The organism is Virgibacillus sp. Bac330 (assembly GCF_003667845.1).
Taxonomy (GTDB): Bacteria; Bacillota; Bacilli; order Bacillales; family Amphibacillaceae; genus Virgibacillus; species Virgibacillus chiguensis.
In genome coordinates this window covers 3,287,269-3,344,939 of sequence record NZ_CP033048.1, presented here as the reverse complement: position 1 = coordinate 3,344,939, position 57,671 = coordinate 3,287,269, and the positions used below count along the sequence as shown (strand labels likewise).

Below are 57,671 nucleotides of genomic sequence, written 5' to 3'. Positions count from 1 at the left end.
TTTCCGATGAAGCGCCTGGAATGCCATTTTATTTACCTAAGGGGCAAATCATTCGCAATGAATTAGAAAATTTCTCTCGAGAGGTGCAGTCACAAGCGAATTATGATGAGGTACGGACACCATTAATGATGAACCAGCGTTTGTGGGAACAGTCTGGGCACTGGGATCATTATCATGAAAATATGTATTTTACGGAAGTGGATAAGACGAAGTTTGCGATGAAGCCAATGAATTGTCCTGGCCATATGTTACTGTACAAGAATAATCTATATTCCTATCGAGACTTACCAATACGGATTTCCGAATTTGGTCAAGTACATCGTCATGAATACAGTGGAGCTTTAAATGGGATGCTTCGGGTTCGTACTTTCTGTCAAGATGATGCGCATATTTTTGTTAGAAAAGACCAAATAGAAGCGGAAATTGCGCAAGTGTTTCAGTTGATTGATCAGGTTTATCAAACATTTGGTTTCACATATGATGTCGAGCTTTCTACCCGTCCAGAAAAGTCAATGGGGGAGGATCATCTATGGCAGTCCTCTGAACAAGCATTGCAAAATGTATTACAAGAATTAGAGGCTCCTTATCAGTTAAATGAAGGAGATGGCGCATTTTACGGACCTAAAATTGATTTTCATATTAAAGATGCACTTGGTCGCAGTCACCAATGTGCGACAATCCAACTCGATTTTCAAATGCCAGAGAACTTTGATCTATCCTATATTGATGCACATAATGAAAAAGTACGTCCTGTCGTGATTCATCGTGCTATTTATGGTTCCCTCGATCGCTTTTTTGGCATTTTAGTGGAACATTTCGCGGGAGCGTTTCCAGTCTGGTTAGCGCCAGTTCAAGTGCAAATTATTCCTGTTTCCAAAGTGCATGAAGCCTATTGCAAGTCCGTAGCCTTCAAATTGAAGCAACAGGGTATTAGAGTAGAGATAGATAATCGGGATGAAAAGTTAGGATATAAAATAAGAGAAGCGCAAATGCAAAAGGTGCCATATACGCTTGTGTTAGGCGATGATGAAGTAGAAAAAGGAAGTGTAAACGTTCGAAAGTATGGCAGTAAAGCTTCCGAAAGTGAACCGTTAGATAGCTTTTTAGCTCGGGTCAAACAACAGGTAGAGAAGAGATCGTTATAATGAAGTATACTGCTGAAAGGCTACGCTGTTTGCACTATAGGAAAGATAAAAGTTTAAAGGTTTATAGTATAAGAAAGCAGAAAGCATAAAATTTGATGCTATGACGTAACCAAACAACCGAATGGGCCGCGCCCGGCTCCAGTGCCCAGCAACTAGGCGACGTCACTCCATTGCCCTAAGCTAAGTCATCATCGGTTCGTTCTAAATAGGAAGGCCGACTAAAGACGGGCTTGCCGGAGGGCGCTGGCATACTCCTGTTGCAGGAGCATGATTCCTAAAACTTTCCTTGATTCGCTCCACTCGCTACGTTGCTAACCGGGCGCCCCGAGCCTTTGTTCTTTTTGAATCCATGATTCCGCATGTTCCCAGCATACGTTGGCCTAGAGTGCAAAAAAGAAAAACGAGCAACGGTCTATAAGTAGAATAAACCGTAACTGTAACCGAAAAAATCACAAAACAAACGAGCAGTTTTTACAAAGAACTGCTCGTTTGTTAATAATTTTGCCATGCTTTTTCATATTTTTCGATGAGGGTAGGTCGGATTAATGTATTAACGTCTAACGAAATGTTATTTCCTTTTTCATCAACGATCTGTGCATCAATATCCTTCCCAAATGTAGTTAAACCAGCGAGAACATCAGGAGTTAGAAAATTCGTATCAACAGGAATTTCTACTTCATCAATTGTGAATTTTTCTCTTTTTGCTAGGACAAACCCCCAATCACCGAAGCTAGGAACGTCGACATGGAGATTGTCTGTGTATAGATCAGCTGCTTGGATCGTTTTGTCAATCGACCAATACACTTCCGTTGCAAAGGTTGGGCTAGTAGCTTGCACCATGATTGCTCCACCTGGCCGTAAATGATTGCGAAGCAGCTGATAAAATTCAAGGGTGTACAATTTATTGAGCGATTCATTGTTTGGATCAGGCATATCGACAAGAATGACATCGTACAAATCCTTATGCTCTTGCAAGTATTTAAAAGCATCAGCGTTAACGGTTTGCACACGATCGTCGGCAAACGCGTTATCGTTCAGTTCGGTTATTTCATGGTTCTCTTTGCCAAGCTTTGTTACACTCGGATCGAGGTCGACAAGTGTCATCGATTTGACAGCGTCGTATTTTTGAATCTCGCGTAAAGCAAGTCCATCTCCTCCGCCTAAAACGAGGACATTGTCATTCGATGAAGCTGTTGCCATCGTTGGATGCACAAGTACTTCATGGTAACGATATTCGTCTTCTGAGCTGAATTGCAATTGTCCATCAAGAAATAATCGTAAATCTCCTTGTTCTTTCGTTAAAATAACTTGCTGGTAGCTACTTTGCTCGTTATATATAATAGGATCATTGTATAGCTTTTGTTCAAATAAGAAAGCTGTTTTTTCGCCAAATAATACGCCCATAACTAAAACGAGGAAAATGCATATTCCCGCAATAAAATGACGCTTAAATGTTTTTATTTCTGCTTTAAAATAGACTAAAATCCATAAAGCAACGATGACATTAATGAGCGCTACAATAAAGGCTGTTTTCACAAGTCCAAATTGCGGTCTAAATAAGTAGACAAACAATAAGCCTCCGATTAAACCACCAGCATAGTCAGAGAAAAGGACACGTGCCGTACTCTTTTGTAGTGTAACGCCAATGTCGTTTGCTTTGCGAATTAAAATAGGAAGTTCGACTCCCGTTAATGCACCAACGACTAATGTTATAAAGTAGAGAAAGAAAGCGTCCATTCCTGAGCTTAAGAATGCAGTAACGCCAAATAAGATAAAAGTGGAGAACCCACCGATAATGCCAATGGTATATTCAATCCATACAAACGAGAGGACTAAGTTTTTGGTGACACGTTCACTAAGGGAGGCACCAATACCCATTCCAGTTAAGAACAAGGAAATGGTTAGCGTATATTGTTTTACGCCATCACCTAAAAGATAGGAACCTGCCGCCCCGAATAAAACTTCAAAAATAATGCCGCATATGGATACGATACCAGATGCCCAATAGATTGCTTTGCTTTGTTTTATGCTTAACTGATTCACGGTAAGTCTCCTCATAATAACAACTTTTTACTCATATCAAATGAAATCGTCTTTTCTTAGTTTAAAAGAAAAGGCAATCGACTACAAGAAGTCGATTGCAATGAAAAAACGCAACTTGATATTAAAAAATCAATAGCAAGTCAGCCTTCTATAAAGCGTGCTACATATCTTATGTAATCGATGCGCCAATTACAAATCCAAGACCGATGGAAACAGACATGCTAATAATTCCTACCGCAATATTTCCCTTTTGTAGCTGTTCTTCCACAGAGAATGTACGTGTAAATAATTGAAATAATAAGTACGCAATCATTTGTAGAACGATCCCAACGCCGCCCCAAATCAATGTTTCAACAACATCGGCGCTGTTATAAATGGAGAATGCTAGCACAATACAAATCCCGACAATCTTACCACCGATGGATAATGCAACGGCATGATTTCCTTTTAGAACCTCATCCCAGTCTTTATATTTTTGTGTAAGTAATTCAAAAATAACTAAGCCAACAAGAACAATGGCAATGGAAACGAAAAAGTATATTAACGTAGATACAAATGGCTCCATGATGTTCATCCTTTCTTTACTTATACTCTCCTGAGAGTATAAAGTTTTATAGTTTTATAAGAAAACGTGTTTCTTTCTAGGCTTTATTCTAATGGTAGTAAAGTGGAAAGTAATAGAGCGTTAAAATGAATAGTGTTTAACACATGAGTGGCTTTAAAAAGCCGTCATCGTACTTTCATTGTACTATAGGAAAGTTTAAGGGTTATAATATAAGAAAAACGATGTCATTCGCCATAAGACTTGGCGACAAGCCAAGTTTTTTAATGTGCGGTAGGCTAGATGCTGTCATATAGCGCATTGTTTATTTACCAGCACCTGGACCTCCGCCGCGAACAGATGAAGAGCGGATGGATTTAGAATCACTTGATTTCTTGTAGGAGCCGCCAGAGGAATGGTAGCCTCCATAACAGTCTCCAGAATTTTTACATTTGCTTTGGCGTTTCTTTCCCCAATCATCAACGTCCAAAACTTCATCCAATAACCAAAGGGCAAATAGTCCATGAAAAAAGCTTGGGTTGTAATTATCCCGCACAAATTGCTGTTCTGCAATTTCAACAGTAGAATTATCTGGGTCTTCTTCGTCTTCTGTGACGATGACAAACAAGTTATCGTATATAAGTGCTTGTTTATTATCGCTTCTTTCACTTAGCTTTTCAGGTTCTTCATGCTCCCGTAGTTCGTCAACGACATCATCAATGTCTTTGTTTTCAGCTATGTATATTTCCGAAATGTCAGAGGAGTCCTCCTGGCTTGCTATGACATCTTGAAAGGTATAATTTTCATCAATAAATGCTGCAATATCATGTTCAAATAACGTTCCCTCGGAAGTACTAGCTTGGCTGCCACATGCAGCTAAGAAGAGCAGTAAAGATAGCAAGATAAAGAAAAGTGATCGTTTCATATTCTCACCTTCTTCTTTTGAGAATCTAAGTAAGGAAAGGCGCTCAAAAAGCACTGTCTCTGAGCGCCTACCTTATCTTATTCGTTCCTGTTATATAGAATGTGTGTGAATGTAAATAACATCTATTTTTCCATCAATTATTCTTTGTTAAGCTTTTTCTTAAGGGCAGCTAGTTCATCATCAACGTCGCTTTTCTCTAACTCTTCAAACTCGTCGTCAAGACTACGACTGGAGCTTTGCATATCTTCGCTTGTTTCTGCTTCCGCTTCGAATTTTAGAACTTTCTCTTCCATACGCTCAAAGCCTTGTTTGGATTCGTCACTACCAATACCTGATAACGTACGATTCATTTTTGTTCTTGTTTTTGCCGATTCAGCACGAGCTTTCAAGGAATCTTTTTTCAATTTCATTTCTTGATATTCAGCTTTCATTTCATCTAGCTTCTGGCGTAATGTAGTAGAATCTTGTTTCGCACGTTCGTATGATTCTTTTAAGGAATCAGCTGTTTGTTGATGCAGTTTTTTATCTTCTAGCGCGCGTTTAGCAAGGTCGTCATTTCCTGCTTCAACAGCTTTCATCGCTTGGTCTTCACGTTTTTCTACCATTTTCTTGGCATCTTCATATTTTCGCTGCATCATTTTTTCATTCGCAATTTGTTTCGCAACGGCTGATTCAGCCTCGCGAATGTCTTCTTCCATATCGCGCATAAATTGATCTAGCATCTTAACAGGATCTTCGGCTTTATCCAAAGCTGCATTCAATTCAGATTCTACAACAGTTTTCATACGTTTAAAAAATTTAAACATACTTCATTCCTCCATTTATTTAATAATATTTTTTAACTACTAGCAATAATTTTTAACTCATACTCTTCAATTTCATACCCAATGCTCGCCTCAATTTCATTGCCCCATTTTTCTAAAGAAAGTGACTTTTCGTCGGAGTCATCATAGAAATCGTAATATTCACAAGTTAATCCAGTTAAGTTCTCACTACGACCAGTTCCTACTACGCGAGCTTTTCCTGATTCATCCAAGTAAAACGTAGTCCCTTCGTAGGATATTTCTTTAGGGATTGGTTCTTGAACGGGGAGTTTAATTTTTTCGTATATACCAAGATTCAATTCGTCATCCATTTCTACACTTAACCACAATGTTTTATCCGTACCTTGTAATTGATAGGCATACCACTTGAAACCATGGTCGTCGTAGCTGATTTTTCCTACAACTGTATAGTCTTCCAGATCAAATGTAACAATATCATTTATTTGCAAATTAAACATTGTTCTTTGCTCAACAGGTTTATCTGTTTCTTTTTTATTGCCGAATAAACGCCCAAATATACTCATGTGCTCACCTCAACTTTTCTTAGCGTATCTTCATTATACTAGTACGAATAAAAAATGTATAAGTTTCACGTTTAAAAAAATTTATTTTTTTAAATTAAAAACAGCACCGATAAGTATATGGGAACAAAGTGTAGTTGCTGTCTGTTGAATTCTATTAGGAATATAGTAAAGTTATAATAAAATAAACCTATAGTAAAGAGGTATATGGTCTAGGATGAGTGCCAATAAATTAATATGAAAGTTTAAAAAATAATGAAGGAAAAACATCATATCGGAGGTGACTGCAGTTGAAACCCAAACAACGCCTTATTCAAAAGCCAGACTTACCAGAAGAACTATTAATAAAGAGGTTGAACGAACTTACTGACAATAGCTTTATTGAAATGGCTAAATATGATCATACTTCTAGCTCATTTACTGCATCACATGTGGGATTTGAGGATGTATTTTTTACAAATGTAAACATGCCTCAATCGAAATTCCCTTTTTCATCTTGGACGAATGTGCTTTTTGATACATGTGATTTGTCGCAAATAGATTTTCAAGGGGCTCGTTTTCGTCGTGTTGAATTTCGCAATTGCAAATTAGCTGGTGTGAATTTTAGTCAAACAGATATGCAAGATGTACGATTTATAGCATGTGAAGCACCTTATACGTTGTTTGAAAATGCTATTTTACGTGATGGTGAACTAGTAGACTGCCTTTTAAAAGGCAGTCAGTTTATCGATACGAAACTTGACTATATACAGTTAGACAATGTCGTGTTGGATGATGTGTCTTTTAATTTTACTTCTTTAAAAGGAGTGGATCTTAGTAAATGCTCTTATACAAATATTCATCTATCGGAAAAGGAATTACGTGGTGCAATTATATCTCCAGAGCAAGCGATCTCTTTCATTCAATTATTTGGCGTGTCTGTTAAGCAAAAATAAGGTGGAGAAAGTGGAGGATCGTATGTTACCTGTTTTTGGACAATTCGTGGATGGAGAAACGCGATGTGTGCATTATCATTCAAACAAAGATATTATTGCGATTAAATTTAAGTGCTGTCAAAAATATTATTCTTGCTATAAATGCCATCTAGAAGCGGAAAACCATGAAATAAAAGTATGGCCCAAACATCAATTTGATCAGAAAGCTATCTTATGTGGCGTTTGCAAAACAGAATTTACTATAGAGCAATATTTGCAGATGAAACAATGCAAAAACTGTGGCTCGCTATTTAATGAAGGTTGCAGCTTACATCACCATTTATATTTTGCTTAGAAAATCTTTCTACGATGCGATTTTGGTGTAATACTTCGGGAGTAATGGTTCAACTATTTGTTTTAAACCACTATGTTTAAAAAGCACTTGTAGGCGGATTGATAAAAGACTTGGCAAAGCCAAGCCTTTCTTACGTGTAATGCTTTTGATTGGTGTAAACGAATAAGAAGTAAAGACATTTGAAAGGTTGCAAGCCTTGTGAAAGAGTAACCTGCTACATATCAAAATTGCCCTTTGTACCAACTGAAATACCCTAATTTTATTGAAATAGCTACAATAATGATGAGTAGCATAATCATACTACTTAAAAATAGCCAATCGATAAAAGTAACGCGGAACTGGCGGTAAAAAATACGCGCCTTTTCTCCGCTGAATCCCTTTGATTCCATTGCAACAGCGGTTCGTTCTGCTTTACGAATGGCTCCGGCAAGTAATGGTATTGCATACCGTTTGTATTGCTGTATGGACTCCTTTATCCCCGATGCTCGACGGACACCTCTTACTTGATGAGCTGCGCGTATTTGCTGCAACTCTTCACGCATTAAAGGAAGGAATCGGTATCCTGCTAGTATGCCGTAAGCAAGTTTAGGTGGTAATTTACATTGTTGCATTAAGCTAAGAATAAAATGGACCATATTTGTAGTGAAAATGAACATAAATGATAAGGCGGCAAATGTTAGCATACGTAAAGTTAAAGATAAGGCGACGGTGACATTTTCTTTTGGCAATTCCCAAAAGAGAAACTGTGTCGTCACCTCAGGGTTCGTTGGCTCATCTGCAAAGGCGATCGATGTCCAAAGCATCCCAATGGATAAAAGGCAAATGATAAGATAATAACCGATATATAGCTTCCAATTCACTTTTCCAAACAAAAAGGTGAACAGAATAACTACGATACCATAAATAAGTGGCGTGAATGGATCAAATACAAAGGTTAAAAGACAAACAGCGATTACCACGGCAATTGCTTTTATACTAGGGTTTAAATTATTTAGTAATGCAGACATGAGAACCCTCCATATGCCGTTTTAATTTGATTCGTGTAGGGTAATCTAAATTCCATTTACTTAAGTGTGGCCGCTCCCACAGTTGCGTAGGCGTTTCATCTGCTACGATTTCCCCGTTTTTTAATACGACAACCCGATTGGCATATTTGTCGACAAGGTCCATATCATGCGTAACCATGATAATGGTCGTCCCATTTTTATAGCGGGCTGCTAATAAATGCATCAGTTCACGTGTAGATGCAGCATCTTGTCCAAATGTTGGCTCATCTAAAAATAAAATGTTTTGCTCATCTATGATCATGGTAGCAACACTTAGACGACGTTTTTGGCCTTGGCTTAGTGTATAGGGATGTCTATTTTCCATCCCTTGTAGCTGACAACTTGCTAATGTTTGATGCACTTTTTCTTGAACTGTTGCTTCAGGATATGCTCTTAAACGTAACGTATATGCAATTTCATCAAAAACACGGTCAGTGATAAATTGGTGTTCGGGATTTTGAAATACGTAGCCAATTTGTTGCCGTAATTCTTTTTGCTTCCATTGATCAATGGAGCGATTGTTTACATATATATTTCCTGCTGAAGGGAACTCTATCCCTGCTAACAAACGAGTGAGTGATGTTTTCCCGCTTCCATTTGCCCCTGTAACCGCAATAAAGGATGGGCCTGCCCAAGAGAAAGTAATGTCACGTAGAATTTTTTGTTTCTTTTTCGAAAGCTTTACGTTGTGAACTTCTATGATAGGTTCCAATGCGCAGCTTTTTTTGGCAGTTGTTTCTAAAAACGTTTGATCCAAATAGGACATATGCGTTGTAAAATCTTCGTAAGTGAAAGGGATTTTTGAAAAAGCTGCTTGATTATTGTCACAAGCTTGTAACGCGAGTTCCGTAATAGACGGAAGTGCAATGCCTTCTAATTGAAAAAGGTCCGCATGTTTTGTAATCGCTTCTGTTAAAGAACCATCAAATACACCATGTCCTGCTTTGGATAAAATAAAGGCTCTCTCTATAAAAGAGATCCACCCGTCCAATTGATGTTCAATAACAATGAGCCCAATTTTTTTATCTTCCTGAATATGTTTCATCGTTTGAATGAATGCCTGTTTTGCTAGTGGATCTAAATTAGCAGTTGGCTCGTCTAAAATTACAAAGTCGGGTTCAAGTGCTAGGATGCATGCTAGCGCGAGCTTTTGCTTTTGTCCTCCAGATAGAGAATGAATGTTTGCTTCTTTATAAGCGGTTAAGCCTACCATCTGCAATACTTCGTCTATCTTTGTGGCAATTTTATCTCTCGGTGTGTCGATGTTCTCCAATCCAAAAGCGATCTCATCTTCTACCGTCAACATACAAAATTGACTTTCAGGATCTTGGAAGACGACACCGACATGTTTACTCATTTCTCCAGGTTTCGTATCTTGAATCGAAGTCCCAAAGATATGGATATCTCCTGCTATTTCCCCATCAAGTTCGCGAGGGTAAATCCCGTTTAAGCAACAAGTTAATGTGCTTTTTCCACTGCCACTTGGTCCGAGTAGAAGCATCGTTTCGCCAGAACGCAAATCAAAGGATAGCTTGTTGATAGTAGGGTGTTCATGCTCGTTAAACCAAAGTGTGAGTTCGCGCACTTGAATCATGATACAGACCTCGCTTTATCTATTTGCTTTCCAAGGGCAAAACTAGATAATACACCTGTCTTAGCTAGTGAGTCACTAATTGCTTTTCCAAGTACACCGGAAATAATTGCGCCACTGATCATTCTAACGATGAGCATGCTAATCACATAAGGTGTGCTTAAAGCAGCATATCCGCCACGAAAATAGCCCCAAACAAAACTAAAAATCGCTGCTCCAACTCCTGCAAGCATTAATACCCATAAGGAATAGCGTTTATATCTTGTCGCAGCAAAAGCAGTCTCTGCACCAAGCCCTTGGATCATTCCAGTAATAATAATGATTGGCCCCATCGCATTGCCTAAGAGCATTTCCACCGTAGCGGCAATTGTTTCGGATAGAAAAGCCGCTCCTGGTTTACGTAATATATAGGCCGCAATAATGGATACGATAAACCAAATTCCAAAAATAAAGTCATAACCAATGGGGCCCATAAATGATACAAGTAGCTTTCCTACTGGGAGGAAAGCTAAATAGACAATCCCAAATACGACCGATAAAACAGCCATAACAATAATTTCTTTTAAACGCCAGTTAGTCATCACTGTTCACATCCTTTTTAGAAGGACTGTTAGCTGATATTGTCGTCGTCATAACGGTGTGAGAAGATCCACTATGTTCCATGTTGACAAAGACTTGTTCCAAGCCATTAAATACATCCTTCCCATCCCCATCTAATCGTGTGGCGTAATGAATGGAGGATACGCGGATGTTTTGCTTTTTCATGGCTTCAATTTGGTCGTAAATGAGATTCATATAGTCGCCGCCACCTAATGGATAGAGAGAAAACTTTCCAGCTACCTCTTGTTTGATCTTCTTGCTCTCTGCCTCGTTTAATCGTCGGTCATCTTCAGCTAAAAATACATCCCCATCAGAATCTCCTGGACAACCGATAGAATAGGTACCACTAAATACGACATGGTAACCTGTTTGTGCGGCATGAAGAAATAAAGCTTTTGTGACATCAAATACATGGGTGATTTTTCCTCTCACACATGTACCGACGTCCGTTGTTTTCACCCAAACTTTAGATGTGTCTACTTCTTTTAATGCTGTTGTAATAACATCCACAAATTGATCTGTCATCGGATAAATGGCAAAATCACAGCCAGCTATTCTACTGTTGTGGCAAGTATGAAATGGATTATTCAATTTTCTTCCTCCTTCTATAAATCATAGTTTTATAATGTACCGCGATGAAATTGTGCTACAAGCGCAAAGGAACTCGTTTTGAACTTTTATAAACAAATTTTCACATAGAACAAAGGCTCGGTGTGCCCGGTTAGCAACGTAGCGAGTGGAACGAATCAACGAAAGTTTTAGGAATCATGCTCCTGCAACAGGAGTATGCCGTCGCCCTGCGGCAAGCCCGTCTTTCGTCGCCTTCCTAATTAGAACTATCGTAAGGCAATGGAGTGAAGTCGCCTAGTTGCTGGGCGCTTGCGCCGGACGTGGCTAAATAACTTAGTTAGTTTATCCACAGCTGCAAAATTTTATAATTTCCTAGACCACAAAAAAGACTGCATTCGTGAAGAAGGCAGTCTTTACCAAATAGACTATGTATGTTGTACTCTCTGGTTTTGACTGCACTTCCCCACGCTAGTATTATCCAGATCGGGTATTAAGGGTCAGAAATTATCCTCTCAGCCATCTAAAATAGCTCCCCTAGTGCAAATAGTTATGCGGTTTTATAGTTTGTTATAGTGAATTATAGTATAGAACGTCAACGTTCACAACCAATTTGTTTGAAGCTTATAAGTAACTTGCATAGTAAATACCATTACCTTATCGAAAATAGCAGTCTATCTGTTTTTGTTTAAATTTGGTTGCAAAAGGTGGTCCATTTCATACTAAATAGGTTATGGTGATGCGAAAAACCATGTTGATTGTGAAATTGCACAGCTGTTTTTGCTTTAGCTATGTTTCAAGTTGTTACATTTAGTTTAAAGACTGGTTTAATTCGAAATAATTATTTAATTAAGATAATATGTTGAATATACAGATTGGAGACCTAATTGAAGTAAGGAAAGGGGGAATTCGTGCATGTATGATTACATTATTATTGGTGGAGGTATTGTAGGTTTAGCAACGGCATGGCAGCTGAAAACAAAGCATCCGCATTCATCCATTGCCGTATTGGAGAAAGAAGCAGCCTGGGCAGCTCATCAAACAGGGAGGAACAGTGGGGTCATTCATAGTGGCATTTATTATAAACCTGGTAGCTTAAAGGCCCAATTAGCGGTGAAGGGTAGAAATTCTATGATTGCATTTTGTCAAAAATATGAGGTGAAACATGAAGTTTGTGGCAAAATCATTGTAGCTACAAGAAAGCGAGAATTACCGTTTATGGATCAACTGTATCACCGAGGTTGTAAAAATGGTTTACAAATAACAAAATTACAAAGAGAGGAAGTTATTGATCATGAGCCATATGTTCAAGCAGAAGGAGGCTTGTATATACCGACAACAGGTATTGTGGATTATCAACAGGTGGCTTATAAATTAGTAGAGTTACTCGCAAACCAAGGAGTTGATTTGTTTTTAAATACACAAGCGCATCAAATAAATGAGAAAGGATTTGAAGTAACGATAGATACGAATCATCAATCTTTGATCGCTAGAAAGGTTATCAATTGTGCGGGCTTGCATAGCGACCAATTGGTTAAACAGTCGGGTATTTTAACGGATGTAAAGATTATCCCTTTTCGTGGGGAGTATTTTACATTAAAAGCAACGAAACATTATGTAGTAAAAAATTTGGTCTATCCAGTACCAGACCCAAAGTATCCATTTTTAGGCGTACATTTGACGAGAGGAATTCATGGTGAAGTGCATGCAGGCCCTAATGCAGTATGGAGTCTTAAAAAAGAAGGATACAATAAGTGGGACATAGATAGGAAAGAAGTACTAGCTACGTTGTTATTTCCAGGATTTTGGCAATTAGCAAAGGCAAATATAAAGGTGGGCGCAATGGAAATGTCGCGTTCTTTGTATAAAGCATTATTTGTAAAAAGTTTGCAGCGTTTTATTCCAGAAATCCAAACAGAGATATGATAAAAGCTCCATCTGGTGTACGCGCACAAGCTATGCTTCGAGATGGAACACTCCTTGATGACTTTTTTATTATACCCGGAAAAAATGTGCTCCACGTTTGCAATGCACCTTCGCCCGCTGCAACAGCTTCGCTAGAGATTGGTAGGATGATAGCTGAACGGGCATCATTATCATAAGTTTTTTCACTAGGAAAGCTTCATTTTACAATTTTATTACAAGGGGGAATACGGGATCAAGTCCGAAGAGAGGGAGATACGAATGTGTAAAAATACAGAGGTAAAAGTTGTTATCATTGAAGATGATCCCATGGTGCAGGAAGTAAACAAAAAGATGGTAGAAAAAGTAAACGGTTTCATTGTTGTCGCTACTGCAAGAGATGGAAAAACAGGTGTCGAGCATTGTCAAATCTATCAGCCCAATCTCGTATTACTCGATATTTATATGCCTGAACAAGATGGAATTCAGACGATAAAGGCGCTTCGACATCACAATATAAATGTGGAAGTAATTGTCATCTCTGCTGCAGAAGATAGGGAAATGGTTCGCAATATGATGCAGCATGGGGCGTTTGATTATCTTATAAAGCCATTTAAGTATAGTCGTTTAGTAGAGGCATTAAACAAGTATCGAGATTATCATCTTCATTTCTATGGCAACGATAGCGTTGACCAAGAAATGATTGACATGTGGATCAATAAGCGGTCAGAAGCAAACTATAAAGCGAATGCGCTTCCAAAAGGATTGAATAAGCAAACATTACAGCAAATTACCAACTTATTAGAACGCAAAAATAGTTCTATTTCAGCTGATGAAGCAGCTTCCTGTATAGGAATTTCCCGAGTTACCGCAAGAAGGTATTTAGATTATTTAGAAAAAAGGGGTGCAGTTGAAATTGTCTTACAGTATGGAACTGTAGGCAGACCTGTAAATCGTTATCAGCTCATGCGTAAAGTGAATAAAAACAGCTCTTAATCCATTATATGTTTCCCCCTCTTCACTAAAGGGAGGATAAAAGTTTACAGGGTTACAGAATAAGAAAAACGATGCCATTCGCCATAAGACTTGGCAACAATCCAAGTTTTTCTCAAAGAATAAGAAAGCATAAAATTTGTTGCTTTTGTTGGATACCGATTTAGCAGAATAGCGACGCCCGGCTTCAGCACCCAGCAACTAGGCGACTTCACTCCATTGCCCTAAGCTAAGTCACCAGCGGTTCGTGCTAATTAGGAAGGCGACTAAAAACGGGCTGGCCGAGGGCGGCGGCATATCCCTGTTTTAGTGCCAGGCTTCTTAAAACTTTCGGATTCGCTCCACTAGCTACGTTGCTAACCGGGCGCCCCGAGCCTTTGTTCAGTGTAATTAGAAGTAAATATTTTGAACAAAATGACCAAAACGCACATTATGTTCAAAATATTTATATTTTTAATTGGAAACGTTATCATTTGAACCATAACAATGGAGGGGGAGAGGAGTTATGCAGAAATATATATTCCTTATTATGGTCGTTATAGGGCTGTTTTATTTAGCAGCTTGTAGTGGGGATGATAAAGCAAATAATTATTCAACGGCTAGCAATGGAGAGGCACAAGCAATTGTTTTTGGAACAGGTGGCACATCCGGAACCTATTATCCGATAGGAGGTGCTTTGAAGCCAGTTTTTGAAGAAAGTGAATTTGTAAATAATGTAACTGTTGAATCTACAGGTGCATCTGTTGCTAACGTTCAAAATATGCAGAATGGATTGAATCAAATGAGCATTATCATGAGCGATATTGGATTTGAAGCAATAGAGGGAACAGGTCAATTTGATGGAAACTCTATAGATGTCGAAGCGCTGGCGGGTATGTATCAAAATGTTGTCCAAATTGTTGCTACTGCTGATAGCGGGATTGAGAATGTGGAAGATTTGAAAGGGAAACGTGTTGGTGTTGGTAAAGTAGGATCTGGTGTGGAACAAAGCGCACAGAAGGTACTAGAAGTAATGGGGTTATCCTATGATAATCTTTCTAAAGTTACACATACAGGTTACGCTGATAGTGTACAGGAAATGAAAAATGGCAATCTAGATGCAGCGTTTTTTACTTCTGGTGTCCCGAATAGTAATATTACAGATCTAATGCAACAAAATGATGTGGTGTTTGTAGAAATAAAAGCAGATATAGCAAACACTTTAATGGAAAAGTATCCGTTTTACAAATCGTTTACGATCCCAGCAAATGATGAGACGATGTACAATCTGGAGGAGGAAGTAACAACGGTTGGTATTCAGAACTTAATTGCGGTATCCCCTGACTTAAATGAAGATATTGTATATGATTTAACAAAACGCTATTACGATTATTTAGGGAGTGAAGAGATCTCTATTAACGCTTTGAAATCTTTGGAGAGAGATCAAATAGCAACGGATTTAATCGTACCATTGCACCCCGGAGCGAAAAAGTTTTATCAAGAGCAGGGGTTGGTAGACTAATGTGAGGATACGTTATGTACGCCGTGTTTTGCTTGTTTTATGTTTCTTGATTGTCAGTTTTATTGGGATGCTCTTTTTTCCAACGAGAGCCATTGTTGTTTTACAAAATGACACTATTATTTATGCATTTCCTGAAAGTGAGGGTACGTTTGCGTTGGAATGGGTGCATTCTGTTGAAAAAGAAAAATGGATAGAAAAATTCGAAGTGAATGATCGTCAAATTTTTTTACAATCTACAAAGTTTAAAACGTTTGGAGCAGGGGTGCCTGCAACAACAGAACAAGTAATCAAACAGAAAAACGGCTGGTTAGTTGTAGATGTACATCGAGAAATTGGGAGTGAGCTAGTGGTTCGCGCTACAGAAATAAACCATTATAAGTTTATCTTTAAAGGGAAGTATTATCCAATGGCAGCTAGTGATGCTCCTTATGTTATTAAAACGGAACGTGTTCCTTTTTTTGCACTATAGGAAAGTATCTTTGGTGTTTATATTATAAGATAATGGACAGCGTTTTTCGCGATAGGAATTAACGACAAGCCAAGTTTTTCTAATATTTAGTATTCTGTTCCCAATAAAGAGTAGTGAGGTGAAATAATGAGCAGTGGAGATAAGTTACAGGATTACGAGAGAGAAAGTAATGTACGTACGCATTTGCCTAGAGGTGTTCGGATGCTATTTGTTGGAATAGCTGTAGCCTTAGGGCTTTTTCATCTTTACACATCCTATGGAGGTGCGCTTGTTGATATAAAACAACGTAGTATTCATCTATACACCCTAATGATGCTAGCATTTTTATTGTATCCTATAACAAAGAAGAAAAAACGCAACAAAATACCAATTTACGATTATATGTTAGCAGGTGCATCGCTCGTTTTAGGAATCTATATGTTAGTGTCAGCAACTAGAATTATTGAGTCAGGCGGGCAAATTAATCATATAGACGTGTATGTAGGAATGGTCGTTATTATTGTATTATTTGAAATAACGAGGAGAGTAACCGGATGGGGGCTAACATTATTAGCTTTCGGTTTTCTCGTTTATGGATTCTATGTCAAACTCTCTATCTACCCTCAATTGACGTGGGACATTATTATAAATGCTTCAAGTGGGATTATAGCTCATCTTGTTTACATTACTGAAGGAGTGTTAGGCACTGCGATAGGTGTATCCGCTAGCTATATTATATTATTTATTCTGTTTGGCGCCTTTTTAAGCAAATCAGGCATGGGGCAATTATTTAATGATATAGCCATGGCTGTAGCGGGTCATACCAAAGGTGGGCCAGCTAAAGTTGCTGTTTTAGCTAGTGGTTTTCTAGGCTCGATTAATGGATCAGCTATTGCAAATGTTGTAACAACAGGTGCCTTTACCATCCCACTGATGAAAAAAGTTGGCTATCATAAAAATTTTGCTGGAGCTGTAGAGTCTGCTTCTAGTGTAGGTGGACAAATTTTGCCGCCAATTATGGGGGCTGCAGCTTTTATTATGGCCGAAAAACTAGGAATTCCGTACACTACTGTCATTCTCGCGGGAATTATTCCAGCATTGCTATTTTATTTTGGGATTTTATTACAAGTTCATATTAGAGCATCAAAGCTTAAGCTAAAAGGGCTAGACAAAAATGAGTTACCCACTGTGAAGACAGTTTTAATGAAGCGCGGACATCTTTTAATTCCAATGATCATTCTTTTGTATTTATTATTTAGTGGGAAGACGCCTTTCTATGCAGCTTTTTGGTCAATTATAGCTACAGTTCTCATTACCGGGACTGGGAAAATGTTATTTATTAGCGGCGCTGTTTCACTTTTTCTCTTGTTTGAACCGCAAATTGGCGCAGTTTTGGCAGGTGCGAGTATACCAGAATTACGCGACAATTGGTTCGAGTTAGGAAGCATTATTACCATTCCATTGGTGATCAATTTCGTACGTAAGCAGGCACAAGTAAAAGCGGAAGAAATTCATGTGAAAGATTTTGTAGATGCATTAGAAAATGGTGTAAGAACAACGATTCCAGTAGCCGTAGCTTGTGGAGCTGTTGGTATAATTGTAGGTGTAAGCTCTTTAACAGGTGTGGCTTTGGAAATTGCAAGTTCTATTGTTAGCATTGGGGATTTGATCCAATACCCATTTTTTCAACTGCTTATTACATTATTTTTAACCATGATAGCTTCTATTATATTAGGAATGGGTCTTCCAAGTATACCAACGTATATTATTACGAGTACTATGGCCGCTCCTATTCTGTTACAATTACCATATTTCCGTGAATTGACTGGCGCAGGTGAATCAGCCGTTTTTGTTGCCCACATGTTTGTTTTTTATTTTGGAATATTTGCAAATATCACCCCTCCAGTGGCATTGGCTGCATTTGCAGGTGCAGGTATAAGTGGTGGAGAGCCGATGAGAACAGGATTTCAAGCAATGAAATTAGCTATAGCGGGTTTTATCGTACCGTTTATGTTTGTTTTTTCTAATCAAATGTTAATGATGGATGCAACTATTGGGAATATACTCGTTATAATGGCGACCTCATTAACGGGGGTATTCTTACTATCTGTAGCCGTAGAAGGTTATTTGAAGCGCCCGTTTGCTTGGTATATCCGAATTATTGCTACGATAGGAGCTTTATTATTAATATATCCAGGAGTGTGGACAGATATGGCGGGGCTTGTTGCTTTGCTTTTTGTACTAGTAACAAGTTTAAAGAGAAAAAATGGACAACCGGCGTCAGAAAATGTGAGTTAGCAGGTTTGAATTGATCTGGTTAGATTTCTAAAGTTAAAAGATGAAGTCATACTTGAAAAATGTTTCCATAGGGAGTAATTTTCTTCCACTACCCTATAGGAAAGGATAAAATTCTTTAGTTTAGACTTGCCTTAGGTCGTCGACATACCCTTGTTTTAGTGGTATCATTCCTAAATTTTAGTCGATTTGTTTCACTCGCTACGTTGCTAAACGGGTGCTTGCATCGTATGTTATAATAAAAGCAGTTGCAGTCAGATAAGGAGGTGAATATAAAATGATTGATTTGCTAAATGAACTGATGAATGATGCCTCTCCCGTTTATTTTTATTTGAGCATTCTTTTTACGTTGTCATCAGCCTATTCGTTTACAGCTATTCAGCCTAGACATATAATGGAGTCTCGCTATCTACAAATAAGAGAATACCATAATGAACGCTATCGTTTATTACCAATCCAAGAGTTATTTGGTATGTGTGATGAAATTTTCCAATGGGTTGTTAAAAAAGCAAACCGAATTACTGCCCCAGATGATGATGCAGATCACTCTTTCTTCTCGTTTAAAGGTCAAAATGTAATACAACGAGGAGGAAAAGAATGCACAATCATTTTATATTCACATTTTTCAAGAGGTACGGCGTTATTAGTTTAGGTTTTCTATTTTTGCTGACGGGGTGTCAGGCAGACGGTGGGATGATGGGTTTTCAAAATCCATTTCCGCACATGATAAAATATGTTGCGAGTTTGCTTAGGGATGATTATGGCTTATCCATTGTGTTAATAACTATACTCATTCGCTTGTTGCTCATGCCACTTGCATTTAGTCAAATGAAAAAAGGGGCAAAAATGAAAACGAAGATGAAAGAAATGAAACCAGAAATGGACGCTCTTTCACAAAAATATAAAAATAAAAAGGATGCTAGCGCAAAAGCAGCTATGCAAAAAGAAATGATGCAGTTGTACCAAAAGCACGAATTTAACCCAATTAGTTCGATGGGATGTTTGCCAATAATGCTCCAATTCCCTGTCGTCATTGCGTTTTATCATGCTATTCGAAACTCGCAAGAAATAGCGACACACTCCTTTTTGTGGTTTAATTTGGGAGAAGTGGACATTATTTTGCCATTTATCGCAGCAGCTGTATATTTCTTGCAATCCCGTTTTTCATTAATTGGTATGGATGAGAAACAAAAGAAACAAATGGCGATCATGGGTTTGATTTCCCCGATTATGATTGGCTTTATTTCCTTTAGTACAGCAGCGGCATTGCCTTTGTATTGGACAGTTAGTGGTACGGTTCTTGTTATACAAACTTTAGTTGCTAAAAAACTATATTATCGTGAACATTTAAGCAATAAAGGCAATGCAATGGAGAAGTTAGAAACGACATCATCGTAATTGCTTACAGTAAATTGTTTATATTATTGATGGTTGCTTGAAATAGCTAATGGCTTTAAAGTAGTTTGTTGTTTTTTCGTTTTATTATAGGGAAGCATACAATATTTTGCGGCTTCCATTGGATTAATATAACAAAGGCTCAGGGCGCCGGTGGAACGAGAATTATGCTCCTGCAACAGGAGTATACCGGCGCCCTCTTTAGTCGGCCTTCCTATTTTAGAACGAACCGATGATGATTGATCGTAGGGCAATGGAGTGAAATCGCCTAGTTGCTGGTCGCTGGAGCCAGACGTGGCTAAATAACTTAGTAAGTTTATCCACAGCTGCTAAATTTTATAATTTGCTAGACCATTTTAAAAGACCAAATCGCTTCTTGATTTGGTCTTTTAAAATGCCAATAATTGTAAAGTTACTTAAGTTCAGCATTCTTTCGCTTGAGTTTCATGAAAAGTCGTTGAAGTTCACAAGATAGTTACTCGAAGTTCACAATGAAGTCGCTGAAGTTCACAATGATGTACGTTGCTACGTGCCAAATTTAATGAGCTTATAAACATCATTACGCTCGAACCCGAACTAGTATTTTTTATTTGCAAAACATTTTCTCTAAGAGTAACGAGTAGGATTAGACAATTTTTAAAAATGATGGTGCGCTTTTGGAATAGCGTTTCAGTTTGCCTATCAATTCTTATATTGCTCTATTGGTTAAGAAGCCTACATTGTATTTCGTATGAAACTTATATAGATTTTCAATAAATTAAATGTATGCTATTATTATGAAAAATAATTTTTTATTGAGGAAGGAGCACGTCTATTGGGATTATCAGTAAGAAAGGCGAATACAACAGATATAGACGATATAAAACAAATCTTAATGGAAGCTGCACGTTGGATTAAAAGACAAGGAATTAATCAGTGGGAATTCCTTTTAACAGACAATCAAGATGAAGAAATAAAAACAAATATAGAGGAAGGGACAATGTATGTAGCAGAAATGAATCATAGAATTGTTGCTACATTTTACCTTGGTTTTACTCAAACCGAATTTGATATAAAGATATGGGGGGAAAGAAAGGATACCGCCTGTTATTTACATCGGTTGGCTGTTCATCAAGATTATCGCGGAAAACAGATCGGAAAACAAGTTATAGATTGGATAGTGTCCCATTTAGACAAAGAGACTGTGCTTAGATTGGATTGCGTTGCGGAGAATCCGGGGTTAAATCGGTTCTATCAACAATATGGGTTCAACTTTGTGGGAAAAGAAAAAGAAGGGGAAAAAGAGTTCTCTTTATATGAAAAATGGATATAATATAGATTTGTAATTTTTACTTATTCTATTAACTGTATAATAGGTAGAGTTGTGCCAAATTCTACAAAAACATGGAGGTGTAACATGAACATAAATACTGTAAATAGGTCATTAATGCTTTGGGATAATGGAATAAAAAATAAAGAAGCGACATTGTATTCAAACGATGGAAATAACGAAAAAGACAAAAGGGATGGAAAGGTAGAAGTTGTAACAGTTAACGGACGCACAAAAACGTATTTGGTGTTAGCTGACGGTAAGAGGATTTTAATTGCAGATGAAGTAAGTAAAGATCAATTGCAACAAAATGTTAGTTCGCAAGAGCAAAAGGAAAGCAACGCTTCTGAAACAATGGAATTTTTAAACCACCTATTGGGGGTTGGATCTTCAAGTTTCGTAGGCTTTCAGGTCAGTAATCTTCAAGAAGAAAAAAGTTATGGACGAGAAGAGAATTGAAGCCATTGGTATAGAAAGCTATTTAACAAAATAGCCTATAGTGTTATATAAACGTTTGTTTTAAACGTCATAAACTTTTGTCAGCACTTGGGTTGTACACATGCGACGTATACGTTTGATTTCTGTGAGCGGCGTGGTCAGTTACTGACCACGCTTACTAGTTTGCGCGCTTATAAAATATCAACAAATTGCTAAGTGACTTACGAGAAATAAAAAATTATCATTGCATCTTGATTGAATTTTCGGTAAAATTAAATTATTAAAAGTGAATACTATATAGAAGGCTAGATGAAAATGAACGTCAAAAAAGTTGACGAAGCAAAGTAAGACTCTAGACCTTTTGACAGGGATAAGCTGCTAAATCTAATCGACTTTACTGTTGAAGTAAAGCGGATCATTAGGTAAAAACCAGTTATAGGGACAAAGTACAATTTCGTACCATTTGTCTTTATGGCTGGTTTTTTTGCACGATAGGGAAGTGAAAATGATAAGTAAAACGACGGCCACTGCCATACAGACTTGGCAATAGCCGAGTTTTTCTAATTTTTATTCTCTGTGCATTAGTTAGAAAAGGTATGGAGAAATAGGGCATTCCATATAAATGGAATATACTAAAATATTTTAGAGGGGGAATGAACAATGCGTAGTTTGACCGAGTTGGATAAGAAGCATTTCATCCATCCAACATCATCGATACAAGAGCAACAACAGAAGGGTGCGAAGGTGATCATGGAAGAGGGGGACGGTATTTATTTAACAGATATTACTGGTAAAACATATATCGATGCTGTTTCTTCTCTATGGAATGTAAATATCGGACATGGAAGAGTAGAATTGGCAGAAGCTGCTGCTCAACAAATGAAAAAAATGGCATTTAGTTCTGCTTTCTCCACGTTTAGTCATGAGCCAGCAATCAGACTTGCTGAGAAAATTGCGTCTATTACTCCAGAAGGATTGAATGCGGTGTTTTTCACATCAGGAGGCTCTGAATCAAATGACTCAGCGGTGAAGCTTGTGCGTCATTATTGGAAAATACAAGGAAAACCAAACAAGCGAAAAATTATTTCTCTGAAACGCGGTTATCATGGTGTGGCTGCTGCTTCTACAAGCATAACGGGAATTCCAGAATTTTGGGGAATGGCTGGTCATATGATGACAGACTTTCTTCATGTCGACACCCATTATAATCATACGACAGAACAAGCCGTTCAGTCACTTTGTCAAGCGATTGAGGAAGCAGGTCCAGAAACAGTTGCAGCTTTTTTTGCCGAACCTGTTCAAGGAGCAGGAGGAGTTATTATACCGCCTGAGGACTACTTCACTAGAATAAGAGAAGTTTGTGATGCTTATGGCATTCTATTTGTGGCAGATGAAGTGATTACGGGTTTTGGAAGAACAGGGAAGATGTTTGGAATCGAGAATTGGGATGTTATTCCGGATGTCATGACTTTTGCTAAAGGAGTGACAAGTGGTTATTTTCCTCTTGGAGGGGTTGTTGTCTCTGATCCCATACATGAAGTGTTAAAGGAAAAATCTGTCGGTACGCTATTTCACGGTTTTACTTATAGTGGACACCCAACTGCTGCCGCGGTCGCATTAAAAAATATAGCAATAATAGAAGAAGAACGTTTGGTAGAGAATTCAAAACAGATGGGAGACGCGCTTTTACATGGATTAAAAAAGGTAAAAAAACGTCTGGAAATTGTAGGGAATATCCGATTTGTTGGATTGCTAGGTGCAGTCGAGCTGATGCAAAATCCGGCTACGAATAAACCCTTTTCCTCCAATTTACAGGTAGCTCCTAAAGTAATAGAAGTGCTACATGAACTTGGGGTTGTTTGTCGCAGTGTTACGTACGATCATACGAATATTATTTGCTTTGCCCCTCCGTTAATTATTAATCAGATGCAGGTGGATACTTTAGTGGAAGCTATCTATGAAGCCATTTTGCAAGTACAGCAACAGCTTGGAATAAAAGCGGAGTAAAATTCCTTTAAATTTTTAAAGACAAGGATGGAATGCGTTCCTCCCTCCTAGGTGCTGTGAGACTCCTGCTTCAAGTGTGGAAGAGGTGAGTTGAACCATGGGAGATAACAGCACCTAAAAATCCCTTTCTTCATAAGAGAGCTTCAGTCCATCCCTTTGGGGTACGAAACAATCAGAGTGGGATAAAAGAAAGATTCCTTTCATTGGAGATTCCCTTTTTTGCCTTTATTATTGTCATTCTATGTCGTTCATCTGTTTCATACAATAAATAACTTCTTGTGACAATTTTTAGAGTATTCATAAATCTTTAGATAATATTCGGAAATATCCCGATGTACAAAAACCATATGTAATTTTTCGAATCCGATAGGTTAAAGCGTATGTAGAAGTAAAATGGTGGCTTACGTTATAAAAGATTTAGTGCGATAAGTCAGCTTTTTCTAATGCTATAGACCTTGAATGAAAAAGGAGGAAGTGTATTGAATGATTCGGATAAGCTTTTAAAGATACTTAGTAATAAAGATGTGCTGGCACTTGCTTTTGGAGCAATGATTGGCTGGGGATGGGTTGTTACCTCGGGACTATGGATTACAGAAGCGGGCTCTTTAGGGGCTATTCTGGCATTTGCAATTGGTGGTTTACTTGTAGTGTTTGTAGGTTTAACATACGCTGAATTAGCTTCCGCTCTTCCACTCGTTGGTGGGGAGCATGTATACACATTTAAAGCAATGGGGAGAGGGGCTTCCTTTGTAGCGACATGGTCAATTATTCTTGGCTATGTATCTGTGGTAGCTTTTGAAGCTGTTGCGTTGCCAACTGTATTTGAATACATGGTGCCTAATTATAGTCAAGGATATTTATATACCATAGCAGGATGGGATGTTACAGTGACCTGGGCGGGGGTCGGCATGATTGGTTCTCTAACAATAGCTTGGATTAACTATCGTGGTATTAAGTTAACAACTGTTATTTCTGTAATTTTAACCGCTTTCATTCTTGCGGCAGGAATCATGTTAATTACCGGAAGTACATTTGGTGGAAATATGGACAATATGCAACCACTCATTAAAGCAGGTACAACGGGTATATTTACTGTAATTATTATGACGCCTTTTATGTTTGTAGGCTTCGATGTAATACCTCAAGCAGCGGAAGAGATTAATTTGCCACACCGGAAAATTGGTCAACTTCTTATTGTATCGGTTATTTTAGCAGTTATCTGGTATATTGCCATTATTTTTGGAGTATCACGTATTTTAAATCCAGCAGAACTTGCTGCATCAAATTTAGTAACAGCTGACGCTATGGCAAAAGCGTTTGGAGATAGTAATTTAATGGGCAATGTTCTCGTACTCGGTGGCATTGGAGGTATTATGACAAGCTGGCTTGGCTTTTATGTTGGCGGGAGTCGAGCCATTTATGCGTTAGCAAATGCTGGAATGCTACCAAAGGCTTTGGGGAAATTACACCCGAAATACAAAACACCTTATCGAGCCATTATATTAATTGCACTACTTTCAACAGCAGCACCATTACTTGGCAGACCCTCCCTTGTCTGGTTAGTTAACTCAGGTGGGTTAGGGCTTGTGGTTGCATGGCTAATGGTGTCCATTTCATTTATTTTGCTAAGAAAAAGAGAGCCACATATGAATCGGCCTTTTAAACTACCTGGTGGAACTTTCATTGGCTGGATTGCTGTATTTATGTCTATTGGAGTGATTATACTTTATATGCCTGGCATGCCATCTTCTTTAGCATGGCCGTATGAGTGGTTTATTATTGGGGCATGGACCATTTTAGGATGTATTCTGTATACTTATTCAATAAAGAAGTATGGGAAATCTTATGCTAACGAATATATGAAGAAAGAGTTAGATCGGATAGCTTAGTTTATTTACATGAGTAAGAAACCTTATAGCTCGTTTGGAACGAGCTAACATGAATAATGAACATCCTACGAGAATTTCGTAGATAAGTGATTTTGTATATTATAGAAAAGCATAGACTTTAGCTGAAAACGAAGTCTGTCTCTAAGTCTCTATGGTGGTGAAAGCCTTCGTTTTGCCCATATTGTTCATTTTGTAGAAAAATGGAGGTAACAAAATAGTGTAGTTTTAGTACAATAGTTATATTCAGAAATTATTGAAAAAACAAACTAGATAAACGAACAAGGGGGAACTTACATGCGTATTGTCAAACAAGAATCAATTCATCTACAAACGTATGCTATTTTGAAAATAGAAATATTAGAAGGAGCGTATCGACAAGAAGAGCGTGTTGTGGAAGCCCTACGCTAAGTCATCATCAGTTCGTACTAAATAGGAAGGCCGACGAAAGACGGGATTGTCGAAGGGCGCCGGCATACTCCTGTTGCAGGAGCAGAATTCCTAAAACCTTCGTTGATTTGTTCCACTCGCTACGTTGCTAACGGGACGCTTGCACCTTTGTTCTTCAAAGCATAAGAAATCATAAAATGAGGTGCTAATGGACAGCGAAATAAATAGTCGCATTTGGCTCCAGCGCCTAACAACTAGATGACTTTACGAATCATTAAAATATAGTGGAGGTACCTATCGTTTACAGTCCTCTGTTGACTAAGATACTATATTATATTAAAATATATCAAAATACACAATATGCTGAAAAATTTGGAAACGAAACATTTTCGCTTACGATTGAGGTATATAAATTGATTCTGCCATCCGTAGGGGGTACCTTTCTTCCCCTTAATAATTGTTTGTACCTCAGGAGAAGGCCTAAAGACTGTAAAAGATTTGGAAAAAAATGCTGTTGCCTTAAATTTATCCAGCTCTCTTTTTTCCAAATCTTGCAACGGGAGTTTAACAGTATTTTATATTTGGGAAAAGTGAGGTGTAGTGAAGTGAAAGAAGGTTTATATGTTGGCCAATCGAAGCAGATGACGGTAGAAGTAACAGAGGAAATGGTAGCCCAATTCAATGGAGAAGTAATTCATCCTGTGTATTCAACAGCCTCTATGGTTTATCACATGGAATGGGTGTCAAGGCAGTTACTAATTCCTTATTTAAAGCAGGATGAAGAAGGAATGGGTGCCGCAGTAAGCGTTGAGCATATTGCTCCTTCGGGTGTAGGTACTACCATTCATTTGGAGGCTACTGTTATAGAGGTGAGTAATAGCGAGCTACTGACAAAGATTTACGTAACAAATGAGCATGGGAGAATTGGCAAAGGAAAGGTAAAACAAGTAGTCTTACCGAAAGAAGTTATTCAAGAAAAAGTGCGTATCGCAACGAAGTGAGAGGAGGATTTAGAATTGAAGCAAGTAGAACAATTGCAAGAGGTAGACCTGTTTCAAAAGATAGCTAATCACGAGCAAGTTGTTTTTTGTAATGATCGTCAGTCCGGGTTGAAAGCAATTATAGCTATACATAATACGACGCTAGGACCTGCTCTAGGCGGAACACGTATGTATCCTTATTCAAGTGTTCAAGAAGCTTTGGAAGATGCCCTTCGTTTATCGGAAGGGATGACAGCGAAATGTGCAATAAGTGACGTAGATTTCGGAGGAGGTAAGGCGGTCATCATTGGTGATCCGAATAAAGACAAATCCCCTGCTATGTTTCGAGCGCTCGGTCAGTTTGTAGATTCATTAAATGGCAGATTTATCACCGGAACGGATATGGGAACAACGATGAACGATTTTATTCATGCAGCCAAGGAGACGAAATTTATTAATGGCATTCCAGAATCATTTGGAGGAAGTGGTGATTCATCTATACCAACTGCCAAAGGCATCCTATATGCTTTAAAAGCGACGAACCAGTTTTTGTTTCACAACAATTCTCTTCATGGTAGGGTGTATGCCATACAAGGTTTGGGAAAGGTTGGAAGAAAAATTGCTGTACATTTGTTAGAAGCGGGTGCATTTGTCTATGTTACGGATACGAATGAAAGCGTTATCAAAAGTTTTTTAAATGAAGTGAGAGATAAGCAACAATGTATTCAAGTTGTTAGTGGAGAAGAAATTTATCGAGTACATGCTGATATTTTTATGCCGTGTGCAATAGGGGGAATTATTAATGAAAAAACAATTCCATTGCTCAACGTAAAGGCTGTGGTTGGGTCGGCTAACAATCAGTTAGCATGTGATAAATATGCAGGGTCTTTGACTGAAAAAGAGATTCTTTATGCGCCAGATTATATTGTTAATGCAGGGGGTCTTATTCAAATTGCTGATGAGCTGTATGGGGTGAATAGAGAACGTGTACTAGAAAAGGTAGCTTCTATATATGATATAATACTTCAATTATTTAAGGATGCCCAAGATGCTAATATTACCACGGTAGAAGCGGCACGTAGAGAATGCCAGAGAAAGTTAGATGAACAACAGCACCGAAATAATTTTTATAGTCGTAGCCGAAGACCTAAATGGGATGTAAAGTGACATTTCAATTTCGTTGATAGTTGTCAATTATCTCTTCGTACTACCTGAATAGAAATTACAGTCCTTACGCAAAAGGGAACTTAGTCGCAGTTTTTCCACCTAAATTTGTTTAGCACACATCTCCAAACTTTAAAAGGAGTTACGTTCAAGCTTGTATGTAAAAAGGCATGGGCATAAAATAACGCCTAAATCCCAATGCATTCAAAGGCATTCAAGTCATACCCTTGGGCTACAAATAATCAACAAAATTCCTCACTGATTGAGATTTACTTGATTTATTTCATAAAGCATGGAGTAAGTTAACGAGGTAAACGCTGATGGAACATTGGATACGTTACTTCTTATTTTTACTTTCATTAAAATATTATAAGGGAAGGGGACAAAGATATGTACCGTATAAAAGCTGTCCAATCGCCTTCGCTTCAAGAATCTCTATTTGTAACAGTGCTTATTATATGTATCATTAGTTTGAGTATCATTTTTGTAGAAGCAGCACCACATGTTCCGCTAATTATTTCTTTACTAGTTCTTTGCGTTTATGGGATATTCAAGCGGATTCCATACAGGCTTTTGGAGCGAGGGATTGCAGAAGGAGCCAAATCTGGAATGGGAGCAGTTTTTATTTTTTTCTTTATCGGGATATTAATTGCTGCCTGGATGGCAGGTGGGACGATTCCGACTATGATGTACGCAGGATTCCAGTTGGTGACACCAAATTTTTACTTTGTCATTGTCTTTATTGTCACTGCTCTTATTGGGCTTGTCGTCGGTAGTTCTTTAACAACGATTGCTACAGTAGGTGTTGCCTTTATTGGTATTTCCGGAGCAGTTGATGCTTCTTTAGCTATTACTGCGGGCGCCATTGTTTCTGGGGCATTTTTTGGAGATAAAATGTCGCCATTATCAGATACAACGAATATGGCATCATCCACATTGCAAGTAGACTTATTTGAACATATAAAGAATATGATGGGAACAACGATTCCCGCATTTATCATTACGTTACTTATTTTTTTCTTTATCTCGCCTAAACTAACAGATGCCAACTTCGATAAAATGGCTGCATTCCAAACAGGGTTATTAAAGACTGGTTTAATTCATTGGGAGAACGCTGTTATTCCACTTCTCGTGTTACTTATTTTTTCAATTAAAAAGGTGCCAGCCATTTTAACGTTGGCAGCTGGGTCCATAACCGCTATAGGCATTATGTATCTTCATCAATCTCTATCTATAGCTGATCTTTTTGGTACACTTATGGATGGATTTCATTCCAATACAGGGAGTGAGGCTATTGATGCTTTGTTAACGCGCGGTGGAATTAATGGCATGTTATTTACTATTAGCCTTGTGTTACTTGCCCTAAGTATGGGTGGGTTACTGTTTACACTCGGAATCATTCCTCGCTTACTTGTATCCATTGATCATCTTTTAAATAGAGTGTTTTCCGTTGTCTTGGCTTCTGCTTCTACGGCAATTGGAATTAATGTTTTAATTGGTGAACAGTATTTATCTATTTTGTTAACGGGTGAGACATACCAACCTCGCTATGCTAAGGTAGGCTTGGAAAACAAAAATTTATCTAGAGTTTCTGAAGATGCTGGAACAGTGATTAACCCTCTCGTACCATGGAGCGTGTGTGGCGTTTTTATTACGTCCGTGTTGGGCGTATCTACTTTGACTTACTTACCATTTGCATTTTTCTGTTTACTTTCTCCACTATTAACGATTTTATATGGATTTACCGGTTGGACATTAACCTATACGAAGCAAAATGAAAGTTTTACCAATGAAGCTATAGTAGGAGAGTAGAGGGTAAATTCATTTTTCACACTAGGTTTTATAGTAGATGAACAACGAAGGCTTTTTCCATAAAGAAGGCAATAATTCTTCGTTGTTCTAAAAAAATAATGTCGTATTTCCCGGGAAATATTTTGTAGAATAATAAGTTTTTTAAAAGACAAGAAAGCATTCCTGTAATAAAGCAAAATGAGGATTGAACTAAAAAAGCCCCCTTGGTATGATACGAGGTGTCCAATGCTGTTGAGCAAAACTGGACCCTTAAAATGAACCAAGGAGGACTAACATGAATTATAAACAAAATGAGAAGATATTACAACTGACAGACAAATCTTTAATTATTGGGGTCGACATCGCCAAGAATAAACATGTTGCTCGCGCACAAGATTTCCGCGGGGTTCAATTTGGAAAGCCGCTATACTTTGAAAACGCGTTGGAAGGCTTCCAAACGTTCATTCATTGGATGGATGAATTAGCCATACAACAAGAGAAATCCGATTTTATTATTGGTATGGAGCCAACGGGGCACTATTGGCTTCCTTTGGCCTATTGGCTAATGGAAAAGCAACTGAAAGTAGTCGTAGTAAATCCAGCACATGTAAAAAAATCAAAAGAGCTGGATGACAATTCCCCAACAAAAAATGATGTAAAAGATGCCAGAGTCATTTCACGCTTAATTCAAGATGGACGTTATTCTGAACCGCATCTACCAGAAGGGATCTATGCAGATCTCCGAGAAGGCATGAATATGTATGACCAATTACGAAAAGACCTGCAGGCAGTACAAGGACGCGTCCACCAATGGATAGACAGGTATTTTCCAGAATACACGACTGTCTTTACGAACTGGGAAGGGCAATCTTCTTTACAGGTTTTAAAAATGGGTTTGTTTCCAGATGAAATCTCTCAAAAAGATGAAATGGAAATCCTGTCAGAAATTCGAAAAGAGGTAAAAAGAGGAGTTGGCTTAAAAAAAGTAAGACAATTGAAAGAAGCTGCTCGCCATTCCATTGGTATCCAAGAAGGAAAAACCATGGCGAAACTAAAGATTCAAACATTAATGGATCAGTATACGCTCCTTCATGAAAAGATAAATGAATTGTGGGAAATGATAGAGGGGCTTACGAGTAGGATTCCTGGTGTACAGGAAATGGCAGCTATAAAAGGCGTAGGTGACGTCACAATCGCTGCATTTCTGGCAGAAGTCGGCGATCTCCATAATTATAGCCATCCGGAGCAAATTATTAAATTAGCAGGTTTAAATCTCAAACTAGCAACATCAGGAAAGTGGCAAGGAAAAACGGTCATTACCAAGAGGGGCCGACCAAAGCTACGCGCTCTGTTGTTTAAAGTGATCCTGCCATTGGTAAATCACAATCCTGCATTTAAAGCAATGCATGCGTATTTTACAACAAGGAAAGAAAACCCGCTGAAGAAGAAACAATCATTAATAGCACTGTGTTGTAAATTAATTCGAATATTATTTAAAGTAGGTAAACAACAAGTAGCCTTTAGTCCAGAAAAAATGTTACGTGATATTCCGCATTTTCGCTTACAGAATGCAGCTTAACTAAGTAATAACGAAACCTCCGTTTAGACGTTTTTTAAGAAGTTCATTTTATACAAATACGAGATAACAATGGAAGCACGGAGCAGCCGGCAATTTTTATACAATCGGGCAATGACCCTGTAGGAAAGCAACGCCGGCCCCACTTCATGGATAGACCGAACGAAGGAATGTATGCGCGAAGACGCTGTGAGATGTGGGAGGGTTTGTCACCATGAGTATTGTGGGATGAGAAGGTGCGATCATAGCAGTGAAAATTCCCATTTTTTTCAAAAAGAGAAGGATGGCTTATTAAGTGCACCCTTCTACATTAAAAATTATGCTTACACGGTCTTAAATATCGTTAATGAGTAAAAAATAAAATGAAATTCTAAGAAAAACAAAGAAAACAAGAGAAAACGTTAGTATATAGAGGGAGTATAAAATTTGATACTATGGAATAACCAAATAAACGATGGGCTCCGTCCGGATCTAGCGCTCAGCAACTAGGCGACTTCACTCCATTGCTCTAAGCTAAGTTATCATCGGTTCGTTCTAAATAGGAAGGACGACTAAAGACGGGCTTTGCCGGAGGGCATCAGCATACTCCTGTTGCAGGAGCATGATTACTAAAACTTTCGTTGATTCGTTCCAGTCGCTACGTTGTTAATCGGGCGCCCCGATCCTTTGTTAGGATAGTATAAAAGTGAAAGGTTTATAGTGAATGAAAAATAAAGGAGCTTCACCTTAAGATTTGGCGAGAAGCCAGTATTGGAAATTGAATTCGTCAACTAACTACGCGTCTACAGCACCTAGATACTATTTTGTTGAAGTGCTACGGTTAAATACTTGAACTATGAGAAGGTGAAAATTGGAAGTTTCCCCATCGTAAAAACTACAGCGTGTGTAAAATGAGGTAATTAATTAAGTTTTTATGTATGGTGTAGCAAGCACCCCATGGATGTTCGCTACACCATTTGACACCTTCTAGATATTATTTCCAATCTTCCATGTTCCAAATGGTAGTGATCCAATTTTCATAAAAGGCCCGTTCATGGGAAACAAGTATTAATGTTCCGGTATATTGTTGTAAGGCTTCCATAAGAGCGTCTTTTGTCGCAACATCTAAGTGATTGGTCGGTTCATCTAAAATTAGCACATTGCTTTTAGCAAGCATTAGCTTGCATAACCTTACTTTTGATTGCTCTCCACCGCTAAGAGAGTGCAGCTTTTGAAAGATATGTTCTGAGCGAAGTCCGCAACGCGCTAACGTTTTTCTTATTTCTTTTTGAGTCAAATCAGGATACGCGTTCCAGACTTCTTCTAAGGCCGTATGTTTTCCGACCGCTGGCATCTCTTGTTCAAAATAAGCGGGTCGCACGCGATCGCCAATGCTTACAATTCCATTTAGGGGCGGTAGCTTTCCTAGTAATGTCTTTAAAGTGGTCGTTTTCCCTATTCCGTTATGACCTGTTAAGGCGATTTTTTCACCACGCTGTAATTTTACATTTACACCAGAAAACAAGGCTGTTTCATAACCGATAGTTAAGTCTTTTGTTTCTAGTACGACGTTTGCCGGTTGTGCTGAAACGGAAAAGTTGAAAACAGGTTTTGGGTTATGGCTTAGCTTTTCCACACGTTCCATTTTGTTTAGCTTCTTTTCTCTACTTTTCGCTTGTTTGGCGGTAGAGGCACGTGCTTTATTTTTTTGAATATAGGTTTCTAATTTGCTAATTTCTTCTTGTTGTTTTTGATATGCAAGGTAAATTTGTCTTCTTCGTAGTTCATATGCTTGAAGAAAGTGCTCATAATTTCCCGGGTACCTTGTCAATTGCTTGTGCTCAAGGTGGTAAATACATTGCACGACTTTGTTCATAAAACCTGTGTCATGTGTAATGAGAATAAAAGCATGCGGATACGTTTGTAAATAGGATGTGAGCCATGCAATATGAGCAGTATCTAAGTAGTTTGTCGGCTCATCTAATAATAAAATATCAGGCTCTTCTAGCAGTAACTTGCCCAGCAATAGTTTTGTTCGTTGTCCGCCACTTAATTGACTTACGTCTGTTTCCAGCCCAAGTTGTGAAATTCCAAGTCCTGCCGCTACTTCTTCTATTTTAGCGGGAATTTGATAGAAGTCATGTTGATCTAATTTTGCTTGAAGTTTGCTATAGTGATGCAATAATTCATCTAGGTTTTCTGGTTTGGCAGAAGCCATCTTCCCTGTAATAGCTAGCATTTCTTCTTCAGCTAAAAATAAATCTTGAAAAGCTGTTTGTAAAAACTGTCTGATTGATTGACCGCTATTTAGGTGAAAATGCTGTTCTAAGCTTCCAACATGGGCTTTAGGGTGCCATTGTACAGTTCCTTCATCTGGGATTATATGTGTAGTAAGAATGTGAAACAGGGTTGATTTCCCAGCTCCGTTAGGTCCAACAAGCCCAATATGCTCTCCCTTTAGTAATCGAAAAGATATATCTTTTAATACGGTTTTATCACCATAACTATGGGTTAAGTTTTGCACGTCTAATAAACTCATGATCATCAATTCTCCTTTTTGCTAATAGTTATCAAATAAATTGCTTGCAAGTACAAGGAGATACTACGCGAACGAAATGGATGATAAGAAGCTCCATTAGAGCACGTGCTTATGCTATTTATAGCATATAAAAAAGCAGAGCGCACGGCCCTGCTCAAAACTGATGAAATGAGTATATACGTATCTTTCATCATATTATATAATGAGTTCAGGTAATTATCCGCTGCTTGTACCTTGCAAGGCTTGTTTTGAAAAAAGGGCATACTTCTCCCGTCGTTAAGCACAAGCAATTTGAAGCACAGCAGATAATAACATAGATAACCTTCACTCCTTTGATTTGAAATTTAAGAATTGTACTATTAATATAGCACACTGTTATTAAATAATGCAACGATTCTTAAAATCCTTATGTGTCATTTTTGATGGTGAACCAACCTGTACTAATGGGGCGTATGCAAATTTTTTTACTATTAGGTACTTATTAAGAGTATAAAGGTTTATAGTAGAAGAAAAATAAAGGCTTTTGCCATAAGAATTGGCGTCGAGTAAGTTGTTCTAACATATAAGTGAAACTGTTATAAGAAATGCGGAAAGGAGGGAGAAGTGATGAAAAAATCTTCCAAGCGACCACAAATGAAGATTCCTAAGACATGGGGAGAGCGAATTTGGAACGCTATTGGTTATACGATTTTTTTAGGAACAATCTTTTTTGTTATGTGGGTATGGAAATATGTACCAAATGAAGTGCCGGCTCATTTTAATAGTGCCGGTGAAATCACGCGTTGGGGTTCAAAATGGGAATTGCTTATCATACTTATACCCGGTATTTTTACTGCGACATTTATGGGGGTGATGGAAAGGTACCCTGAATTACATAATTATCCAAAGCGCTTTAATGAAACAAATGCCAAAGCTTTTTATTTGCATAGTAGAAAAATGATGAATCAATTAAAGAACATTTGTCTGATTATTTTTTCAATAATTACATTGGAAAGTATTTTTATAGCAATGAACTGGTGGGAAGGTTTAGGTGCTTGGATGTTACCACTTCTTATTACATTCACTTTTTTCCCGTTAATTTTAAGCTTCATGAAACGAAGGAAAATTAAATAGTAGTGAAGGATAGCATTCATGTAAACTTTCTAAGTCTAGATCATTCTAGGCTTATTTTTAATAGTTATTATCTAATCTTGTGACTAGTTAATCGTTTTATGTTTAAAATTGACTTTCAACAATCCGTGTACATTTGTGAATTTGTGATCAAAATAAACCATTATATTCCTTAAATGACACAGTTATTGATAATTTCTATTAATATACGAAAATTGTACATTAAATTTTCGTTAATTTGTAACACATTTCGTGAACATTTATTGACAGTTTAAGTATGGGGTTGTGCTCAAAAATATGTGGGATTATGATAATTAAACGGTAATTTGTTTAAAAGCAAAATACTAATTCTAAAATATATTACAACAACATGAATCTAGGGGGAGGGGTATCCTTATGAAATTGAAATGGGCCATATTAGGAGCTCTATTCACATTAACAGCAGTACTAACTGGCTGTGAACCGTTAACGGTGCTTGATCCAAAAGGTCCACAAGCACAAACGCAAGCAGATGTGATTTGGATCTCTATTGCGATTATGGCATTTATCGTTATTACTGTATTTGTAATGCTAGTATATATACTTATCAAATATCGAGGTTCGAAACAAGCCGATTCCTATGAGCCTCCACATATTGAAGGAAATAAAATAGTAGAAAGTATTGTAGTAGGAATACCAATTATTATTGTGGCTGTGCTTTCTATTATTTCTGTACAAAGCACGTATGAGGTAGAGGCTAAGCCAGAAGGATATGGAGATAAAGAACCATTGGTTGTTTATGCGTCTTCTTCTGACTGGAAATGGCATTTCAGCTACCCAGAACAAGATATTGAAACAGTCAACTATCTTTATGTGCCAACAGATAGACCGCTAGAATTTAAGTTATATTCTTATGGACCAATAACAAGTTTTTGGATTCCACAGCTAGGCGGGCAAAAATATGCGATGTCAGATATGATTACGACATTACATTTAGCAGCTGATGTTCCAGGTGAATTTATGGGACGTAACTCCAATTTTAGTGGGGAAGGGTTTGCTGAGAACACGTTTAATGTAACGGCAATGCCACAGCAAGAGTTTGATGATTGGGTAAAAGAAGTAAAGCAAACGGCTAAACCATTAACAGAAGAAAAATTTGATGAGTTACTGGAACCTGGTCATTTAGGACAATTAACCTTTACGGGAACTCATTTGGGCTTTATGCCTCCACCAAAAGGACACCATGAGGGTCATGGGGCAGGTGGAGAGGACCATAGTGAGCATTCTTCGCATGAAAGTGAAAGCTCAGAGCATTCCGAACATGATAACAATAACAATGAGCATAATCATGAATCAGATGAAGCGACAAGTCACAACGAGTAAGCATTCCGTCGGTTTACAACAGGATTTTCCAGAAGGGAGAAGAGAGAATGGAGTTTTTTGAACGATTTGCCATACCGCATCCCAGTCCTGCCATATATGCATCTATGGTTGCTATCGCTCTAACGACCATTGCGGTCGTTGTAGGGTTAACCTATTTTAAAAAATGGGGTTATTTATGGCGCGAGTGGTTGACAACGGTGGACCATAAGAAAATAGGTATTATGTATATGATTTCTGCATTATTAATGCTATTTCGTGGTGGAGCAGATGCGTTAATGATGCGCGCACAAACGGCTGTACCTGAGAATACATTACTTGATGCACAACACTATAATGAAATTTTTACAACACATGGTGTCGTGATGATTATTTTCATGGCGATGGCGTTTATTATTGCATTAATGAACTTTGTCATTCCGTTGCAAATTGGTGCACGTGATGTAGCATTTCCACGCTTAAATGCACTTAGTTTTTGGCTTTATTTTATGGGGGCAATGCTCCTTAATATATCATTCGTTATTGGTGGGTCACCAAGTTCTGGTTGGACATCGTATTTTCCGCTTGCAGGAAATGAGCTCAGTCCATCTGTAGGAACGAATTATTACATGCTTGCACTGCAAATATCGGGATTAGGTACGCTAATAACGGGGATTAATTTTATCGTAACGATTTTAAAAATGCGTGCTCCAGGTATGACATTAATGAAAATGCCAATGTTTACATGGGCTGGTTTAATTACAAACGTTATTATTGTATTTGCGTTCCCAGTATTAACGGTTGCTTTAGCAATGGGTACGATGGACCGTTTATTTGCAACTAATTTCTTCACTACGACAGACGGTGGTATGGATATGCTTTGGGCCAACCTGTTTTGGGTTTGGGGCCATCCAGAAGTATACATCTTAATACTTCCTGCATTTGGTATATACAGTGAAATTATTCCAACGTTCGCTCGCAGGAATTTATATGGCTACACAACGATGGTTGTTTCCATGGTCGTTATATCTTTATTGTCCTTTGTCGTTTGGGTACACCACTTTTTTACGATGGGGCAAGGTGCGCTTGTAAATAGTATCTTCTCTATTACAACAATGGCGATTGCCGTACCGACAGGAATAAAAATATTTAACTGGCTGTTTACGATGTGGAAAGGGAAGATCCAGTTTACTGTTCCGATGCTGTATTCGTTAGGGTTTATTCCAATCTTTACGATTGGAGGCGTGACAGGAGTTATGCTAGGTATGGCTTCTGCGGATTATCAATATCATAATACGATGTTCTTAGTAGCCCACTTCCACTTAGTTATTATTCCAGGTGTCGTATTTGCTATGATCGCTGGTTTAACGTACTGGTGGCCGAAAATGTTTGGCTTTATGCTAAATGAACGAATTGGTAAATGGGGCTTCTGGTTTATTGCTGGAGGTACAGTTCTAGCATTCTTCCCAATGTTTATCTCTGGTTTAGATGGGCAAGCACGTCGTATGTATACCTACTCAGAAGGAACAGGCTTTGGAATTTGGAATATGCTTTCCTTTGTCGGCGCCATCGGTTTAGCGATCGGTTTTGCGCTGCTTGTATACAATATCTACTATAGTACGAGATATGCGTCTAGAGACATTGGAGACGATCCGTGGAATGCGCGTTCTTTAGAATGGGCAACACATAATCCAGTACCTGAATATAACTTTGCGATTACACCGCAAGTGAACTCTAGTGAGGCTTTCTGGGATGCGAAAAAACGTGGACATAAACTATTTAAAGCTGGTTACAAAGATATTCATATGCCAAACAATAGTGGAATTCCATTTATTATGAGTGTGTTTTTCTTCATCTTCGGTTTTGCGTTTATCTTTAGTATGTGGATTACGGTTATCGTTTCATTAATTGCTATTTTAGCTTGTATGACATACCGATCCTTTGAAAAGGATGATGGTTATCATATTACTGCTGAAGAACTAAAGAAAGCAGAGTCGGAATTGCGAGGTGCTAAATAATGCAAATAGATAAAACAAAACCACTAGAGTATAGCACAGAGCAAGGACGTTTAAATATTTTAGGATTTTGGATATTTATTGGTGCTGAAGTGATGTTATTTGCTACCCTGTTTGCCTCTTACTTTACATTAGTGGATCGAACTGGAAGTGGTCCTTCAGGATCGGAAATTTTTGAACTAACCCCTGTTTTAATCGAGACGTTACTTTTATTGACAAGTAGTTTTACAATCGGTCTTGGCGTGCATGCAATGCGATTAGGTCGTACAAAGGCAATGCTAACCTTTTTTATCATCACGTTAGTATTAGGTCTTGCTTTTCTAGGTGTCGAGATTTATGAATTTGTGCATTACGTACATGTTGGAGCAGGTTTACAAACGAGTGCGTTTACGTCTATTTTATTAACGACACTAGGAACACATGGACTACACGTAACCTTTGGATTGTTCTGGGGTACTATGATCGTCATGCAAGTGATGAAACGTGGGCTAACACCAGCAACAGCGAATAAATCATTCATTTTCTCCCTTTATTGGCACTTTTTAGATGTCGTTTGGATTTTCATCTTCAGCTTCATCTACTTGAAAGGAATGATGTAAAATGAAGGAATTATTTCCAGCTAAACACGTATCGGGTTTTGTGTTCTCGCTCATTCTTACAGGTGTCGCCTTACTTGTTTATTTCATGGATATGTCATTTGCTGTAGGTATGACTATCCTTGTCATTACCGCATTTGCCCAAGCAACGTTGCAGTTAGTCGTCTTTATGCACGCTGGCGAATCTTCTGATAAAAGATCGATTTATATTAGTGTCATATATGGAATTGTTATAGCTATCCTCACTGTTTTAGGTACGCTATTAGCAATGATTTGGGGTTATGTATAAAATAGAAGAAGAGCTATCCAGATGTTGTTGGATAGCTCTTTTTGCTAAAAACTCTTCATGGATATAAGGTGCTGTATGACTCCCACTCTCGTGAATTGGGGATGGGACTTGAATAAGTCTCAGTGGGAGATAACATCACCTTCACCACGATTCGCTCACTTAATCATTTCATAATTGCTATTTTTAAAATCATTGGGACACAGAATTTAAAACTATATTTTTGAATTTTTATACATATCGTTAGTGTTCGTCTGTGCTTTATACAAATTAATTCGATTTGTAAAATCTATAACTAAAATAAATAACAATAAGAAGCAACAACAATAATAGTACAATTACTAAATTATATATATATTGACTATCCATAACGAAAGAAAACAATACACACATAATTCCCCAAATAAATAATAAAATAGACCCCAACTTATTAGATTTACGCCATGTCTCTTCATTTTTCATAGACCAAATTGTTCTTACACCAAACAATGCATTCATTTTTACTTTTCTCATTGGTATAGACATAATTACTGCAGCAATACCCAATATGAAAACGGGAAACTCAAAACTCATTTCTATGCCTAAGCTTGCTAGGATGATAAATAATTGTAAAACTAAAAAGAAAATGCCTAAGCCAAATAGTATTAGCCTGTTATTAAAATTGTTAAACCTTTTTGTAGACTTAACAATAATTATATGGATTAAACTAATTAACAAAAAAAGCAAGGGAATTATAAAAATACCAATATATTTGTTAGTAAATACATTAGGGATTGCCTTTCCCCAATTCAATATAATTTGATTAGGGAGACTGGGTAGAGAAATAAAACTAATTACCATCATAACAACTAATACAACAGATGTTATTTTTAGCATACTAATACCTCCTATAAAGTTGACCGAAAAACGTAATTTTTTATTGCCAAATAAAGTTGGGCAGCCATATTTTTTTGCAAATTTTTTTGAATTAATCCCATATTTGTTTCCGTTTTTATAAAATTACTAAATATTAAAACCATTTCCTGGAAATAGCCTGATCTTTTAGCGGGCGTGTAAGTTGTTCAAAGATACCGAAGTTTTCCATCTCTATACAATCTTTTACCAACGCATATAAGACAAATGTATTCGTTAAATAAGAAGTGCTAGTTTGGACTTTTCTTCTGTTGTTTTGGTTTAATAAATAGTTTTATTTAGGTGACCATTTTCAAGGTATGCCAAATAGGGTTGATTTGGTAAGTTCCAAATCCGTTTTCTTGTTCCTTATCTCTCTTACTATAGTATGATTTACGGCATTAATTAATTCAGTGCGTGTCATGTTTTTACAAGAACTATATAAATGTCAATGATAAAAATTCTTAGAGTAGCATTTATAAGCCGTACTGGAGTCATACGTGGTTTGGACTTGTTCGAGTTAAGGCACACATTCACCAAAGGCAGTAGGACTCTTTCAACTCGTAATCCCTGCGAAGTTCTTCGCCCATCCCAAGGTACCTGTCCAAATACCAGCGTTCCTTTTCGGTTAGCTTTGCACTGTCTTTGTAAAACACATAGCGCCATCCTTTTACATTTTTTACGGTCATAATCGTTCCATTCAGATTGGATTCTTCTTTTGACTCCGTCAAGAGCCCAATAGATATAACGACAAAAATGAAAACGATCGGCTACAATAACCGGTTTCCCCAGCGCCTTTTGGGCAGCTGCCTTAAAAGAAGGGATCATGTACATAAATGACCACATCCACATTGGTTCCATGTTTTTGAAGATAGTCCTTTATGGTCTTCTTTTTTTGGTTTGGCAAGATATCAATCGGTTCCTTGGTCTCTCCATCAGCAATAATCAATTGATATTTTCCTGCCTTTGTAGCTCCCTTGTATTCATCGATGGCGATCACCTTTGCCAGATCTTAAACCTCTGTCATTTCCTTTACGGGCAAACCGTCAAACCTGCGTATGACGGTCAATACGGAGACGCCAAACTGCTTGGCTGTTTCCTTAAATGTCTTCGCTTGCACTATCCGAACGGATACTAGCCGATTCCATTCGATAGAAAGTCGTTGGTATCGATGAACAAAAGGATTCTCCTCCGCAAATCGTTTTCCGCAAGAGCAGGCATCTTTATGGTAAAATTCTTGCACACAATTCCAGACTTTTCTTGTTTCTAGTCAATTCAAGTATAAAATAATTGATGTTTGCGTGTGAATATTTATGCGCAAATTGTGTGGAATTCCCAACATTTTGTATAGGGCCACAATTAATGCAATGCTAGTGACATTAAATACACATAACTTTATAAAAAAGCATCTTCAAATAATAAATTTGAAGATGCCTTATATATTAAAAAATTTTTTAGTTAAGTGTTGTGATTATTTTATCCACAACCTTGTCTGCCTCAAGAGCTGAACCGGTATTACTATTAATGCCAGGACCTGCACCTGCAGTTTCTATATAAAATGTCAATACAACCGCATGACTAACTCCTACAACAGTAGTTCCTATAGCTACAACGTAAAGTCCCCAGATTAAACCAGCATTAGGTGCTATTAGATCGGACTCCTCTATTTCGATCTCTAATATTTCAACTATTCTTTTACCTCCGTCTGTTAGAAGCTCTCTAGTTTTTAAATAATCCTTATCGTAAACAGCTGTTTGTAGATCATCGAAATAATTTTCATTATCAGATTCCATTTTATCCATTGCATTTTTCACTAATTCTACAACTTCTGAACTATTATTTTGCTCTAATTGATTTTCAGTCCATTCATCTTCAAACAACTCACCAACAGGACCTAAACCGAAGTTAATTCCCATAAAAATTTCTTTTCCACTATATTGTGCAACATTTTGAGCGTTCGACTTAGGAATAGATATTGACGCTATTATTATAGCAACAATTGAAATAAATAAAAAAGGTTTATTTACGAACTTCATCTGTACTCACCTCCTTTCGAAATATTTTGACACAACTTAATTTTTAAAAATGGATTGTTTTTGAAAATTATATTTTTTTCTAATGGAAATAAGTAGAGTATTAATATAGCTAACATAGCTAAAGAAAAAGAAACTAACCCTAAAAATAAAGCAAATATCTCATGCATTAATACTGCAAATACAAAAATAATTTTCCAGTATTTCTTAGGTGCAAACAGAGCTAATACAAGTATAGACTGCATTATTAAGGTTCCCCAAGTTGGGAAAACAACAAAAGATGTTGATAACAGTTTCATTATCGGTCCTTCAATTAAATGTGGTACACCTAGCATTGGTGATTGAAGATAATACCATACAGCCGTTCCATTTATCCATTCTTCAGATGACAGTTTAGCTATAGTAGAATGAAAATAAATTATTGCAACTTGAATTCTTATAAGTTTATGTGTCACTAATGTTATAATTTTATTTCCTATGTAATGACCTTTTTGAATAGTTATTTGTTCCCAATGATTCTTTCGAGGATCAGCTAGAGTAATTGGGATTAGAAGTAATGTGAAAACTGCAGTAACTTGATCTCCGCCATCTAATCCTATCGCTGCTCCCCAAAGACTGTATGTTACCCACCAATGTAAAACACCAGTTATTCTTGGTCTCCACCCAGATATAACTAAAGTTAATATAACGATAGAAGCCCATCTTATGACTTCTAAGTAGATAGTATTATTTGGAACTAAACAATATAAGCTAATAGAATTTTCAGAGCATAGAGGATATTCATTAGAACCTGCGAACGGCCTAAAAAAAATACTAGTGTCGTTCAATAATAAAGTTAAAAGTGTTGATAAAGCCAATATTGATCTAGATAAACCATATACATTGGTGAACGGGTTAAATTTGTCTATCTTTGCTTCTATCTCATTTAGCATTCTATATCAACCCCAGTAACTGTCGAGTTCATATTCATTTTTCCATACTGTTCCCCCCAAGCCCACGGTAAAGGTTCGGTCTCTAAGATAACCCACTTACCACACATAGTATGATTATTATCATCATTAGTAACCTCGGTAAATTCGATTTTTTCTATACATTCTTCAGACAATGGTTCACATTTAGTGGATTCTTCCTTAGGTATTTTTGAATGAATTCTTCCAGCCTCAATGCCCTGCCCTCTCCCGAATCGATCTAATCCGAATATATTTTGTATAGACATGTTAGGCCATGCTAAAGTTTCATCTCCATCAATATGTATTGCATCTATTGTTGGTTCCCTAGGGTCTTTACTAAAAAATCCCCATCCTTGAGGAAAAATCTTGGTGATAGCTTTTTCAATAGCTTTGTTTGAATAAATAGGGGTAGAAGGAAGTGCTGAATGAATTGAGTAGAATAAAACTCCGAAACAGAGAAGGGAGTATATTATCAGATAACTAATATGCTTCAAAGTAGTTCACTTCCTTTAAATAGGCTCTCCTCGCTATTTAATGTTGGTAGTATAGACGGAAAGGTAGAATTGTAGTCGCTTTGACATAGAGCCTCAGCGGGCATGATGGACAAGCCAAGGCGCCAATATGAAAAGGGGAAAATGCTACCCTGCCCGCCACTCCACTTAAAACATTCTAAACTACCTTTCGCTCCCATACTAAACCAATACTCAATAGCGAATAAGGTTTGTCATTAGCATATATTCTAATTATTACAATAAGTTTCTAGATCTCACTTGAGTTGTCAATAGATGTAGCTTTAGGAACATTTGCATGTACTGCTAGTTTGTTCTCGTTTCCACCATAGTTAGTAAACAAGATCCCACCAATTAGAAGTGCTCCACAAGTAAATGAGACAATCAATTTTTTCATATTATTCCTCCTTACAATTTTATTAATTGGTCGTAACTACTATTAGCTAACTTATAATATTGTGTAGACTTTTTATACTTTCCGATTTTTTCAAAATGTGATGCTATCATTTCTGCATAAAATACTAAATGTCGATAGTCCTTTTTTTTCTTTAAATACGGTAAGAATGCTTCTTCTAATACTGGGATAAGTTTGTTGAAATCTTCATTTAACAAGTATGTATATACTTGAAGTGTGTAATGATAAAACTTATAGTACTCCTCGTCTTGAGCAAGACTTAGAGCTTCTTTTCCAAGTTGCAAATATTTTTTTGTTTGTCCGTATTTCTTATTTTGATAAAAATTTTGTATTAAGTTGGTAAAAACATCTAGTTTAATTTCATATTTTAAGTCTTTAGTATTTAAAGTAAGCAAATAATACTCAATAGATTGTTTTGAATCTCCAATGCTAAAATAAAACATACCTAGATTAAGATAGGCTAACTGGATCACTTCTTTATTGTTGCTTAACTTACCTAGATACAACGCCTGATTATAATTTGTTAATGCAAGTTCATTCATTTTAATTCGTTGGTATGAAATCCCTAGCAAGATATGACATTGCGCACAGCGTACAAAGTTGTACTCTTGTTGAAACACGACCATAGCTTTGTTAGCATAATTAATCGTTTCTAATCCATTGGATAATTTGCAATATTCAATAGATATCGCATAATGCAAATCAGCAACTTCACTTTCTTTAATATCAGCTAATTGAATCGCTTTCTCTGCTTGTTGATAGCAATGTAAAGATTGTTGAAATTTTTCTTTAAAAGAATAGTAATTCCCTTTGAATTTATTCCAGTAATATTTATGCGTAGCATTAAATGCGTCGGCCATTTCGTGCAGTTCATTCATCTTATGTAAAGCACGTTTTAAGTCGCGTAAGACTACATAATAACGAATTTGATGAATTTCAAACATGATAGTTTGGTCGTTGATACTACGATTCATTACTTCTTGCAACTCTTCAAATTTAGCTATCATTTCTTCTTTATCAAAACGGTCATAGAGGATGTCATACCATTGCTTACATTTTTCTTCTAATTGTATATCTGGCGTTTCTACAAGCTCAATGTCTAGGCGATTACATAGCGATTGAATGATTTCTGGATTGGCTTTTGCTTTTTGATTTTCTATTTTTGATAAATAGGATAAAGAAACAATACCTGCTGATAATTCTTCTTGTGTCATATTACGTTTCGTTCGCTGCAATTTAATAATAGAACCTATGTCTAACAAATAGATAGTCACCTCCTAGATACGAATTATATTAATTCCTATTATACTAGTAATTTGTAATAATTTGTATTGGGAAAAAAGTGTGATTTTTCTAGTATATGCTTTGTAAAATAAGGTCTTATTACACTGTATTTTCTTTTTCGGGGAAAATGCGAGCTTGTGTCATGAGGGGGTTGTTATAAAACACTTTTTCTTCATATTTAATCTTCGTCTGGACAAAATTTGTAAATTATAGATATACTTTAAATAAAATTATAATTTTATTTAAAGTAAAGGAATGGATTAATATGTTAAACAAAAATGATGTTATACCGCTTTATGTTCAATTAAAGGATGTTTTACGTGGTGAAATTATGAGTGGTAAATTAAAAGACAATGATGCATTACCATCTGAAAGTCAACTTATGAAAAATTATAGTATTACTAGAACGACAATTAGGCGTGCTATAGATGAATTAGTTCAAGAAGGACTTGTAGAAAGAGTTCATGGGAAAGGTGTTTTTGTCCGATTGCGTCAAACACGACACACGGTGTGGAATTTTCAAAGTTTCACAGAATATGCTTTCGGGAAGAGTCAATATCCGATTACAAAAGTGTTGGAACAAAAGGTAATAAAAGAAAGTAATAATAGAATGCTTCACCTTACGCGCTTACGAGGGGTGAAAACGAACAGGACAATTAGTTGGTTAACTATTGATACTTCCATTATTCCTCTCTCTCCATTCCCTGGTCTCGAGCAGTACGACTTTGAAGAAAACTCATTATATGAGTTGTTTCGGCAACAATACAAGTTATATCCTCATCATGTCGATATAGAAATAGTGCCTATAACTTGTGATCATTGGACACATAAGCAATTACAATTAAATAATTATGATCCTTTACTTCAGTCAAAAGGGTCTGTTTATACAGAAAATGGAACGAAAATAGAAGATATAAATATCATTTATGGTCCAAAATTTCAATTTAAGTTGAATCAATATATATAATAAGGAGAAGTATAGTAAAGAATAACTTTTAGTTTTATTTTATATAAAGAGAGTTATATTCTAGCACCAAGACTTGGTTTAATACCAAGTCATTTTTCGTAATCTAGGAAATTATAAAATTTTATATATGTGGGTAAATTCACTAAGTTATTTAGCCACGTCCGGATCGGCTCCAGGCCTAAGAACTAGGCAACTTCACGAATCGCCCTACGATAAGTCATCATCGGTTCGTCTTAAATAGGAAGGCCGACTAAAGACGGTCTTGTCGGAGGGCGCCGCCATACTCCTGTTGCAGAAGCATGATTCCTAAAACTTTCGTGGATTTGTTTCACTAGCTACGTTGCTAACCGGGTGCCCCGAGCTTTTGTTCTGATCTAGGAAAGTATAAAGATATATAGTAATAGAAAAACTTAGCGGCAGCCAAATTTTTCTATTATGTGTGCCAGGCATGCACACATTCTCTAGGGTTCAAGTCCCGAACCACGAAGGCAGTAGTAGTGGTTAGCCTAAGACAAGGGTGTCTGGGGTGACCCAGAATCTGAAGGAAGTCGGCGGCAAATCTCCGCCCTTAGGAACACGAACTTCATAGAAGGCTAGGTGTACTTGGATGAGACTGCATAACAAGTCAAAGTCCTTACTGCCAAAGGGTACACAGAGTAAATGAAGTGGGGATATGGAGAGGAAGAATGTGTGCTTACCCTGGGAGATCTGACAGAAAAGCGGTGCACACGCCGTAACCGAACATGTAAGTGTTCGCTGAACTGTCAGAAGTCAAGCCGAAGCCGTAGTACTAGATATTTCTAGGAAGGGCTGAATCATTGAAGAAGAAAGGTCGCTTCTGAGTACGCAATACTTGATGAAGCAGAAACACTATGGGAGTAATAGGCGAATTTAATTTTGATTATTTAGCACGTGCAATGTCTCAGATTAACCCGTATACAATAGTTATTGAAAAGTCTTCAGGTAAACAAATTTATAAACATCCGGAAGCGAATGAACTGCAATATGAAGTGCATCATACTAAGCATGGAAAATTAACTACTTTTAGTTTGCTTTTAGCCGCTAAACGTTATTCGAATAATTGGCAGAACACGGTAGTAATAGATAAAGTAACTAAAAAACAAATGTACGCTAGAAAGGATTTGGGATGGTACAATTATGCTGTTAGAAATAAAAAGACTGGAGAGCCTATAGCCTCATTCCACTTCTTACCTAATGCGGAGGATTTCGCTAAAAAGTATAGAGAAGGCACAGTAGTTATAGACAATTTAAATGATTAATCTTGGCCCTCGCTCCGAGGGCTTTTTCTTTTCCCACACAGCAACCTCTCCAGATAATTCCTCACGTAACTCACCACACTCAGCAACACTGGGTATATTACTATCCCTAATCTCAGTCATTCCAGTAAAACCGTCGTCGCAGTATTGCTCAAATCTTTCCATATCCTTAACGGATCCAAACCCACCCAAATGTCCTGGTATTATTCTTTTATTCTTTCCACAACCACGCCATCTCTCATAACATTTTCTGTGTTTTGAAGGTATTTTTGTTAATTTGTCGAATATTGTATATAGACTAAGAAAAATGGAGGGTACGCTCATTGCTTAGAGTTGCATTAGATTCTGAAACTGGTCAGAAAGTACTTATTAGAGATTGGGTAATGCATTATATGGAAAAGACGCCACTGTGTTTAGTTTGTAATGAAGAAATGTATACGAAAGGAAATTCGTCTCCAGGTGTAACGACTCATTTTTCACATTATACAGGAACAAATTGCCCTACTGTTGGGGGGAGGCGAAAATTATATGACAATCTACAACCAATAGAAAAGATAGGGAAAACGCAAAAAAAATACAAAGTTTTCTATTAAGCAATTTATGGCCATTATACAAAAAATGCAAAGAAATGTTTGAAGATTTAACAACAAAAGACTATAAGGAGATGATAGAAAAGGCATCAAAAAGGAATATTTGGTTTTATAAAGGAATGGAAGAAAAATATTTACCATATGTCTTATTAGTTAATTATGGTATCTTCGAAAAGAATAAATTTCACAAAGAAAAAACTTATTTTGTTTTTGACTCTAAACTCTCAAATTATGACGACTTATGGATAAGAAATGGAAAAATAAAGCAAAAAATCTGGAAGGTGACTCCTAATTTACATGACTTAGAAGAAATCGAAATTGACTTCGATAATTCAGAATACGCTCCATACTACTTTTTGCCTTGGGTGACGGGGTTAAAAGATTTACCTGATTTATGTAAGTGGTGAAAATTCAATGCCCTTTCTTTGAAAAAGTAGTTCCCTTTGACTGAAGACAAATGCGTGGATAAAATAAAGGAAAACAGACCTTTTGTTTTTCATAATAACCAAAAACCACCTCCTGTAACTATAATCGAAATGAGCTACGAGGAGGTGGTGATTTATTTACTTTTTATTGGGTATTTTATCATCCTCAATTATTTTGTCATTCTCAACATAAAAGTAATATTGTTTTTCGTCACCTTCTAATATTATTACTCCACCATATTTTTGTTCAGGGGTATCTTTCCAGTTGTAGTTTCCTCTTATTACAGCAATATCAGAGTATTGATAGCCCTTTGTCTCTCTTAAATATTGCCTTGCTAAATCTTCAGTTTCTACTATTTTTTTAGGATTACCGTAAAAAAAGCCTAAATAAATGCAGTAAAGACTAAAAGAAAACATTAGCACTAGTAAAATTAACAATATTTTTGAAAAAATGTTTTTTTTTTCAATTTATATAGAATCTCCTTTCCTTTTTATGTATAATATACATGAAATGACAAAAAAAAGAAATAGGAGGTTAAAGTATTATGAAAAAATTAGTGGGTTTATTAGTGATAATTTTAGTTCTAACTTTGTTTAGTACTAATGTATTTGCTTACAATTACCCAAACGGAAAAGCTGCAAAGCCGGGTGATATTTTAGTAACTAGTGACACTGTGGATAAAGGTATAGTAGGACATGCTGCACTTGTTACTGATAGTAATCACTTTATTGAAACTGCTGGAAAGGGCCATTATCCAGAAATTAAAAAATTATCATCTTGGTTTAGCAAAAGAGACACTACAAAAGTAGTAAGAATTAATGATAGTAAGAAAGCGCGCGATGCAGCCTTGTATGGCGCTATGTATGACGGGTCTAAAATACCCTATAAAATAACTAATAATTTATTAGATAACCGTTATATGTACTGTTCAAAATTAGTGTTTCAAGCTTACGCATTTACATCTACTGTATTCTCTATTGAAGCGGCGGGGGAAGGAAAAATTACGCATTGGCCACCGTATAATTTTTTGCAGTCTAGGGCTTATAGAGGTGTCACCCCAAAAGTTGTTTATAGAAAAGGAATGTTATTTAAAGGAGATATATAGGGACACTAGTGTCGCATTAAAATATTCATATGCGATATAAAATACAGAATTTTCTTAAACACTTTGTTTCCATAAAAAAATCCTTTATAATGGTTGGCGGTAGTAACCTATCCAAATCCAATATAAAGGACAAATACCATGGATAAGTCGTAAGCGTAAAACAGCCCACACCTATTATGTAGATGTGGGCCTATGTTAAGATTTACTTAGATTTCGTAGGAACGCGACACTCTTGAGGCAGCGTGGTTGACCACGGTAAGAGTTGGGCTAGTTGTTCCCTATCTGTTGTATCTATATTGGGAAGTCGTTCAAATAAGTAGCTAAGATAATGGAATGGATTTAATCCGTTTTCCTTGGCTGTTTCCACTATGCTATAAACAATGGCACTGGATGTAGCTCCTTTGGCAGTATTACTAAAAAGCCAAGCTTTTCTTCCGATCACAAAAGGCTTGATCGACCGCTCTGCGCAGTTGTTGTCTATCTCCAATCTTCCATCCTTTAAAAATCCTTCTAAGCGATCCCATTGTTTACGGCAATAGGTAACAGCTTTGCCTAGTTTACTCTTCGGAAGAACACGCGGCGTTTGCTGTTTTAGCCATGCTGAAAAAGCATCCAGCACGGGCTGACTGCGCTCCAAACGTTGTTCATAACGTTCCTTTGGGCTAACGCTCTTTAGGTCGCGTTCAATATCGAATAATTGATTACAAAAGTCTAAGCCTTCTTTCGCTTTTACCGCTGTAGTGGTCGAAGATTCGGGAAGCGACTGTAATGCTTCTGTGAATTTACGACGTGCATGCGCCCAGCAACCAATCAGTACGACATTCTTTATTCCATTATAACCAGGGTAACCGTCTACTGTTAAGTAGCCCTGATATCCTTGTAGGAATCGTCGTGGATGTTTGGATGCTCTTGTTTGCTGGTACTCATACAAAATGATTGGCACATCCGTATGGTCAGAGCGATACAGCCACATATACGAATTGGAAGTAGCTTTTCTACCTGGTTCAGATAAAACTTGTACAACTGTTTCATCTGCATGTATGGTATCCAATTCTAATAGGGCGGTATGCATCTCTTTGTAAATGAGTGTAAGCCAAGTGGTCGCACCATATATGACCCAATTAGCTAGTGTTTGACGTGGAATAAAGACGCCAAATCGTTCGAATTGCTTCTCTTGGCGATACAACGGCATTCCTTCCACGTATTTTTGCGACATCGTATAGGCCATGGCGGAAGGAGAGGCTAAACTCCCTGGAAACACAGGCGCTGGCATTTTAGCTGTTTGAATAGGCGTTTGTATCTCATGTTGTTCACAATGGCGACAGCTATAGACGTACTGGACATGTTCCACCACTTTCACCTGCGCAGGAATAACCTTTAATTCTTTACGCACTTGCGTGCTCATTTCATGCAGTTCACCAGCGCAACACGAACACACCTGTTCCTCAGCAGGTAAACGGTATTCTACCGTTTCCGTAGGCAGGTTGTCTAATTGCTCCTTGCGTTGACCTTTTTGCTTCTTGCGTTTATATGTAATCGTCTCCACCGTAGGCTCTTCATGGTTGGAATCCGAAGTGTCCTCTACCTCGTTAAAAAGAGACAGTTGGTCAGAATTGGTCTTCTCGCTAGAAGAGCCGAATTTTTGTTGTTGAAGCAATCTAAATTGTTCTTCATACCATTTTAATTTTGCTTCTAGCTCTTCTTTTTCCAACTCTAGCTTTTCGTTGAGCTCTTGATAATATTCCATTGTGTTCTTGTTTGTTTCCGCTGTTTTATCCATAAAATTAGTATACGAAAAAGAACCCGACTTGCCTAGTCGAATTCCCGTATTTCTATATTTCAATTTTTTATAGAATCGTGCGCGCTAGTACTTCTCTGTGTGCTTGGTGCTGGTTCATCGACATACCATCCAACAACCAGCGAAATTGACGTGGGCTAATAGATATAGGCGTTGTGTCTTTATCGGATGGCCATTGAAATGTTCCTTTTTCAAGCCGACGATAATACAGCCAAAATCCGTTGACTTCCCATTGCAGTATTTTTAACTTATCACGCTTTCGGTTACAAAATACAAACAGGCAAGGAGAAAAAGGGTCTAAATCGAAGCATTCTATCACAATGGCAGCAAGTCCATCAATCGATTTACGCATATCTGTGCTACCGCAAGCTAAATACACTTTTTCAAATGGCATATTCATGAACGTGATTACTTCCCTAAAACATGAATAATATCCGAGAGTAAGTTCATATCCGTTCCTGATCGCACTTCAATCGAGGTGGAACCAACGTGAATAAAGATCGGTTCTTTCTCGTGAGGTGGTACAAGTGGAGAATCACCCATTTGAACGGTTAGCCATCGTGTTTCCCTAGATGCGCTTTTCTTGATGGAAGTTTTTCCGTGCTCACGAAATTGTTGCACCCAATAATACATCTGATGCGTTTTAATTTCTTTCCCCCGGCACCATTCAGATATACTTTGTCCGCTTTCCTTCCAGGCATCATACCGCGCTTTCCATTCTATTCGCTTGTCTTTTAGGGTCATCGCATAACCTCCTAATTTATTTTCTAAGAAGATTATCACATGGATGCCCTGTAATTGTTATGTGTATTTTATTTTACGCTTACGTAACCTATCCAAATCCAATATAAAGGACAAATACCATGGATAAGTCTACACGAAAAACATCATTTAAACAATGGTTATCACCTATAAATCAAACATTATTTAATGAACAGGTGAAAAAGTATCAACTAAATCACTATACTAAAAAGCTACATATGGATTCATTAATGTCATTGCTTCTGTATGCTCAACTTCATGAAACGGAAAGCTTACGAGCGCTTAGCGATGCTGTTTTCTCGGATGAACTACAACAGGCTACAGAGTTAGATTCCATCAGTTTCTCACAATTAGGAAGAAGATTGAATCACGTTCCGACTGCTTTTTTTCAAACGATTTTTCTGGATTTAGTCTCTGATATCCATAAGAAAACAGATTTCCAAAATCGTAGAAGAATAACAACACCATTAAAAATCATTTATTCTAGTACATTACCACTTAATTTAACGAACCAAAAATGGGCTAAATTTCGCAAAACAAAGTCAGGTGTCAAACTTCATTTACGACTCGTATTTATGGTATCCGGATCAAGCGGTCATCACAAATGCGATTGAGCACGACCGCGGACAATTTAGTCGTTATTTAAAGGCAGCGTTATGGAAACCATCCTATATTTGGATTCGAAAAATCAAAGGAAAGAGCGTTCCGTAAAGCTTTTAAAGAAACTGTTGCACTAGCCACTAGCTATAGTAAAAAAAATGGATGTTTACTACCTTCACTTTGGTATTTTAACTTTTTTCATTTTATATCTAAGAATATAATCCGAATATTCATTTAACATTTATGCGACGCTAGTGATATAGGGAAGAATTAATATTTGTTTTAAGAACTGAAAGAGTAATGGAAAAAACAATATAATCATGTGAAAAGGCTTCTTTTAGTATAATTTAAAGGAAGCCTTTTAAATTATCTTTTGTAGAAAAATTAACAAAAGTCGCTCTCTTTTGCTTAAAGCCCACAGCCTTATGCAAATACTTAGTACACACTTTAGTAGTCATTTCTCGCAGCTGATCTGGCGTATATTCCCACACGCCAGATTTATTTTTATGCTGCCACTTATATGTAGTTTTTCCAATCCGTTTAATATCCAAATGGTATTGGCTATACAGTTGCTTCTTAGTGGCAGTTAAATCTATTCCAATAAGTCTAATGGCTTCATCCGTAAAATCCAGATAAAAGTCCAGATCGTGAAAACCATCAAAATATTGCTGGTCGTGTTTAAATACAGCTATCGCAAGAGGCATGGCTATAAAGTTTCAGCGAGTTGCTTGAGTTCTTTATTCATGTTATCACCTTCAAGAACATTTGTTCTTATTGTAGGAAACTAACTACTTTTTATCAATTGTAATTTTTAACAAGACGATTAACATGAAAAAGATGGTTAGATCAAAAACGGGGCGCACATTTACCATACTCAGCGCATCCCCCAAGAAAGGCATAGTAAAAGTTACGATAATGGCTGTTATGAAACAAAGTATAACTATAATAAAGACTTTTTGTAATGAATTCATAATAACTCCTTTAAACTTGTCGTTGCTTATTTTACTAACGAAACTGCTTGAAAAAATCAAACCTATCAACAATCTCCTTAAAGCTTCCCACAGCAATAATTACTGATTTATTTTTAAAACAGTAATAGTGCGTAACCGTATGTGCGTCATCCATATAAACGTGGTCATTTTGATTGAATTTTTTATTACACACTCCACAGTGCATATTATCGCTCCCTCTATATAGTTAAAATATCTTCCAAATGCTCTTGTTTTCTTAGAATTTCATAAACATCCACTTTGGGTTTGGATAGTGGGGGTGGAGCGGTTATTAGAATACAGAATATTCTAACGTAATTCTAGCCATCCTAACGACCAAATAGGTAGTATTTGGTAAAAAGTGGTATAACCATGCTTGATAACTCCACACTTCTTATGGTCGCTCACCCTCCCATATATCACGGGATTGGTATCCATACATTCCCTCGTCCTGCGTATCCACAAGGTGGAGGTCGGAATAAGCTCCTTTGCTGGGTCTGGCCCGAATGGAAAAAATAAGCTCCGACTCCGCATTATTGGTGTTTGTATATTCTAAGTTTCTAAGGGCTTTTTGTTGCTATTTCTTTCTCATACAGCTTAAGCTGCCTGTAATGTTTCTATCTGAGGTAAACCTTTTAATAACTTGCTTCCATCAAATTCACACTGTTTTTGGCCAATGACAAACAAGACACGTAATAACTTTCCACACAACGCAATCAGCGATTGTTGTTTCTTTAACGGGTTTTCCGGACGGGTCGTGTAATACTTATGCAAGGCTTGAAACGTCGGATTATTCGCTACGAGCGGCCGTATCGCTAAATAGATCGCCTTTCGCAGCTTTTTCCGCCCTCGTTTCGTGATTTTCGTCTCCCCTTTGAATTTCCCGGAACTGTGCTCCCGCAACGATAATCCAGCCATATTCACCAGTTGTTGTGGATGATGATAATTTGATAGATCTCCTACTTCCGCGAAAAAAGCAGCCACTGTGGTTACACCTAACCCTTTGATAGCCAACATCTCTTTGGCACCTGGTATCTCTTCTAGAAGCGTCTTTATTTCCTGATTCAGCTCTTCCAATTGGTCTGCATAAAGCTCATATTGGTCTAATAAGCTGTGCAGTTCCCTCTTCGCAAAGCGCAAGCCAATTTCAATACCAATACTTTTCTTTGCTTTTTCTACCAGGCTGGCAGCACGTTTGATGCCAACACCACGCTTCACAACCGTTTTCCATTCTGCCAGTATATCTTCTGGCGTTTTGTCACGAATGTCAGACGGAAATGGAAATGCCCGCAACGTATATAACGCAGTTTTTCCATCCCAGTCTTTAAACACATCGTTAAACTCTGGAGAATAGCGCTGAATATTGTTCTGAATGCGTCCTTCTGTAATACCCTGTTGCTTGATGAGTTGATCTCGTAATTTGATTGCTTCTCTTAATTCAGCATAGATGCCATCGAGAAGGTTTGGTATAGAGTATCTCCCATCTTTCACAAGCTGGGCAATCACACGCGCATCTTTGGTGTCATTTTTTGTTGGCGAGTTATCATCCAATTCTTTGGATTTCTTGACATGCATTGGATTGACCAACACAAAATCATAGTCCTTACTGGCAAAATAATAACCTAAACCCATCCAATAATGTCCTGTTGGCTCAGCTCCTATAATCACATGCGTTTTATCATTTTCTTTTTGGAGCTTGGAAATCCAATCGATGAGTAGTTCAAAGCCTTCTATTCGGTTTTCAAAGATCAATCTTTTCCCAAATTCATAACCTCTGTCGTCCTGTGCTCGCGCTACATGTTTGTCTTTGGCAATATCTATTCCTACTACAAGGGTAGATGGTGTGACTTGAGAAATTTTGTGATTTTGATTATAATTCATTGGTGAGTCCTCCTTGGTATCTTTTTATTTCGGAGTCATGATCATGACATCCTGTACTATACCAAGAGGGCTCTTTTTTGTTCAAACCTCAAATTTCTTCATTACAGGAATGCTCCTTTAATAATATTGTTTTGACAGTAAGTACCAAATTCCTTTCGACTTGAAAACGAACAAAAGATCGTGTAAAATAAGAACAAACGTTCTAGTTAGGGGCGAATAATAATTAAAAAGGAGATGTAATTTATGATCGGCAATTCAATACAACTAGTTAATGAATTAAGAGCAGAATTTATGGAAAGCGATACAGTTAAAGTTTATGAAGAATGGGACAAAGATATTATATTAGACTTTTTGGAGTACTCTGTTTCCAGTAATAGTATTTTTCCGGTTTTGAATATAGATAGTACCAAACCTAACTACAATTTTGATGGTCAACTTTTTCAAACAGTTAACCCAAATGGAAGTAGGTGGAAAGCTATTCCTTCACGCATTGCAAACGATGGTCACTGCAATTTTGAAGTTGTTTCTTATGATAGTGATTCAAAAGAGTATAAATTTCAGCTTAGAACCCCAATGATACTACCAGGTGGTTCCAAACTAGCGTTTAAACATGATGGTACACCCAAACCAGAAGATAACGTTACCTTTAAAGCTATTTACAGAGTATTGTAGGAGGAGAATCAATATGATTAATATTCCTTATGATTTTTCAGCCTCGTTAACATTGCCAACATATAGGCAAATGGAGAGTAGAATTAAAGGTTTTAGTAATGTTGCTAATATTGGTAAAGATGAAAGTGGAAGCTACAATATGTACAAAATTGAGATGGGAAACACGGATAAACCAACTATTCTAGTAATAGCAAGTATGCATGGCACAGAATGGATGGGTGCTTTGTATAGTATGAGATTTATGGAAGAAATAAGAGATAATACATTTGCAGACAAGGCATTTAGATCTGACTTATTAAAGAGTTTCCACATTGTATATATTCCGGTTGTTAATCCATATGGTTTTGATAGAACATCTAATAATGAAAGTAATAATGTTGGAAGGTATAACGTTAACGGTGTTGATTTAAATAGAGATTTTAGTGATTTTACACAAACTGAAACGCAAAATGTTAAAAGAGTGATGGACTTTGAAAAACCTTTTGCCTTTCTTGACATTCACATGTTTGGTAGTTCTATGGATAGTAGCAATGGGAAGAATTTAATTGTTGGAAATGGCCAGTATGAAACTGATAAAATCAGAAATTTGATAACTGATTCCTTAAGTTTATTTGCAAGACAACCAGTAGTAAGGTGGCCAGGTTTTGATAGGCTCTTGCGAGGATTAGCACGAAGATATATGCGTGATAGGAGTAACCCTCATACAAAACATACGCTTTCTTATATAACTGAAATAGTGAGACCAAGAATGTTAGATAACGGATTAGATGCCCCTCTAAGTGATGAAGAAATAATGAATTACGGTATGGCTTCACTATATTTGTTTTTCATAACTTCGATGGAATACTATCGACAACGGAAAGTGGAATTGGATAATAAGCAAATTTTAGCGTTTCAAAATCAAACATATAAGCTTTCTAGATGAAAAGTATATGAAGTTTTCTAGACATGCCTCGTTGTATTTGAGGCATGTCTATTTGATGTGTGCCAGGCATGCACACATTCTCTAGGGTTCAAGTCCCGAACCACGAAGGCAGTAGTAGTGGTTAGCCTAAGACAAGGGTGTCTGGGGTGACCCAGAATCTGAAGGAAGTCGGCGGCAAATCTCCGCCCTTAGGAACACGAACTTCATAGAAGGCTAGGTGTACTTGGATGAGACTGCATAACAAGTCAAAGTCCTTACTGCCAAAGGGTACACAGAGTAAATGAAGTGGGGATATGGAGAGGAAGAATGTGTGCTTAAAGAAGAAAGAGCCATTCACGTAGGAGTTAGATATCATGTTGGAAAGCATTCTATCACGAGAAAACTTAATATGTGCACTGAAACGTGTCGAACGTAACAAAGGAAGCCACGGTGTGGATGAAATGCCCGTACAAAACCTACGAGCGCATCTCATGGAACACTGGGCTTCCGTTCGAGAACAACTCGAATCAGGTACCTACTATCCTCAACCCGTTCGCCGTGTTGAAATCCCGAAACCAAACGGCGGAGTGAGGAAGCTAGGAATTCCT

52 protein-coding genes, 3 pseudogenes and 1 riboswitch (2 of these 56 only partly in view) are annotated in these 57,671 nt (G+C 37.3%); of the genes and pseudogenes, 32 read left to right on the top strand and 23 right to left on the bottom strand.

The features are described from left to right. Positions 1 to 1,145 carry the 3' portion of a threonine--tRNA ligase gene (thrS, locus tag D9780_RS15620; protein WP_121641522.1) on the top strand. 772 nt of this gene lie to the left of the window's left edge, so 1,145 of the gene's 1,917 nt are visible here — the last part of the coding sequence; the start codon falls outside the window, past its left edge; its stop codon occupies positions 1,143 to 1,145. 492 nt (positions 1,146 to 1,637) lie between these two features. Here thrS and D9780_RS15615 read toward each other — a convergent pair whose 3' ends face one another. The 5 genes from D9780_RS15615 to D9780_RS15595 form a co-directional block, all read right to left on the bottom strand. Next, a complete protein-coding gene (locus D9780_RS15615; RefSeq protein ID WP_121640721.1) occupies positions 1,638 to 3,203 on the bottom strand; it encodes a polyamine aminopropyltransferase in 1,566 nt (521 codons plus the stop codon). A gap of 154 nt (positions 3,204 to 3,357) precedes the next feature. Next, positions 3,358 to 3,753, bottom strand: coding sequence for a DUF350 domain-containing protein (locus D9780_RS15610; protein ID WP_101933343.1), 396 nt, complete (start codon positions 3,751 to 3,753; stop codon positions 3,358 to 3,360). 301 nt (positions 3,754 to 4,054) lie between these two features. After that, entirely contained in the window at positions 4,055 to 4,654 is a 600-nt protein-coding gene (locus D9780_RS15605; RefSeq protein ID WP_116278355.1) for a DUF4247 domain-containing protein, read from the bottom strand. Between the two features lie 137 nt (positions 4,655 to 4,791). Beyond that, on the bottom strand, positions 4,792 to 5,460 hold the full coding sequence (locus D9780_RS15600) for a PspA/IM30 family protein (RefSeq protein WP_073007083.1): 669 nt from the start codon (positions 5,458 to 5,460) through the stop codon (positions 4,792 to 4,794). A gap of 32 nt (positions 5,461 to 5,492) precedes the next feature. Continuing rightward, positions 5,493 to 6,002 (bottom strand): DUF4178 domain-containing protein, encoded by a 510-nt coding sequence (locus tag D9780_RS15595; protein WP_073007084.1) that lies wholly within the window; start codon positions 6,000 to 6,002, stop codon positions 5,493 to 5,495. 287 nt (positions 6,003 to 6,289) lie between these two features. Here D9780_RS15595 and D9780_RS15590 point away from each other — a divergent pair, with 287 nt between their 5' ends. Both D9780_RS15590 and D9780_RS15585 read left to right on the top strand, forming a co-directional pair. Further along, complete coding sequence (locus D9780_RS15590; RefSeq protein WP_121640720.1) at positions 6,290 to 6,934, top strand: pentapeptide repeat-containing protein; 645 nt, start codon at positions 6,290 to 6,292, stop codon at positions 6,932 to 6,934. Between the two features lie 22 nt (positions 6,935 to 6,956). After that, on the top strand, positions 6,957 to 7,268 hold the full coding sequence (locus D9780_RS15585; RefSeq protein WP_073007210.1) for a CHY zinc finger protein: 312 nt from the start codon (positions 6,957 to 6,959) through the stop codon (positions 7,266 to 7,268). 221 nt (positions 7,269 to 7,489) lie between these two features. On the opposite strand, the gene D9780_RS15580 is transcribed toward D9780_RS15585, so the two are convergent. From D9780_RS15580 to D9780_RS15565, 4 genes are read right to left on the bottom strand one after another with little or no spacing between them, the layout of a single operon-like run. After that, on the bottom strand, positions 7,490 to 8,275 hold the full coding sequence (locus D9780_RS15580) for an energy-coupling factor transporter transmembrane component T family protein (RefSeq protein WP_073007088.1): 786 nt from the start codon (positions 8,273 to 8,275) through the stop codon (positions 7,490 to 7,492). Beyond that, a complete protein-coding gene (locus tag D9780_RS15575) occupies positions 8,256 to 9,908 on the bottom strand; it encodes an ABC transporter ATP-binding protein (protein WP_121640719.1) in 1,653 nt (550 codons plus the stop codon). The genes D9780_RS15580 and D9780_RS15575 overlap by 20 nt, the downstream gene beginning before the upstream one ends. Beyond that, positions 9,905 to 10,486 carry an ECF transporter S component gene (locus D9780_RS15570; RefSeq protein WP_116278360.1) on the bottom strand — a complete coding sequence of 194 codons (582 nt, stop codon included), beginning with the start codon at positions 10,484 to 10,486 and terminating at the stop codon, positions 9,905 to 9,907. The genes D9780_RS15575 and D9780_RS15570 overlap by 4 nt, the downstream gene beginning before the upstream one ends. Continuing rightward, positions 10,479 to 11,096, bottom strand: a complete 618-nt coding sequence (locus tag D9780_RS15565) for a YkoF family thiamine/hydroxymethylpyrimidine-binding protein (RefSeq protein ID WP_121640718.1) — start codon at positions 11,094 to 11,096, stop codon at positions 10,479 to 10,481. Before D9780_RS15565 ends, D9780_RS15570 begins: the two co-directional genes overlap by 8 nt. A gap of 422 nt (positions 11,097 to 11,518) precedes the next feature. Next, positions 11,519 to 11,621: riboswitch (TPP riboswitch) on the bottom strand. 366 nt (positions 11,622 to 11,987) lie between these two features. On the opposite strand from D9780_RS15565, the pseudogene lhgO reads away from it, so the two are divergent. The 15 genes and pseudogenes from lhgO (at position 11,988) to D9780_RS15490 (ending at position 31,150) form a co-directional block, all read left to right on the top strand. Next, positions 11,988 to 13,174, top strand: a pseudogene (gene lhgO / locus D9780_RS15560) (L-2-hydroxyglutarate oxidase). Positions 13,175 to 13,256: 82 nt separating this feature from the next. Further along, positions 13,257 to 13,970 (top strand): response regulator, encoded by a 714-nt coding sequence (locus D9780_RS15555; RefSeq protein WP_121640717.1) that lies wholly within the window; start codon positions 13,257 to 13,259, stop codon positions 13,968 to 13,970. A gap of 502 nt (positions 13,971 to 14,472) precedes the next feature. After that, positions 14,473 to 15,468 (top strand): TAXI family TRAP transporter solute-binding subunit, encoded by a 996-nt coding sequence (locus D9780_RS15550; RefSeq protein ID WP_116278364.1) that lies wholly within the window; start codon positions 14,473 to 14,475, stop codon positions 15,466 to 15,468. A 1-nt stretch (position 15,469) separates the two neighbouring features. Then, complete coding sequence (locus tag D9780_RS15545) at positions 15,470 to 15,937, top strand: DUF1850 domain-containing protein (protein ID WP_073007101.1); 468 nt, start codon at positions 15,470 to 15,472, stop codon at positions 15,935 to 15,937. Positions 15,938 to 16,063: 126 nt separating this feature from the next. After that, positions 16,064 to 18,214 carry a TRAP transporter permease gene (locus D9780_RS15540; protein WP_121640716.1) on the top strand — a complete coding sequence of 717 codons (2,151 nt, stop codon included), beginning with the start codon at positions 16,064 to 16,066 and terminating at the stop codon, positions 18,212 to 18,214. 274 nt (positions 18,215 to 18,488) lie between these two features. Further along, positions 18,489 to 18,863, top strand: a complete 375-nt coding sequence (locus tag D9780_RS15535; RefSeq protein WP_073007105.1) for a hypothetical protein — start codon at positions 18,489 to 18,491, stop codon at positions 18,861 to 18,863. Then, positions 18,809 to 19,609, top strand: coding sequence for a membrane protein insertase YidC (gene yidC / locus D9780_RS15530; protein WP_121640715.1), 801 nt, complete (start codon positions 18,809 to 18,811; stop codon positions 19,607 to 19,609). Before D9780_RS15535 ends, yidC begins: the two co-directional genes overlap by 55 nt. 811 nt (positions 19,610 to 20,420) lie before the next feature. After that, positions 20,421 to 20,918, top strand: coding sequence for a GNAT family N-acetyltransferase (locus tag D9780_RS15525; protein WP_162985898.1), 498 nt, complete (start codon positions 20,421 to 20,423; stop codon positions 20,916 to 20,918). 84 nt (positions 20,919 to 21,002) lie between these two features. Continuing rightward, positions 21,003 to 21,374, top strand: coding sequence for a hypothetical protein (locus D9780_RS15520; RefSeq protein ID WP_121640713.1), 372 nt, complete (start codon positions 21,003 to 21,005; stop codon positions 21,372 to 21,374). Between the two features lie 639 nt (positions 21,375 to 22,013). Beyond that, the gene (locus D9780_RS15515) at positions 22,014 to 23,360 is read left to right on the top strand and encodes an aminotransferase family protein (RefSeq protein WP_121640712.1); all 1,347 of its coding nucleotides are present in this window, start codon (positions 22,014 to 22,016) and stop codon (positions 23,358 to 23,360) included. Between the two features lie 479 nt (positions 23,361 to 23,839). Further along, entirely contained in the window at positions 23,840 to 25,249 is a 1,410-nt protein-coding gene (locus D9780_RS15510) for an APC family permease (RefSeq protein ID WP_121640711.1), read from the top strand. Positions 25,250 to 26,241: 992 nt separating this feature from the next. Further along, on the top strand, positions 26,242 to 26,637 hold the full coding sequence (locus D9780_RS15505) for a thioesterase family protein (RefSeq protein ID WP_121640710.1): 396 nt from the start codon (positions 26,242 to 26,244) through the stop codon (positions 26,635 to 26,637). Between the two features lie 15 nt (positions 26,638 to 26,652). Beyond that, a complete protein-coding gene (locus D9780_RS15500) occupies positions 26,653 to 27,783 on the top strand; it encodes a Leu/Phe/Val dehydrogenase (protein WP_121640709.1) in 1,131 nt (376 codons plus the stop codon). Between the two features lie 387 nt (positions 27,784 to 28,170). Beyond that, on the top strand, positions 28,171 to 29,592 hold the full coding sequence (nhaC, locus tag D9780_RS15495) for a Na+/H+ antiporter NhaC (protein ID WP_121640708.1): 1,422 nt from the start codon (positions 28,171 to 28,173) through the stop codon (positions 29,590 to 29,592). 274 nt (positions 29,593 to 29,866) lie between these two features. After that, positions 29,867 to 31,150 carry an IS110 family RNA-guided transposase gene (locus D9780_RS15490; protein ID WP_121639338.1) on the top strand — a complete coding sequence of 428 codons (1,284 nt, stop codon included), beginning with the start codon at positions 29,867 to 29,869 and terminating at the stop codon, positions 31,148 to 31,150. A 970-nt stretch (positions 31,151 to 32,120) separates the two neighbouring features. Here D9780_RS15490 and D9780_RS15485 read toward each other — a convergent pair. Further along, the gene (locus D9780_RS15485; RefSeq protein WP_121640707.1) at positions 32,121 to 33,665 is read right to left on the bottom strand and encodes an ABC-F family ATP-binding cassette domain-containing protein; all 1,545 of its coding nucleotides are present in this window, start codon (positions 33,663 to 33,665) and stop codon (positions 32,121 to 32,123) included. Positions 33,666 to 34,271: 606 nt separating this feature from the next. On the opposite strand from D9780_RS15485, the gene D9780_RS15480 reads away from it, so the two are divergent. The 5 genes from D9780_RS15480 to qoxD all read left to right on the top strand — a co-directional run bounded on the left by D9780_RS15480 (position 34,272) and on the right by qoxD (position 39,013). After that, positions 34,272 to 34,778 (top strand): SdpI family protein, encoded by a 507-nt coding sequence (locus D9780_RS15480; protein ID WP_121640706.1) that lies wholly within the window; start codon positions 34,272 to 34,274, stop codon positions 34,776 to 34,778. A gap of 393 nt (positions 34,779 to 35,171) precedes the next feature. Continuing rightward, a complete protein-coding gene (gene qoxA, locus D9780_RS15475; RefSeq protein WP_121640705.1) occupies positions 35,172 to 36,137 on the top strand; it encodes a cytochrome aa3 quinol oxidase subunit II in 966 nt (321 codons plus the stop codon). A 47-nt stretch (positions 36,138 to 36,184) separates the two neighbouring features. Beyond that, a complete protein-coding gene (gene qoxB, locus D9780_RS15470; RefSeq protein WP_073007126.1) occupies positions 36,185 to 38,131 on the top strand; it encodes a cytochrome aa3 quinol oxidase subunit I in 1,947 nt (648 codons plus the stop codon). Next, the gene (qoxC, locus tag D9780_RS15465; protein ID WP_073007127.1) at positions 38,131 to 38,727 is read left to right on the top strand and encodes a cytochrome aa3 quinol oxidase subunit III; all 597 of its coding nucleotides are present in this window, start codon (positions 38,131 to 38,133) and stop codon (positions 38,725 to 38,727) included. Before qoxB ends, qoxC begins: the two co-directional genes overlap by 1 nt. 1 nt (position 38,728) lies before the next feature. Further along, a complete protein-coding gene (gene qoxD / locus D9780_RS15460; protein WP_073007129.1) occupies positions 38,729 to 39,013 on the top strand; it encodes a cytochrome aa3 quinol oxidase subunit IV in 285 nt (94 codons plus the stop codon). A gap of 267 nt (positions 39,014 to 39,280) precedes the next feature. On the opposite strand, the gene D9780_RS15455 is transcribed toward qoxD, so the two are convergent. The 7 genes and pseudogenes from D9780_RS15455 to D9780_RS15420 form a co-directional block, all read right to left on the bottom strand. After that, entirely contained in the window at positions 39,281 to 39,886 is a 606-nt protein-coding gene (locus D9780_RS15455) for an SdpI family protein (protein ID WP_121640704.1), read from the bottom strand. Between the two features lie 551 nt (positions 39,887 to 40,437). Continuing rightward, positions 40,438 to 41,141, bottom strand: a pseudogene (locus D9780_RS21455) (transposase); the annotation flags it as partial. A gap of 214 nt (positions 41,142 to 41,355) precedes the next feature. Further along, complete coding sequence (locus D9780_RS15435) at positions 41,356 to 41,937, bottom strand: sporulation delaying protein family toxin (RefSeq protein WP_121640700.1); 582 nt, start codon at positions 41,935 to 41,937, stop codon at positions 41,356 to 41,358. After that, positions 41,934 to 42,866, bottom strand: coding sequence for a sporulation-delaying protein SdpB family protein (locus tag D9780_RS15430; protein WP_121640699.1), 933 nt, complete (start codon positions 42,864 to 42,866; stop codon positions 41,934 to 41,936). The genes D9780_RS15435 and D9780_RS15430 overlap by 4 nt, the downstream gene beginning before the upstream one ends. Next, on the bottom strand, positions 42,860 to 43,378 hold the full coding sequence (locus tag D9780_RS15425) for an SdpA family antimicrobial peptide system protein (RefSeq protein WP_121640698.1): 519 nt from the start codon (positions 43,376 to 43,378) through the stop codon (positions 42,860 to 42,862). Before D9780_RS15425 ends, D9780_RS15430 begins: the two co-directional genes overlap by 7 nt. Positions 43,379 to 43,643: 265 nt before the next feature. Beyond that, a complete protein-coding gene (locus D9780_RS21195) occupies positions 43,644 to 43,790 on the bottom strand; it encodes a hypothetical protein (RefSeq protein WP_162985895.1) in 147 nt (48 codons plus the stop codon). A gap of 11 nt (positions 43,791 to 43,801) precedes the next feature. Then, complete coding sequence (locus D9780_RS15420; RefSeq protein ID WP_121640697.1) at positions 43,802 to 45,070, bottom strand: helix-turn-helix domain-containing protein; 1,269 nt, start codon at positions 45,068 to 45,070, stop codon at positions 43,802 to 43,804. A gap of 287 nt (positions 45,071 to 45,357) precedes the next feature. Between D9780_RS15420 and D9780_RS15415 the strand changes: the two genes are divergently transcribed. The 4 genes from D9780_RS15415 to D9780_RS15395 all read left to right on the top strand — a co-directional run bounded on the left by D9780_RS15415 (position 45,358) and on the right by D9780_RS15395 (position 48,333). Next, on the top strand, positions 45,358 to 46,059 hold the full coding sequence (locus D9780_RS15415) for a GntR family transcriptional regulator (protein WP_121640696.1): 702 nt from the start codon (positions 45,358 to 45,360) through the stop codon (positions 46,057 to 46,059). 872 nt (positions 46,060 to 46,931) lie between these two features. Further along, entirely contained in the window at positions 46,932 to 47,339 is a 408-nt protein-coding gene (locus D9780_RS15410; RefSeq protein ID WP_121640695.1) for a hypothetical protein, read from the top strand. A gap of 320 nt (positions 47,340 to 47,659) precedes the next feature. Continuing rightward, positions 47,660 to 47,929 carry a hypothetical protein gene (locus D9780_RS15400; RefSeq protein ID WP_121640693.1) on the top strand — a complete coding sequence of 90 codons (270 nt, stop codon included), beginning with the start codon at positions 47,660 to 47,662 and terminating at the stop codon, positions 47,927 to 47,929. Between the two features lie 35 nt (positions 47,930 to 47,964). Beyond that, positions 47,965 to 48,333 (top strand): hypothetical protein, encoded by a 369-nt coding sequence (locus tag D9780_RS15395; protein ID WP_121640692.1) that lies wholly within the window; start codon positions 47,965 to 47,967, stop codon positions 48,331 to 48,333. A gap of 156 nt (positions 48,334 to 48,489) precedes the next feature. On the opposite strand, the gene D9780_RS15390 is transcribed toward D9780_RS15395, so the two are convergent. Further along, entirely contained in the window at positions 48,490 to 48,768 is a 279-nt protein-coding gene (locus D9780_RS15390; protein WP_121640691.1) for a hypothetical protein, read from the bottom strand. Between the two features lie 128 nt (positions 48,769 to 48,896). On the opposite strand from D9780_RS15390, the gene D9780_RS15385 reads away from it, so the two are divergent. Continuing rightward, entirely contained in the window at positions 48,897 to 49,457 is a 561-nt protein-coding gene (locus D9780_RS15385; protein ID WP_121640690.1) for a YiiX/YebB-like N1pC/P60 family cysteine hydrolase, read from the top strand. Positions 49,458 to 49,659: 202 nt separating this feature from the next. Here the strand turns inward: D9780_RS15385 and D9780_RS15380 are convergent, their stop codons facing one another. The 3 genes from D9780_RS15380 to D9780_RS15370 form a co-directional block, all read right to left on the bottom strand. Continuing rightward, positions 49,660 to 51,237: an IS66 family transposase gene (locus tag D9780_RS15380; RefSeq protein ID WP_121640689.1), complete on the bottom strand. Its 1,578-nt coding sequence runs from the start codon at positions 51,235 to 51,237 to the stop codon at positions 49,660 to 49,662. Positions 51,238 to 51,304: 67 nt separating this feature from the next. After that, entirely contained in the window at positions 51,305 to 51,655 is a 351-nt protein-coding gene (gene tnpB, locus D9780_RS15375; protein ID WP_162985804.1) for an IS66 family insertion sequence element accessory protein TnpB, read from the bottom strand. A gap of 8 nt (positions 51,656 to 51,663) precedes the next feature. Further along, the gene (locus D9780_RS15370; protein WP_121640688.1) at positions 51,664 to 51,999 is read right to left on the bottom strand and encodes an IS66 family insertion sequence element accessory protein TnpA; all 336 of its coding nucleotides are present in this window, start codon (positions 51,997 to 51,999) and stop codon (positions 51,664 to 51,666) included. Between the two features lie 119 nt (positions 52,000 to 52,118). Here D9780_RS15370 and D9780_RS15365 point away from each other — a divergent pair. Then, positions 52,119 to 52,647: pseudogene (locus D9780_RS15365) on the top strand (DUF4372 domain-containing protein); the annotation flags it as partial. A 317-nt stretch (positions 52,648 to 52,964) separates the two neighbouring features. Here the strand turns inward: D9780_RS15365 and D9780_RS15360 are convergent. Continuing rightward, positions 52,965 to 53,321, bottom strand: a complete 357-nt coding sequence (locus D9780_RS15360; RefSeq protein ID WP_121640687.1) for a YhjD family protein — start codon at positions 53,319 to 53,321, stop codon at positions 52,965 to 52,967. Between the two features lie 882 nt (positions 53,322 to 54,203). Beyond that, the gene (locus D9780_RS15345; protein ID WP_121640684.1) at positions 54,204 to 55,487 is read right to left on the bottom strand and encodes an IS110 family RNA-guided transposase; all 1,284 of its coding nucleotides are present in this window, start codon (positions 55,485 to 55,487) and stop codon (positions 54,204 to 54,206) included. A 243-nt stretch (positions 55,488 to 55,730) separates the two neighbouring features. On the opposite strand from D9780_RS15345, the gene D9780_RS15340 reads away from it, so the two are divergent. From D9780_RS15340 to ltrA, 3 genes are all read left to right on the top strand, one after another. After that, on the top strand, positions 55,731 to 56,159 hold the full coding sequence (locus D9780_RS15340; RefSeq protein WP_121640683.1) for a hypothetical protein: 429 nt from the start codon (positions 55,731 to 55,733) through the stop codon (positions 56,157 to 56,159). A gap of 13 nt (positions 56,160 to 56,172) precedes the next feature. After that, on the top strand, positions 56,173 to 57,084 hold the full coding sequence (locus tag D9780_RS15335) for a DUF2817 domain-containing protein (RefSeq protein ID WP_162985894.1): 912 nt from the start codon (positions 56,173 to 56,175) through the stop codon (positions 57,082 to 57,084). A 350-nt stretch (positions 57,085 to 57,434) separates the two neighbouring features. Beyond that, a protein-coding gene (gene ltrA, locus D9780_RS15330) for a group II intron reverse transcriptase/maturase (protein WP_121638889.1) crosses the window boundary here: on the top strand, positions 57,435 to 57,671 show its start. Its footprint extends 1,026 nt past the window's final position; 237 of the gene's 1,263 nt are visible here — the first part of the coding sequence; its start codon is at positions 57,435 to 57,437; its stop codon lies beyond the right edge, outside the window.

Bases quoted from the DNA above. Each gene is read 5' to 3' on its own strand.
- D9780_RS15540 (WP_121640716.1), top strand. From the start codon at position 16,064: ATGAGCAGTGGAGATAAGTTACAGGATTACGAGAGAGAAAGTAATGTA.
- D9780_RS15345 (WP_121640684.1), bottom strand. From the start codon at position 55,487: ATGAATTATAATCAAAATCACAAAATTTCTCAAGTCACACCATCTACC.
- D9780_RS15570 (WP_116278360.1), bottom strand. From the start codon at position 10,486: ATGACTAACTGGCGTTTAAAAGAAATTATTGTTATGGCTGTTTTATCG.
- D9780_RS15380 (WP_121640689.1), bottom strand. From the start codon at position 51,237: ATGGATAAAACAGCGGAAACAAACAAGAACACAATGGAATATTATCAA.
- D9780_RS15610 (WP_101933343.1), bottom strand. From the start codon at position 3,753: ATGGAGCCATTTGTATCTACGTTAATATACTTTTTCGTTTCCATTGCC.
- qoxA (WP_121640705.1), top strand. From the start codon at position 35,172: ATGAAATTGAAATGGGCCATATTAGGAGCTCTATTCACATTAACAGCA.
- D9780_RS15575 (WP_121640719.1), bottom strand. From the start codon at position 9,908: ATGATTCAAGTGCGCGAACTCACACTTTGGTTTAACGAGCATGAACAC.
- D9780_RS15395 (WP_121640692.1), top strand. From the start codon at position 47,965: ATGTTTGAAGATTTAACAACAAAAGACTATAAGGAGATGATAGAAAAG.
- D9780_RS15480 (WP_121640706.1), top strand. From the start codon at position 34,272: ATGAAAAAATCTTCCAAGCGACCACAAATGAAGATTCCTAAGACATGG.
- D9780_RS15550 (WP_116278364.1), top strand. From the start codon at position 14,473: ATGCAGAAATATATATTCCTTATTATGGTCGTTATAGGGCTGTTTTAT.
- D9780_RS15370 (WP_121640688.1), bottom strand. From the start codon at position 51,999: ATGACCCTAAAAGACAAGCGAATAGAATGGAAAGCGCGGTATGATGCC.
- D9780_RS15340 (WP_121640683.1), top strand. From the start codon at position 55,731: ATGATCGGCAATTCAATACAACTAGTTAATGAATTAAGAGCAGAATTT.
- D9780_RS15410 (WP_121640695.1), top strand. From the start codon at position 46,932: ATGGGAGTAATAGGCGAATTTAATTTTGATTATTTAGCACGTGCAATG.
- D9780_RS15535 (WP_073007105.1), top strand. From the start codon at position 18,489: ATGATTGATTTGCTAAATGAACTGATGAATGATGCCTCTCCCGTTTAT.
- D9780_RS15615 (WP_121640721.1), bottom strand. From the start codon at position 3,203: ATGAGGAGACTTACCGTGAATCAGTTAAGCATAAAACAAAGCAAAGCA.
- D9780_RS15555 (WP_121640717.1), top strand. From the start codon at position 13,257: ATGTGTAAAAATACAGAGGTAAAAGTTGTTATCATTGAAGATGATCCC.
- tnpB (WP_162985804.1), bottom strand. From the start codon at position 51,655: ATGAATATGCCATTTGAAAAAGTGTATTTAGCTTGCGGTAGCACAGAT.
- D9780_RS15580 (WP_073007088.1), bottom strand. From the start codon at position 8,275: ATGTCTGCATTACTAAATAATTTAAACCCTAGTATAAAAGCAATTGCC.
- D9780_RS15455 (WP_121640704.1), bottom strand. From the start codon at position 39,886: ATGCTAAAAATAACATCTGTTGTATTAGTTGTTATGATGGTAATTAGT.
- nhaC (WP_121640708.1), top strand. From the start codon at position 28,171: ATGTACCGTATAAAAGCTGTCCAATCGCCTTCGCTTCAAGAATCTCTA.
- D9780_RS15415 (WP_121640696.1), top strand. From the start codon at position 45,358: ATGTTAAACAAAAATGATGTTATACCGCTTTATGTTCAATTAAAGGAT.
- D9780_RS15385 (WP_121640690.1), top strand. From the start codon at position 48,897: ATGAAAAAATTAGTGGGTTTATTAGTGATAATTTTAGTTCTAACTTTG.
- D9780_RS15520 (WP_121640713.1), top strand. From the start codon at position 21,003: ATGAACATAAATACTGTAAATAGGTCATTAATGCTTTGGGATAATGGA.
- D9780_RS15485 (WP_121640707.1), bottom strand. From the start codon at position 33,665: ATGAGTTTATTAGACGTGCAAAACTTAACCCATAGTTATGGTGATAAA.
- qoxB (WP_073007126.1), top strand. From the start codon at position 36,185: ATGGAGTTTTTTGAACGATTTGCCATACCGCATCCCAGTCCTGCCATA.
- qoxD (WP_073007129.1), top strand. From the start codon at position 38,729: ATGAAGGAATTATTTCCAGCTAAACACGTATCGGGTTTTGTGTTCTCG.
- yidC (WP_121640715.1), top strand. From the start codon at position 18,809: ATGCACAATCATTTTATATTCACATTTTTCAAGAGGTACGGCGTTATT.
- D9780_RS15585 (WP_073007210.1), top strand. From the start codon at position 6,957: ATGTTACCTGTTTTTGGACAATTCGTGGATGGAGAAACGCGATGTGTG.
- D9780_RS15435 (WP_121640700.1), bottom strand. From the start codon at position 41,937: ATGAAGTTCGTAAATAAACCTTTTTTATTTATTTCAATTGTTGCTATA.
- D9780_RS15360 (WP_121640687.1), bottom strand. From the start codon at position 53,321: ATGCCTCTTGCGATAGCTGTATTTAAACACGACCAGCAATATTTTGAT.
- D9780_RS15595 (WP_073007084.1), bottom strand. From the start codon at position 6,002: ATGAGTATATTTGGGCGTTTATTCGGCAATAAAAAAGAAACAGATAAA.
- D9780_RS21195 (WP_162985895.1), bottom strand. From the start codon at position 43,790: ATGAAAAAATTGATTGTCTCATTTACTTGTGGAGCACTTCTAATTGGT.
- D9780_RS15430 (WP_121640699.1), bottom strand. From the start codon at position 42,866: ATGCTAAATGAGATAGAAGCAAAGATAGACAAATTTAACCCGTTCACC.
- D9780_RS15490 (WP_121639338.1), top strand. From the start codon at position 29,867: ATGAATTATAAACAAAATGAGAAGATATTACAACTGACAGACAAATCT.
- D9780_RS15605 (WP_116278355.1), bottom strand. From the start codon at position 4,654: ATGAAACGATCACTTTTCTTTATCTTGCTATCTTTACTGCTCTTCTTA.
- D9780_RS15515 (WP_121640712.1), top strand. From the start codon at position 22,014: ATGCGTAGTTTGACCGAGTTGGATAAGAAGCATTTCATCCATCCAACA.
- D9780_RS15390 (WP_121640691.1), bottom strand. From the start codon at position 48,768: ATGTTTTCTTTTAGTCTTTACTGCATTTATTTAGGCTTTTTTTACGGT.
- D9780_RS15600 (WP_073007083.1), bottom strand. From the start codon at position 5,460: ATGTTTAAATTTTTTAAACGTATGAAAACTGTTGTAGAATCTGAATTG.
- qoxC (WP_073007127.1), top strand. From the start codon at position 38,131: ATGCAAATAGATAAAACAAAACCACTAGAGTATAGCACAGAGCAAGGA.
- D9780_RS15335 (WP_162985894.1), top strand. From the start codon at position 56,173: ATGATTAATATTCCTTATGATTTTTCAGCCTCGTTAACATTGCCAACA.